Source organism: Bradyrhizobium sp. INPA03-11B (genome assembly GCF_040446015.1).
GTDB lineage: Bacteria > Pseudomonadota > Alphaproteobacteria > Rhizobiales > Xanthobacteraceae > Bradyrhizobium > Bradyrhizobium macuxiense_A.
This window is the reverse complement of sequence record NZ_JASGSR010000024.1, coordinates 1-51,574: the sequence shown is the minus strand read 5'-3', so window position 1 is coordinate 51,574 and position 51,574 is coordinate 1. Positions and strand designations below refer to the sequence as shown.

At 64.2% G+C, this 51,574-nt stretch carries 75 protein-coding genes and 1 pseudogene (1 of these 76 cut by a window edge); 65 read left to right on the top strand and 11 right to left on the bottom strand.

All coding sequences use genetic code 11. From position 1 onward, the window contains the following. The 10 genes and pseudogenes from QMZ05_RS12830 to QMZ05_RS12785 all read right to left on the bottom strand — a co-directional run. On the bottom strand, positions 1 to 62 hold the beginning of the coding sequence (locus tag QMZ05_RS12830; RefSeq protein WP_353701077.1) for a site-specific integrase. It extends 1,015 nt beyond the left edge of the window; the window shows 62 of its 1,077 coding nt (coding positions 1-62); it begins with the start codon at positions 60 to 62; its stop codon lies beyond the left edge, outside the window. 32 nt (positions 63 to 94) lie between these two features. Beyond that, positions 95 to 253: pseudogene (locus QMZ05_RS12825) on the bottom strand (helix-turn-helix domain-containing protein); the annotation flags it as partial. Continuing rightward, positions 250 to 534, bottom strand: coding sequence for a hypothetical protein (locus QMZ05_RS12820; RefSeq protein ID WP_353701076.1), 285 nt, complete (start codon positions 532 to 534; stop codon positions 250 to 252). The gene QMZ05_RS12820 and the pseudogene QMZ05_RS12825, both read right to left, overlap by 4 nt. Positions 535 to 547: 13 nt before the next feature. Beyond that, positions 548 to 793: a hypothetical protein gene (locus tag QMZ05_RS12815; protein WP_353701075.1), complete on the bottom strand. Its 246-nt coding sequence runs from the start codon at positions 791 to 793 to the stop codon at positions 548 to 550. Continuing rightward, on the bottom strand, positions 762 to 1,172 hold the full coding sequence (locus QMZ05_RS12810; protein ID WP_353701074.1) for a hypothetical protein: 411 nt from the start codon (positions 1,170 to 1,172) through the stop codon (positions 762 to 764). Before QMZ05_RS12810 ends, QMZ05_RS12815 begins: the two co-directional genes overlap by 32 nt. Before the next feature lie 62 nt (positions 1,173 to 1,234). Continuing rightward, complete coding sequence (locus tag QMZ05_RS12805; protein ID WP_353701073.1) at positions 1,235 to 1,489, bottom strand: hypothetical protein; 255 nt, start codon at positions 1,487 to 1,489, stop codon at positions 1,235 to 1,237. Between the two features lie 106 nt (positions 1,490 to 1,595). After that, positions 1,596 to 2,018: a hypothetical protein gene (locus tag QMZ05_RS12800; protein ID WP_353701072.1), complete on the bottom strand. Its 423-nt coding sequence runs from the start codon at positions 2,016 to 2,018 to the stop codon at positions 1,596 to 1,598. Between the two features lie 4 nt (positions 2,019 to 2,022). Next, positions 2,023 to 2,418, bottom strand: coding sequence for a hypothetical protein (locus tag QMZ05_RS12795; protein WP_353701071.1), 396 nt, complete (start codon positions 2,416 to 2,418; stop codon positions 2,023 to 2,025). Continuing rightward, positions 2,418 to 2,714, bottom strand: a complete 297-nt coding sequence (locus QMZ05_RS12790) for a hypothetical protein (protein WP_353701070.1) — start codon at positions 2,712 to 2,714, stop codon at positions 2,418 to 2,420. Before QMZ05_RS12790 ends, QMZ05_RS12795 begins: the two co-directional genes overlap by 1 nt. 123 nt (positions 2,715 to 2,837) lie before the next feature. After that, a complete protein-coding gene (locus QMZ05_RS12785) occupies positions 2,838 to 3,146 on the bottom strand; it encodes a helix-turn-helix transcriptional regulator (protein WP_353701069.1) in 309 nt (102 codons plus the stop codon). A 142-nt stretch (positions 3,147 to 3,288) separates the two neighbouring features. Between QMZ05_RS12785 and QMZ05_RS12780 the strand changes: the two genes are divergently transcribed. From QMZ05_RS12780 to QMZ05_RS12480, 61 genes are all read left to right on the top strand, one after another. Continuing rightward, complete coding sequence (locus QMZ05_RS12780; protein WP_353701068.1) at positions 3,289 to 3,465, top strand: hypothetical protein; 177 nt, start codon at positions 3,289 to 3,291, stop codon at positions 3,463 to 3,465. Positions 3,466 to 4,018: 553 nt separating this feature from the next. Next, the gene (locus QMZ05_RS12775) at positions 4,019 to 4,201 is read left to right on the top strand and encodes a hypothetical protein (protein ID WP_231190595.1); all 183 of its coding nucleotides are present in this window, start codon (positions 4,019 to 4,021) and stop codon (positions 4,199 to 4,201) included. A 32-nt stretch (positions 4,202 to 4,233) separates the two neighbouring features. After that, on the top strand, positions 4,234 to 4,473 hold the full coding sequence (locus QMZ05_RS12770) for a hypothetical protein (protein WP_353701067.1): 240 nt from the start codon (positions 4,234 to 4,236) through the stop codon (positions 4,471 to 4,473). 144 nt (positions 4,474 to 4,617) lie between these two features. Then, positions 4,618 to 4,893 (top strand): hypothetical protein, encoded by a 276-nt coding sequence (locus QMZ05_RS12765; protein WP_353701066.1) that lies wholly within the window; start codon positions 4,618 to 4,620, stop codon positions 4,891 to 4,893. A gap of 145 nt (positions 4,894 to 5,038) precedes the next feature. After that, positions 5,039 to 5,245, top strand: coding sequence for a hypothetical protein (locus tag QMZ05_RS12760; protein WP_353701065.1), 207 nt, complete (start codon positions 5,039 to 5,041; stop codon positions 5,243 to 5,245). A 151-nt stretch (positions 5,246 to 5,396) separates the two neighbouring features. Continuing rightward, a complete protein-coding gene (locus QMZ05_RS12755) occupies positions 5,397 to 5,639 on the top strand; it encodes a hypothetical protein (protein WP_353701064.1) in 243 nt (80 codons plus the stop codon). A gap of 152 nt (positions 5,640 to 5,791) precedes the next feature. Then, positions 5,792 to 6,187: a hypothetical protein gene (locus QMZ05_RS12750; protein ID WP_353701063.1), complete on the top strand. Its 396-nt coding sequence runs from the start codon at positions 5,792 to 5,794 to the stop codon at positions 6,185 to 6,187. Beyond that, complete coding sequence (locus QMZ05_RS12745; RefSeq protein WP_353701062.1) at positions 6,177 to 6,533, top strand: hypothetical protein; 357 nt, start codon at positions 6,177 to 6,179, stop codon at positions 6,531 to 6,533. The genes QMZ05_RS12750 and QMZ05_RS12745 overlap by 11 nt, the downstream gene beginning before the upstream one ends. After that, a complete protein-coding gene (locus QMZ05_RS12740; protein ID WP_353701061.1) occupies positions 6,530 to 6,862 on the top strand; it encodes a hypothetical protein in 333 nt (110 codons plus the stop codon). The genes QMZ05_RS12745 and QMZ05_RS12740 overlap by 4 nt, the downstream gene beginning before the upstream one ends. After that, on the top strand, positions 6,859 to 7,134 hold the full coding sequence (locus QMZ05_RS12735; protein WP_353701060.1) for a hypothetical protein: 276 nt from the start codon (positions 6,859 to 6,861) through the stop codon (positions 7,132 to 7,134). The genes QMZ05_RS12740 and QMZ05_RS12735 overlap by 4 nt, the downstream gene beginning before the upstream one ends. Positions 7,135 to 7,176: 42 nt before the next feature. Beyond that, positions 7,177 to 8,043, top strand: coding sequence for a hypothetical protein (locus QMZ05_RS12730; RefSeq protein ID WP_353701059.1), 867 nt, complete (start codon positions 7,177 to 7,179; stop codon positions 8,041 to 8,043). Between the two features lie 33 nt (positions 8,044 to 8,076). Beyond that, positions 8,077 to 8,478: a diversity-generating retroelement protein Avd gene (avd, locus tag QMZ05_RS12725; RefSeq protein ID WP_353701058.1), complete on the top strand. Its 402-nt coding sequence runs from the start codon at positions 8,077 to 8,079 to the stop codon at positions 8,476 to 8,478. Positions 8,479 to 8,831: 353 nt separating this feature from the next. Continuing rightward, on the top strand, positions 8,832 to 9,839 hold the full coding sequence (locus QMZ05_RS12720) for a reverse transcriptase domain-containing protein (RefSeq protein WP_353701057.1): 1,008 nt from the start codon (positions 8,832 to 8,834) through the stop codon (positions 9,837 to 9,839). Next, complete coding sequence (locus QMZ05_RS12715; RefSeq protein WP_353701056.1) at positions 9,839 to 10,021, top strand: hypothetical protein; 183 nt, start codon at positions 9,839 to 9,841, stop codon at positions 10,019 to 10,021. The genes QMZ05_RS12720 and QMZ05_RS12715 overlap by 1 nt, the downstream gene beginning before the upstream one ends. Continuing rightward, a complete protein-coding gene (locus QMZ05_RS12710; protein ID WP_353701055.1) occupies positions 10,014 to 11,093 on the top strand; it encodes a phage Gp37/Gp68 family protein in 1,080 nt (359 codons plus the stop codon). Before QMZ05_RS12715 ends, QMZ05_RS12710 begins: the two co-directional genes overlap by 8 nt. Then, positions 11,090 to 11,407: a hypothetical protein gene (locus QMZ05_RS12705; protein ID WP_353701054.1), complete on the top strand. Its 318-nt coding sequence runs from the start codon at positions 11,090 to 11,092 to the stop codon at positions 11,405 to 11,407. Before QMZ05_RS12710 ends, QMZ05_RS12705 begins: the two co-directional genes overlap by 4 nt. Then, the gene (locus QMZ05_RS12700; RefSeq protein WP_353701053.1) at positions 11,404 to 12,627 is read left to right on the top strand and encodes a ParB N-terminal domain-containing protein; all 1,224 of its coding nucleotides are present in this window, start codon (positions 11,404 to 11,406) and stop codon (positions 12,625 to 12,627) included. The genes QMZ05_RS12705 and QMZ05_RS12700 overlap by 4 nt, the downstream gene beginning before the upstream one ends. Then, on the top strand, positions 12,624 to 13,739 hold the full coding sequence (locus tag QMZ05_RS12695) for an MT-A70 family methyltransferase (RefSeq protein ID WP_353701052.1): 1,116 nt from the start codon (positions 12,624 to 12,626) through the stop codon (positions 13,737 to 13,739). Before QMZ05_RS12700 ends, QMZ05_RS12695 begins: the two co-directional genes overlap by 4 nt. Next, positions 13,739 to 14,074 carry an HNH endonuclease gene (locus QMZ05_RS12690; protein ID WP_353701051.1) on the top strand — a complete coding sequence of 112 codons (336 nt, stop codon included), beginning with the start codon at positions 13,739 to 13,741 and terminating at the stop codon, positions 14,072 to 14,074. The genes QMZ05_RS12695 and QMZ05_RS12690 overlap by 1 nt, the downstream gene beginning before the upstream one ends. Further along, entirely contained in the window at positions 14,071 to 14,280 is a 210-nt protein-coding gene (locus tag QMZ05_RS12685) for a hypothetical protein (RefSeq protein WP_353701050.1), read from the top strand. Before QMZ05_RS12690 ends, QMZ05_RS12685 begins: the two co-directional genes overlap by 4 nt. Further along, positions 14,277 to 14,621, top strand: a complete 345-nt coding sequence (locus QMZ05_RS12680; RefSeq protein ID WP_353701049.1) for a hypothetical protein — start codon at positions 14,277 to 14,279, stop codon at positions 14,619 to 14,621. The genes QMZ05_RS12685 and QMZ05_RS12680 overlap by 4 nt, the downstream gene beginning before the upstream one ends. Further along, positions 14,618 to 15,121 (top strand): hypothetical protein, encoded by a 504-nt coding sequence (locus QMZ05_RS12675; protein ID WP_353701048.1) that lies wholly within the window; start codon positions 14,618 to 14,620, stop codon positions 15,119 to 15,121. The genes QMZ05_RS12680 and QMZ05_RS12675 overlap by 4 nt, the downstream gene beginning before the upstream one ends. Continuing rightward, entirely contained in the window at positions 15,121 to 15,342 is a 222-nt protein-coding gene (locus tag QMZ05_RS12670; RefSeq protein ID WP_353701047.1) for a hypothetical protein, read from the top strand. The genes QMZ05_RS12675 and QMZ05_RS12670 overlap by 1 nt, the downstream gene beginning before the upstream one ends. Beyond that, the gene (locus QMZ05_RS12665) at positions 15,339 to 15,668 is read left to right on the top strand and encodes a hypothetical protein (protein WP_353701046.1); all 330 of its coding nucleotides are present in this window, start codon (positions 15,339 to 15,341) and stop codon (positions 15,666 to 15,668) included. Before QMZ05_RS12670 ends, QMZ05_RS12665 begins: the two co-directional genes overlap by 4 nt. Next, complete coding sequence (locus tag QMZ05_RS12660) at positions 15,668 to 16,267, top strand: J domain-containing protein (RefSeq protein WP_353701045.1); 600 nt, start codon at positions 15,668 to 15,670, stop codon at positions 16,265 to 16,267. The genes QMZ05_RS12665 and QMZ05_RS12660 overlap by 1 nt, the downstream gene beginning before the upstream one ends. A 2-nt stretch (positions 16,268 to 16,269) precedes the next feature. Beyond that, a complete protein-coding gene (locus tag QMZ05_RS12655) occupies positions 16,270 to 16,980 on the top strand; it encodes a hypothetical protein (protein ID WP_353701044.1) in 711 nt (236 codons plus the stop codon). Continuing rightward, positions 16,980 to 17,144 carry a hypothetical protein gene (locus tag QMZ05_RS12650; protein WP_353701043.1) on the top strand — a complete coding sequence of 55 codons (165 nt, stop codon included), beginning with the start codon at positions 16,980 to 16,982 and terminating at the stop codon, positions 17,142 to 17,144. Before QMZ05_RS12655 ends, QMZ05_RS12650 begins: the two co-directional genes overlap by 1 nt. A gap of 2 nt (positions 17,145 to 17,146) precedes the next feature. Further along, complete coding sequence (locus tag QMZ05_RS12645) at positions 17,147 to 19,000, top strand: hypothetical protein (protein WP_353701042.1); 1,854 nt, start codon at positions 17,147 to 17,149, stop codon at positions 18,998 to 19,000. 4 nt (positions 19,001 to 19,004) lie between these two features. Then, the gene (locus tag QMZ05_RS12640; protein WP_353701041.1) at positions 19,005 to 19,283 is read left to right on the top strand and encodes a hypothetical protein; all 279 of its coding nucleotides are present in this window, start codon (positions 19,005 to 19,007) and stop codon (positions 19,281 to 19,283) included. Further along, complete coding sequence (locus QMZ05_RS12635; protein ID WP_353701040.1) at positions 19,280 to 19,912, top strand: hypothetical protein; 633 nt, start codon at positions 19,280 to 19,282, stop codon at positions 19,910 to 19,912. The genes QMZ05_RS12640 and QMZ05_RS12635 overlap by 4 nt, the downstream gene beginning before the upstream one ends. Then, positions 19,909 to 20,208, top strand: a complete 300-nt coding sequence (locus tag QMZ05_RS12630) for a hypothetical protein (RefSeq protein ID WP_353701039.1) — start codon at positions 19,909 to 19,911, stop codon at positions 20,206 to 20,208. Before QMZ05_RS12635 ends, QMZ05_RS12630 begins: the two co-directional genes overlap by 4 nt. After that, positions 20,205 to 21,377, top strand: coding sequence for a CHC2 zinc finger domain-containing protein (locus tag QMZ05_RS12625; RefSeq protein WP_353701038.1), 1,173 nt, complete (start codon positions 20,205 to 20,207; stop codon positions 21,375 to 21,377). The genes QMZ05_RS12630 and QMZ05_RS12625 overlap by 4 nt, the downstream gene beginning before the upstream one ends. A gap of 391 nt (positions 21,378 to 21,768) precedes the next feature. Then, positions 21,769 to 23,946 (top strand): phage/plasmid primase, P4 family, encoded by a 2,178-nt coding sequence (locus QMZ05_RS12620; RefSeq protein WP_353701037.1) that lies wholly within the window; start codon positions 21,769 to 21,771, stop codon positions 23,944 to 23,946. A gap of 443 nt (positions 23,947 to 24,389) precedes the next feature. Further along, the gene (locus QMZ05_RS12615; RefSeq protein WP_353701036.1) at positions 24,390 to 24,905 is read left to right on the top strand and encodes a transcription termination/antitermination NusG family protein; all 516 of its coding nucleotides are present in this window, start codon (positions 24,390 to 24,392) and stop codon (positions 24,903 to 24,905) included. A 369-nt stretch (positions 24,906 to 25,274) separates the two neighbouring features. After that, complete coding sequence (locus QMZ05_RS12610; protein ID WP_353701035.1) at positions 25,275 to 25,595, top strand: HNH endonuclease; 321 nt, start codon at positions 25,275 to 25,277, stop codon at positions 25,593 to 25,595. A 69-nt stretch (positions 25,596 to 25,664) separates the two neighbouring features. After that, complete coding sequence (locus tag QMZ05_RS12605) at positions 25,665 to 26,147, top strand: hypothetical protein (protein ID WP_353701034.1); 483 nt, start codon at positions 25,665 to 25,667, stop codon at positions 26,145 to 26,147. Continuing rightward, the gene (locus tag QMZ05_RS12600) at positions 26,134 to 27,846 is read left to right on the top strand and encodes a terminase large subunit (protein ID WP_353701033.1); all 1,713 of its coding nucleotides are present in this window, start codon (positions 26,134 to 26,136) and stop codon (positions 27,844 to 27,846) included. Before QMZ05_RS12605 ends, QMZ05_RS12600 begins: the two co-directional genes overlap by 14 nt. Beyond that, positions 27,846 to 29,156 carry a phage portal protein gene (locus tag QMZ05_RS12595; protein WP_353701032.1) on the top strand — a complete coding sequence of 437 codons (1,311 nt, stop codon included), beginning with the start codon at positions 27,846 to 27,848 and terminating at the stop codon, positions 29,154 to 29,156. Before QMZ05_RS12600 ends, QMZ05_RS12595 begins: the two co-directional genes overlap by 1 nt. 8 nt (positions 29,157 to 29,164) lie before the next feature. Next, on the top strand, positions 29,165 to 30,586 hold the full coding sequence (locus QMZ05_RS12590; protein ID WP_353701031.1) for an HK97 family phage prohead protease: 1,422 nt from the start codon (positions 29,165 to 29,167) through the stop codon (positions 30,584 to 30,586). Between the two features lie 107 nt (positions 30,587 to 30,693). After that, positions 30,694 to 32,091 carry a phage major capsid protein gene (locus QMZ05_RS12585; RefSeq protein ID WP_353701030.1) on the top strand — a complete coding sequence of 466 codons (1,398 nt, stop codon included), beginning with the start codon at positions 30,694 to 30,696 and terminating at the stop codon, positions 32,089 to 32,091. A gap of 90 nt (positions 32,092 to 32,181) precedes the next feature. Continuing rightward, positions 32,182 to 32,622 carry a hypothetical protein gene (locus tag QMZ05_RS12580; protein WP_353701029.1) on the top strand — a complete coding sequence of 147 codons (441 nt, stop codon included), beginning with the start codon at positions 32,182 to 32,184 and terminating at the stop codon, positions 32,620 to 32,622. Between the two features lie 60 nt (positions 32,623 to 32,682). Beyond that, a complete protein-coding gene (locus QMZ05_RS12575; protein ID WP_353701028.1) occupies positions 32,683 to 32,946 on the top strand; it encodes a hypothetical protein in 264 nt (87 codons plus the stop codon). Next, positions 32,943 to 33,107, top strand: coding sequence for a hypothetical protein (locus QMZ05_RS12570; protein ID WP_353701027.1), 165 nt, complete (start codon positions 32,943 to 32,945; stop codon positions 33,105 to 33,107). Before QMZ05_RS12575 ends, QMZ05_RS12570 begins: the two co-directional genes overlap by 4 nt. Positions 33,108 to 33,194: 87 nt before the next feature. After that, positions 33,195 to 33,863 (top strand): hypothetical protein, encoded by a 669-nt coding sequence (locus QMZ05_RS12565; RefSeq protein ID WP_353701026.1) that lies wholly within the window; start codon positions 33,195 to 33,197, stop codon positions 33,861 to 33,863. Positions 33,864 to 33,873: 10 nt separating this feature from the next. After that, complete coding sequence (locus QMZ05_RS12560) at positions 33,874 to 34,173, top strand: hypothetical protein (protein WP_353701025.1); 300 nt, start codon at positions 33,874 to 33,876, stop codon at positions 34,171 to 34,173. Next, complete coding sequence (locus QMZ05_RS12555; RefSeq protein WP_353701024.1) at positions 34,170 to 34,868, top strand: hypothetical protein; 699 nt, start codon at positions 34,170 to 34,172, stop codon at positions 34,866 to 34,868. The genes QMZ05_RS12560 and QMZ05_RS12555 overlap by 4 nt, the downstream gene beginning before the upstream one ends. 11 nt (positions 34,869 to 34,879) lie before the next feature. Continuing rightward, the gene (locus tag QMZ05_RS12550; protein WP_353701023.1) at positions 34,880 to 35,281 is read left to right on the top strand and encodes a hypothetical protein; all 402 of its coding nucleotides are present in this window, start codon (positions 34,880 to 34,882) and stop codon (positions 35,279 to 35,281) included. A gap of 9 nt (positions 35,282 to 35,290) precedes the next feature. Then, a complete protein-coding gene (locus QMZ05_RS12545; RefSeq protein ID WP_353701022.1) occupies positions 35,291 to 35,707 on the top strand; it encodes a hypothetical protein in 417 nt (138 codons plus the stop codon). Continuing rightward, positions 35,707 to 36,084: a hypothetical protein gene (locus QMZ05_RS12540; protein ID WP_353701021.1), complete on the top strand. Its 378-nt coding sequence runs from the start codon at positions 35,707 to 35,709 to the stop codon at positions 36,082 to 36,084. The genes QMZ05_RS12545 and QMZ05_RS12540 overlap by 1 nt, the downstream gene beginning before the upstream one ends. Continuing rightward, positions 36,085 to 36,567 (top strand): hypothetical protein, encoded by a 483-nt coding sequence (locus QMZ05_RS12535; RefSeq protein ID WP_353701020.1) that lies wholly within the window; start codon positions 36,085 to 36,087, stop codon positions 36,565 to 36,567. Positions 36,568 to 36,642: 75 nt separating this feature from the next. Further along, on the top strand, positions 36,643 to 37,893 hold the full coding sequence (locus QMZ05_RS12530; protein ID WP_353701019.1) for a phage tail tube protein: 1,251 nt from the start codon (positions 36,643 to 36,645) through the stop codon (positions 37,891 to 37,893). A gap of 123 nt (positions 37,894 to 38,016) precedes the next feature. Further along, positions 38,017 to 38,463, top strand: a complete 447-nt coding sequence (locus tag QMZ05_RS12525; protein ID WP_353701018.1) for a hypothetical protein — start codon at positions 38,017 to 38,019, stop codon at positions 38,461 to 38,463. A 98-nt stretch (positions 38,464 to 38,561) separates the two neighbouring features. Then, positions 38,562 to 38,786, top strand: coding sequence for a hypothetical protein (locus QMZ05_RS12520; protein ID WP_353701017.1), 225 nt, complete (start codon positions 38,562 to 38,564; stop codon positions 38,784 to 38,786). Then, positions 38,776 to 39,399, top strand: a complete 624-nt coding sequence (locus tag QMZ05_RS12515) for a hypothetical protein (RefSeq protein ID WP_353701016.1) — start codon at positions 38,776 to 38,778, stop codon at positions 39,397 to 39,399. The genes QMZ05_RS12520 and QMZ05_RS12515 overlap by 11 nt, the downstream gene beginning before the upstream one ends. Further along, positions 39,396 to 42,743: a phage tail length tape measure family protein gene (locus QMZ05_RS12510; RefSeq protein ID WP_353701015.1), complete on the top strand. Its 3,348-nt coding sequence runs from the start codon at positions 39,396 to 39,398 to the stop codon at positions 42,741 to 42,743. The genes QMZ05_RS12515 and QMZ05_RS12510 overlap by 4 nt, the downstream gene beginning before the upstream one ends. A gap of 6 nt (positions 42,744 to 42,749) precedes the next feature. Continuing rightward, positions 42,750 to 43,403 carry a DUF2460 domain-containing protein gene (locus QMZ05_RS12505; protein ID WP_353701014.1) on the top strand — a complete coding sequence of 218 codons (654 nt, stop codon included), beginning with the start codon at positions 42,750 to 42,752 and terminating at the stop codon, positions 43,401 to 43,403. A 4-nt stretch (positions 43,404 to 43,407) separates the two neighbouring features. Continuing rightward, positions 43,408 to 44,616 (top strand): DUF2163 domain-containing protein, encoded by a 1,209-nt coding sequence (locus tag QMZ05_RS12500; RefSeq protein ID WP_353701013.1) that lies wholly within the window; start codon positions 43,408 to 43,410, stop codon positions 44,614 to 44,616. After that, entirely contained in the window at positions 44,616 to 46,196 is a 1,581-nt protein-coding gene (locus QMZ05_RS12495) for a cadherin repeat domain-containing protein (protein WP_353701012.1), read from the top strand. The genes QMZ05_RS12500 and QMZ05_RS12495 overlap by 1 nt, the downstream gene beginning before the upstream one ends. A 13-nt stretch (positions 46,197 to 46,209) precedes the next feature. Further along, positions 46,210 to 47,571, top strand: coding sequence for a hypothetical protein (locus QMZ05_RS12490; RefSeq protein WP_353701011.1), 1,362 nt, complete (start codon positions 46,210 to 46,212; stop codon positions 47,569 to 47,571). A 9-nt stretch (positions 47,572 to 47,580) separates the two neighbouring features. Continuing rightward, positions 47,581 to 48,291: a hypothetical protein gene (locus QMZ05_RS12485; RefSeq protein ID WP_353701010.1), complete on the top strand. Its 711-nt coding sequence runs from the start codon at positions 47,581 to 47,583 to the stop codon at positions 48,289 to 48,291. Continuing rightward, positions 48,291 to 49,025, top strand: a complete 735-nt coding sequence (locus QMZ05_RS12480; protein ID WP_353701009.1) for a hypothetical protein — start codon at positions 48,291 to 48,293, stop codon at positions 49,023 to 49,025. The genes QMZ05_RS12485 and QMZ05_RS12480 overlap by 1 nt, the downstream gene beginning before the upstream one ends. A gap of 12 nt (positions 49,026 to 49,037) precedes the next feature. Here QMZ05_RS12480 and QMZ05_RS12475 read toward each other — a convergent pair whose 3' ends face one another. Beyond that, complete coding sequence (locus QMZ05_RS12475; RefSeq protein WP_353701008.1) at positions 49,038 to 49,634, bottom strand: pilus assembly protein N-terminal domain-containing protein; 597 nt, start codon at positions 49,632 to 49,634, stop codon at positions 49,038 to 49,040. Positions 49,635 to 49,811: 177 nt separating this feature from the next. Between QMZ05_RS12475 and QMZ05_RS12470 the strand changes: the two genes are divergently transcribed. From QMZ05_RS12470 to QMZ05_RS12455, 4 genes are read left to right on the top strand one after another with little or no spacing between them, the layout of a single operon-like run. Then, complete coding sequence (locus tag QMZ05_RS12470) at positions 49,812 to 50,606, top strand: M15 family metallopeptidase (protein WP_353701007.1); 795 nt, start codon at positions 49,812 to 49,814, stop codon at positions 50,604 to 50,606. Next, positions 50,603 to 51,118, top strand: coding sequence for a hypothetical protein (locus tag QMZ05_RS12465; RefSeq protein WP_353701006.1), 516 nt, complete (start codon positions 50,603 to 50,605; stop codon positions 51,116 to 51,118). The genes QMZ05_RS12470 and QMZ05_RS12465 overlap by 4 nt, the downstream gene beginning before the upstream one ends. Further along, positions 51,099 to 51,266 (top strand): hypothetical protein, encoded by a 168-nt coding sequence (locus QMZ05_RS12460; RefSeq protein WP_353701005.1) that lies wholly within the window; start codon positions 51,099 to 51,101, stop codon positions 51,264 to 51,266. Before QMZ05_RS12465 ends, QMZ05_RS12460 begins: the two co-directional genes overlap by 20 nt. 27 nt (positions 51,267 to 51,293) lie before the next feature. Beyond that, a complete protein-coding gene (locus QMZ05_RS12455; protein WP_353701004.1) occupies positions 51,294 to 51,545 on the top strand; it encodes a hypothetical protein in 252 nt (83 codons plus the stop codon). Positions 51,546 to 51,574 lie beyond the last annotated feature (29 nt).

The following is a 51,574-nucleotide window of genomic DNA, read 5'->3' as shown; positions in this document are numbered from 1 at the left end:
CTTCCGCGGATCGTCCAGTTCGGCGTTTTACCGGGGCGGGGCGGGAAGAGCTTGAGCGGCATGGTACTCTACTCACTGTCGCGTCCAGGATGCGATCGATGTCGCTCTCCCGGAAGAGCCTAGACCGCCCCAACTGGCTGTAAAATGCCCGGCCCTCGGCGTCCACGGGATTTTCCGCGAGCCAATCCTGCAGCCAGCGCTTGCTTTTGCGCAGGCGGGCGGCGGCCTCGGCCAGGGTGAGGGGCTCGGTCATGACGCCGGCTTCGCCATCCCGGGCGGCCGGTCGAGCATCTCCCGGACGGCGTCGGCCACAAAGACGATCCGCTGAACCCGGTCGGCTTTCGACAGTAGCGGGTCGAGGTATTCCCGGCAGCCGGCGGCGAGCAGCAGCAGCTCGTCCCCGTAGCGGAATGGCGGGCAGGCGTAGTGCGCGACTTCGACCAGGAGGCTCGCGACGGCCTTCTGGCGGCCGCCGTCGCTGTCGGCCCCTCGCATCTCGGCCACGAAGTCGGAACATGCGTCGCTGAGGGCCATCGCGCTTCTCCGCTCAGACAGCTTCCGCTGTCGCGGCCTGCCTCACCTCGATCGACAATAGCGTGTAGCCCTCGAGCCGGCCGCCAGCCCTGTAGCTGGCCTCCCAGATCTCGACGGCGCCGGCGCAGGTGCCGCGCACCCGGACGCCCTGGCGGTTCAGCCGGTCGACATCCAGGCCGAACCGCGCGGCCAGGGCCTTCTTCGTCAGCACCGCGCCGACGTTGATCTCAGAGCGATGCAGCTGATGCAGTGTCCCCATTCCCGATTCCCCGTTCTGCGATGGTGGTGATGATGACGGCGCGCATCGCGACCAGGTCGCCGCGCTGCGCGTGGAGTTTCTGGCAACAGATCAGCGGGTTGATGCCGAGCTCGTGCCAGAAGGCAAGCTCGCCGCGGTTGTGCTGCGCATCGCGCGCGAGGCGGCGGTCATCGGCGCATAGCGGCAACGCCCAACGGTCCTCGGGCTTCTTGCCGAGCCCGGAGGCCTTCCCGAAGGCGGCCGATGCCATCCGGACGTGTGCCGCTTCGCTGGGCTCCATCCCGCAGGAAAGGCAGGGCAGTGTCCGAATGGCAGCCAGATAACCGGGCTCGCGCCCTTCGCCCTGCTCAAAGCGGCGCGGCCGGGGCTGGCAGGCCATTGCGCGCTTGAGCAGGGCTCCGGGGGGCGACACGGGAAGGATGCGTTGCGGGCGAGGGAGCTTCACAACGGCCTCGACATTTCCACGGCCACAACGTGCTGCGCGGCGACCTGGCGGGCGTCGTCGACGAGCATCACGACCTCGCCGAAGCGGAAGCCGTTGCCGACGAGAGAGCGGATCGCGTCGCGCTCGTCGTTGAAGGTGCCGGCGGCGAGCAGATGCTTTGCCATGCGCGCGACCTTTTCGGTGCGCTCTTCAACTTCCGGTATGACGACCGGACCGTCGACCAGGCGAATGCGGGGATGCGAGGTTGTCATCAAAACATCCTGTTGGCGTTTGATGCAGGCGGCGACCCTTGCTATCGGGACGCCGCCTGCGGGGTTATCGGGACGGTGCCGCGTCGCCCGTCCCGATCTCAGAAACTCACGCGAACGCATTCCGCCCCGGGAATGGCAGCGGCTGATGGAATCCCCGATACTGCAGGCGCTTGGTCGCGGCGATCCGCTCGACGCAGGCGAGCGCCGCGATTTTCTCCGCGCTCCAGCCGGTGCGATCGACGAAGCGCGGCCCCAGGCCTTTCTGCTGCGCGAACGCCGACGACATCGTCGCCACGATGAAATCGAACGGCATTTCGCCGGGCTCGATCTGGAACATCACCTTCGGGCACCACACGGCGCGGGTGGCATCGCCATTGTCAGAGACGAGCAGCGCCTTGTCGGTCGCGTTGTGTTTCGTCAGCGCCAAGCAGGTGAGGCCGGCATTGATCGAGCGCGGCCGGCGCCGATCGAAGGTGTGAAGGCGCGGGCGAAGTTCGATGATGTTGCCGGATGGGTAGAGGTTATGCATGACGCTACTTTCTTTGCACTGGTTGAGACGAAGCGAGACACGCGGCCTCTGCCGGCAGAGCGTCGAGCGCGGTCCCGCAAAGCGACCGTACGAATGCGATTGCCGCGGTCTGTGCCTCGGCCTCACTGTTGAAGCCGCCGCGGCTAGCAAGTTCGCCGCCGTCGTATGAGCACTCAACGGAGACATGCCAGACCCATCCGCAATGGCGTTCGCGTTGATCGCTGGTCGAAATGCGGAATTCGCCAGCAAAAAGCTCGTGGCCGCTATAGGGGCGTGGCGTCCAGGCCCGGCGCGGGCAGCAGTGCCAGACATCATGCTGCCGGCTGCGCCAATATGCGGGCTCGTCGAGGAATAGCTCGCCCCAACGCGTGGTCCCGGTCGCTTCGCGCTGGATATTCATCACGCGCGCTCCCGTGCGGCCTTGCGTCGCAGGGCGCGTTGACGGCGCTGCACGGCCTGGTGCTCGCGTTCGATGATCAGATCGCGCGTCTGCTGCGCGACGCCGCGGAACCGCCATAGCGCATCGGCGCGCTCGCGTAGATCAGCATGACGCTCATAGGCATAATGCCAGTCGTGTGCGCTGAAGATCCGGAGACCGCCGCCGATCCGTCGGCGCAGTTCCATCCGGATGCCATCAATCTTTCGGTCGATGATCCGGATCGCTTCGATCTGGGCCGCGAGGAGTGCGGATGGCATGGGAGAGACTCCGTTGAGGCAACGGAGTGAATTTCCCACAGAAATATAGATCGGTCAAGAAAATCATTTCTGTGGGAAATATGAGTTCGCGACGGTTCATATTCGGCGCAAAATGGCGTCGGATTAGCGGGCGATCTTACGCTTCGATTTGAGTAGGCTTTCCCGGGCCTGCGGAGAGAATTCGGAGAGCGCGGCGATCTGTGCTTCCGAGGGCGGTTTACGGAATAGGTCGTTGACCGTGATGCCCATATGATCCGAAAGCTTTAGTAAGTACAGTGCGTTAACGTTGTTCTTTACCCCGCCAGAGATGTTGCTGATGTAGCTCTGGGTGCAGCCGGCGATACGCGCCGCCTCGGTCGCACCGATGCCTTTCAGCTTCAGCCAAGCGCCGAGGAAGATCTCCTGAGGCTCTACATGGTTCCGTTTTCCCATGTTGCATTGTAGGAACCCGCTCGCGGACCCGATCATTTCCGAGGGAAATATTTTCCGTTGACGTGAATCATTTCTGGTGGAAATACTTCCGGTCATGTCAGATGATTCGCATCCAATGCTTCGCTGGGCCGAAGGAAAAGGAATGACGGTCGAGCAGCTCGCCGAGAGCGCCGACTGTTCGCCCGCGCATCTGCGCAACATTTTCGCCGGACGAAAGGAAGCATCCTTGCGATTGGCGCACCGCTTGAGCGAGCTGTCCGGCGGCGTCGTCGCGATGGATGCTTTTTTGAAGCCGGACAGCGAAGAGGCCCGAGCATGACGAACGCCCGGGTACGCAATTACATTCCCCATAATTCTGGTCCCACAGATGTGCCTGCACAATTGCACATCCATGGAAACACAACTTGCGCCGATCTCACAGCACGACTTTACGGCGACGTCGCGAAATCGATGCGGCGGCGCAAGGACTCGCTCAGCGAGTCCAATGTCTTAGCGTCAACTCCGCGTTGTCGCTGTGAAGCAGTTTCCATCATCGCCAGCTCAGCCAGTACCACCAGCGCCGTTTTTGTAGTCGGCGCGCGTCTTCCTGCGCCGCGAAGATTGCGCGCCAAGCTATGTCGCTTTCGTTCGCTTCGTACAAAGGAGGCTGCGTCATGTTGTCGCTCGTCGAGGTTGCGTTGCTTTGTCCGGTCATTGTCGCTGCGTACCTCGTTGTGCTCGAGCTGGCCGATCCGCTCTGAGCTGACTGCGTTTCGTCGCGTTGTGTCGGGGGTTGTTGCGTCATGTCCATTGCCGAATCGTGCACATTGCCGCCGTCACGGCCTAGGAGAACACTTCGAACAACTGTTCGAAGAGACCCGCAGGCTGAACGATTGTCGAAATTCGGGCGCGTCTGCCTCACGCTCTGGCCTGACCAGAAGCCGGACGTCGTCCTGGCGCAGCGCGTCGGCTGCTCGGAGCGGGCAGCACAGTTCTACATCACCGGCGATCGCGAGCCGTCCTACGAGGCCCTCATGGCCGTGCTCGACGAGCTGCGCCCGCGCAAGCGGGCCTGAACTCACCTTCACCAACCACCGAGAGGACGACCATGCAGCTTGGATCGACGCAGCGGGACACCATCACCGGCTTTCAGGGAGTGGTCGTGGGCTTCTGCCAGTACATCTCCGGATGCAACCAGGCGCTGCTGGTGCCGAAAGTCGCGGAGAACGGCGAGTTCAAGGAAGGCCATTGGTTCGATGTGCAACGTCTGAAGCAGATCGGGACCAAGGTGATCAAGCTCGACAACGGCGCGACGCCGGGCTTCGACAAGGCGGCACCCAAGCGCTGATCCTGATTTCACGGACATCGCCGCACGAAAAGCGGAGGCCAGACGCGAGCGGCGTGTTTACTGGCACGGATCCGGAAACGTCAACTTCGCCGGGCCGTAAAATGGGCGGCGTATACCGCAATCGCGGCGTGACGGGCGGAGAGAGTGCCGCGCATTCATCAGCAGAAGGAGAAGTCGATGCTAACCGTTCTATGGAAGATGCCCAATGGGGGCGAGGAGATTTATGTAGCGCCGAGCGTATCCAGGGTTCCGGCGTTGGTGGCCGAAGCGGCCGAGCTGGAAGCTGCCGATTGTCACGGGGCCGCGCATATCGCGATGCAGGTCGCGACCGGCAAGGGCACCGAGCGCACGGTGATCAGTATCGGCGAGGTGTTTGTGATGAACGCCGAGGGCAGGACGGTCGCGACCTACCGGTTCTAGTTTACAGTTCGGGCGGCGGCCTTGGCATCCATGAGCCCGGGTCAATTATGTCGGGCGCCAGCATGCCTGGTGCGGCTCGACCGGGAAGGGCGCGCGACCGCGCTATGTGCCCCGCCGCCGCCCGGAGTTCTTCGCGGAGGGTGGCATGAAGGACGACCTCACCTTCGATATCTCTTCGAGGCCAATGTCCCAGAGCGAGGCCTTGGCCCGACACCGGATTGAACGCATTGCGCGCGCGATACGTGGGCATGCACTTCGCAGCGATGATCCCGCTGCTTATGGCGATCTTGAAGAGCGTTGGGTGAACGCTGCGCGAGCCGCGGTCATGATCATGGATCGGCATGCAGCATGAGCATCCTCTCTCACAGTTCGGGCGGCGGCCTTGGCATCCAACAGCCCGGGTCAATGACACGGGGTACCAGAGCAAAGGTTCAAACTCCGTCGGGAAGGGCGCGTGAGCGCGCTATGTGCTCCGCCGTCGCCCGATCCGTTCGGAGGGCCGCATGATCCCGCTGCTTCTCGAGCTCAAGGATCGCCTGGATAAGGAAACCCTCGTCCGGCGCCTCCTCGAAGGGCAAATGCAAGAGGCCGTGCGGAGCGGCTGCAATGGCGACTTTCAGCGCGGATACGTTTGCGCGCTCTACCACACCTGGCAGTCGGCCGGCTATCCCGCGACAGCGGCGTCGATTGCTGCGGAGGCTCTCGTGAAAGGCGGCATTCTCGCCAGTGACGGAGTGCCCGACTGATCGGACTTTTGCCCAATAAACAATAAGAGCGGCACCAACCGCACGCCTGTTTTTGTAGCGTTACTGCGTAACCCCGACATCAGATCAACCGCGCGCGTTCGGTCATTTCCGGACGTGAGCCTTTGCGACCCGAATTTTGAGGAGCTTCGCCGATGATCGTTCTCGCGAAAATCCTGACTGCCATTGCCCTGGTCTTCATCGCGCTCGGTCTCGTGTCCGCGGTGATGGTGTCGCGTCCGCGCGAGCCACGGGCCGGCCGGCGCCTGCGAGGGCCGGCCGGCTACCCGGGCCCCTATGACATGGGCGGCTTCACTCCCGGGCAGTGTGAGGCGATCGCCCGCCGCCCGGTCGAGCTTCATCACCGAACCGAGGGAGTTGCCCTCCACTCGGCCGCGGGCAGCGGTGCGGTGTCCTCTCGGCCGCTGCCGCTGCCCGCGAACGACTTCAAGCGCACCGAGCGACAGATTGCGCCGGGACTCAGCAGGCAGCTGCTGTTCGGCGCGCCGTCGCCCAAGAAGCCGTTCGGGAGGGCCCGTCGTGCATTCTAGCTTCTCAGAGGAGGAACGCAGGTTCACGGCCACCGAGCACGCCAATTTCATCGCGGGCAAGGTGGTGGCCTACGCCACCGCCTATCTCGATGGCCGACATGATCTTGCTGATCTCGCCCGCAACGCCGCCTCGGTGATGATCGACCTGCTGCTGTGCAGCACCGACGACCGGGAGGCGAAGGCGATCCTTGATCCCGCGCGGCTACTCGCCAGCGCCATGATCGGCACCGCCTGCGCGGCTTCGCCGGCGCGGCTTGAACGGTGGCAGAAGGCGATGGGCGCCATGGTCGAGCTGGTCAAGCACGTCAGCACCGAGCTCCGCGAATCCGGAGTGCAACGCTCATGATCAGGCCGCTGTCCCAAACCCTGAATGATCTGATCGGAATAGCCGAGAGCGTCGTGACCCGGGCCCGCTACGCGACGCCAATGCCGCGCGCGACCTTTGCCGCGCTTGCCGCCGAAGTGCGTGAGGCGGAGAGCCTCCCAGCCGATGGCCAGCGCGCTACCTATGGCGCCATCGTCGTCGTTAACGCGATCGAGGCGTTCCACGCGACCGGCAGCGAGTCTGGTTCGCCCTGGCAGATGATCGTCGGCACCGCGCTTCCGCTGCTGCGGACCGATGCGTGGATTGCGCTGAACCAGGAGAAGGCGGCACAGCAGGAGACGCGGCGATGAGCGGCAAGCGTTTCGAGATTGCATCGTCGCTGAAGCTATCCATGACCGGCAGCGACGCCCCGCAGCGGATCGATGGCGATGCCTCGCGTAGGTTCATGCCAGTCGAACAGTTCGACGAACCTGCGCCGATGGCACTCGCCGAGGCCGCCGAATGTTGCGGCGAGTTTCTCTGCCGCTCCGCCGACGATGCGAATGAAGGCTGCTGCGCCAACTGTCCGATGCTCGTCGAGCGCAAGCGGGAAGAGTTTCTGCGGAAGGCGAGGGCGCACTGATCCCTGCCGGCGGGAAGCCGGCGAATCTGGAGAGCGTGAGACATGAACGAGTTGACAAAGACCGATCCGAATTCACCGGCGCTGAAGGTCGAAGGCCTCGGCTCGGTGCTGATCAAGGCCGGCACGGCGTTCGCCGGTGTGCAATTCGATGCTGATACGGCGGTGCGCATCGACGGCCTCGAGCCGGGCACCGACTATCTGGTGCTGGTCGCGGACGGCGCGCCCATCGCCGTGAAATACGCCGGCGATGACGGCGATGCCTACCTGGGCGGCTTCCATTTCGCGCCAGGCGGCAATGCCGAGGCGCGCACCGGCGGCGACAGCGTGCCGGCCATCAATCCGTTCTCGGTGTGGGACCGCAACTTCCGCCCCACATGCCCGGATCCGCGTGGCATGGCACTGATCACGATGCCCGGTCGCAAGTTCTGGTGCGATATTTATCTCACCGGCGCCGATTGTGATCGCAATGGCACCAGCGCGTTCGGCGTCACCATCGCCGACGGCGATGATTGCCCGCGTGATCCAGATGGCGAGCGCTATCGCAGGTTCGACTACGCGACGGCGGCCGCGGTGATGGCCGTGCATGGCAAGGGTCTCCTCAGCGTCGAGGAATTCTTCGCTGCCGCCATTGGTGTCACCGAGAAGACGGCTCTTGATCGTAATCCGAAGAAGACCGGCCTCGATGCACCGCGCACCTCGCGCTTCGGCATCATGCAGGCGACCGGCAACATGTGGATCTGGGGTCACGATGGCGACCCAGACACGCCGCGCGCTTCGCTGTTCGGCGGGTCCTGGCTCAGCGACGGCAGCGCGGGCTCGCGCTACGCGGGCGTCGCCTGCGACTGGCCGGGGGACTCGGACGACGATATCGGCGCCCGCGGCCGCAGTGACCACCTGCAACCTGGTTAGCCGGCGCGACAGCGCCGGCCTGTGACCGCACGCATGATCGTCAAGGATGACAACGCAGCAACCGACGCCCTGGCGATCGTCGAGAAATACGAGGCTTTCGTGAACTATCTCTACCCGATCCTGCAGAACGCACCCCGCAAGCATGGCGTCATCCGCGACGTCGTGCTTGCGGCGTTGTTCGCGCCGATCGGCGGCCTCTATCACGCGGCAAAGTCGCGGCAGGTCTCACGGCTTCACGCCGTCGACGCCGAGTTCGCGACCTTGCGCTCGCATCTGCGCTTCCTCAGCCAGGGCCATATCAAGATCCTGACCCCGAAACAGCATGTCGTCGCACTGGCCATGCTGGCGGAGCCCGGGAAAATGCTCGGCGCCTGGCTGCGGAAGCTCAAGGAATCGGACGTGCGTGCACGTCCGGTGGGGCAGGCGGGGAAATGATGCAGCCGCGCGCTTCGATGTTCGGCGGGTCCTGGCTCAACGACGGCAACGCGGGCTCGCGCTACGCGAACGTCGCCTACAACTGGCCGGAGAACTCGAACGACAATATCGGCGCCCGCGGCCGCAGTGACGATAGGTTCGATGCTCGGGAGCGGTTACGGCCGTCCCGGCAGGCCTGGCGCTTCGATCTTCGATCGAAGTCGCCGTCGGCATTTTGGCCTCCGGCCAAAAGCCTGTGGTCAGCCCGCGTGTCCCGCTTCGGCGAATACACTTCGCGGTCCGGCAGAACGGGGCGTAGCGGCAACATGCCGTCGAGACCCGCGGCCGGTTCTTCCCTTTGGAATAGGTCGCAAATGACCATGCGTTACCGCAATCTGATCGGCTCGATCACCTCGATCCGCAACATGGAGCAGGCCATTCGCCTCACCGCCAGAGGCAAGCGGCTGACCGGCGGCTATCTCGAGTTCAAGGAATTCTCCGCGCTCAACCTTGCCGACCTGGCGCGCGAGATGGCCGACGGTTCCTATGTCGCCGGCGCTCCGCATGAATTCCACATCTTCGATCCGAAGAAGCGGCTGATCTCGGCGCTGCCGTTCCGCGATCGCATCGCGCAGCAGGCGCTTTGCCTGGCGATAGGCCCGATCTTCGATCGCGCGCTGCTGCCGCGCGCCTACGCTTGCAGAGTCGGCAAGGGCACCCACGCCGGCGTGATGCAGCTGCAGGCTGACCTGCGGCGTGAACAGCGCGACGGTACAAGGCTATATTTCCTGAAGACGGATTTCTCGGCCTACTTCGCCTCGATCGAGCGGCCGGTACTGTGGCGGTTGATCGAGGCCAAGATCTCCTGCCGCGCGACCCTGCGCCTGATCGAGGCCATGGTGCCGCGGTATGGCATTGGCCTTCCGATCGGCAGCCTGACCTCGCAGATCTTCGCCAACCTCTACACCGGCGCAACGCTGGATCGGCACCTGCAGCAGACGTTGGGTGAGCGGCTCTGGTATCGCTACATGGACGATCTCGTCGTGCTCGGCACGAGCTCTGAGCATCTGCGTGCGGTCAAGGGCTCGATCGAGGCGTTCTCGCGCGATGAGCTCGGCCTGCGCTTCTCGAAATGGCAGGTCGCGCCGGTCTCCCGCGGCGTCAACTTCCTCGGCTACCGGATCTGGGCCAGCCACAAGCTCTTGCGCCGCGACAGCGTCGTTCGCGCCCGTCGCAAGATCGCGGCCTATCGCGCCGCCGGCGATCATGAGCGCCTGCACAGGTTCCTTGCTGCGTGGCTCGGCCATGCCCGATGGGCTGATAGCGCAGACCTGATCCGCAGCCTTGGCATTCAGTTTGACCGCATGGGGAGGCCGCACTGATGTCCCTGATCGATCATCTCCAGAAACAGCAGCAGGAGGTCGATCGACGCCTGCATAAGGCGCTCGACGACGCCGGCCGCAGCGCGCTCGGCATGCCGACCTCGGTCGAGACGTTCAAGGCCTGGCTGACGCAGGCGGGACTGTGCCTAGTGCCGAAGTCGCGGGGAGAGGCCAATGGTTAGCCGCTCCCCGATCGAATGGACCGAGCAGACTTGGAATCCGATCGTCGGCTGCTCGATCGTCTCGCCTGGCTGCACCAACTGTTACGCCATGACGATGGCGGCTCGCATCGACAAGATGACGTTGCAATCGCACTACGCTGGGCTCACCAAGAAGGTGAACGGCAAGCAGGCCTGGACTGGCAAGCTCGCCTTGGCAGGCGACTACGCCTTCCATGCGCCACTGCGCCGAAGGAAGCCGACGACCTATTTCGTCAACTCGATGGGCGATCTGTTCCATGAGGATTGTCCCGACGAATGGATCGACAAGGTGTTCGCCGTCATGGCGTTGACACCGCACCACACCTACCAGGTCCTGACGAAACGCGCGAAGCGGATGCGGGACTACTTCACCGCGCGGTCTGAGGCGAAACGCAACAGCTTGATCGCTGAGGCAGCGGCAGCGATCGCCAATCACGACAAGCGTGCATCCGAGCTCCATTATCTGGCCGGTCACAATTGGTCACTTGCCGAGTGGCCCATTCCCAACGTCTGGCTCGGCGTCTCGACCGAACGCCAGAAGGAAGCCGATGATCGGATTCCGGAGCTGCTCGCCACGCCTGCTGCGGTCCGCTTCGTTTCGGCCGAGCCGCTGCTCGGTCCGGTTGATCTTAGCATTCTACACGGGCCGGATTCGGCGCCTGTCGGTCATCCCTTGGTCGACATCGGGGCCCTCAGGCTGATCGAGGGCCTCGACTGGGTCATTGTCGGAGGCGAGAGCGGTCGCGGCGCGCGGCCTATGAGCATCCAATGGGCGCGAGAATTGCGCGACCAATGTGCTCGCGCCGGCGTGTCCTTCTTCTTCAAGCAGTGGGGTGAATGGCGCCCGGCGGGGTCACATCGTGCCGGCGACCCGGGACGGTTTGCGTTCGGGGACTATGAATACGATCGCACCGCGATGGTGCAGGTGGATGGTTATCCGAGGCAGTTCACCATGTTCGGCGCCAGGTCGACCATGCAGCGCGTCGGCAAGAAAGCCGCCGGCAGGCTGCTCGATGGCGTCGAGCACAATGGATTCCCAAAGGTGCCGGCATGAAGCACCTGCGCTGCATCGGCGGCCCTCGGCACGGGTCGGTGATCGAACTGGCCGAGCACACCAATGAGGTCGACCTCGTCAATCCGCGGTCGAAAGGCCTGTCGCGTACCCGCTACACGGCCAGGTCCGTCTATGTGACCGGCGAAAGCGTGCACTTTCTCGCGCCGATCGACATGAGCTACGGCGACGCGTTGCGCATCGCGCTCGGGCCGATCGAGCATTTCAAGCGGTCGTGGATTTCGATCGAGGAAGAGAAGGAGCTGCGCGACCGGATTGCGGCGCTCGAAGCTGAACTTCTGCAGGTGTCGGCATGACGCTCCGCGCGATCGACCCGGCACCCTTCCGCGCCCGCTATACCGGTCCAGCTTCCGACGCCGGCGAGCGGCCCGAGCTGCAGTGGGTGAAGATCTCCCGCATGCGGATCGACCCGCGCTACCAGCGCGAGATCGGCCGCCGCGGTGCCGATAACATCGTGGCGATCGCGCCTGCGTTCCAATGGGCCAAGTTTGCGCCCGTCGTCGCGCCGATCGAGGGCGGCCTATTTGCGATCATCGACGGCCAGCACCGCGCGACCGCGGCAGCGCTTCGCGGCTTCGATTCCGTGCCCTGCGTCATCATCGCCGTCGACCAGGCGGCGCAAGCCGACGCTTTCGTCGCGATCAATGCCAACGTCACCGCCATGTCGCCGCTGCAGCTGCACGCCGCGCGCCTCGCCGCCGGTGACCAAGCCGCGGCCGCGCTCACCGCGGTGTGCGCGGAGGCCGGCGTCACGGTCTGCCGCTATCCGGTGCCGGCGAACAAGATGCAGCCAGGCGAAACGCTAGCGGTCGCCATGCTGCAGAGCGCGCTCGACAAGTACGGCCGTGAGATCCTGATCGCGGCGCTCAGCTGCATCACCAAGACCCGCCGCGGCAATCCCGGCATGATCCGCAAGCAGATCGTCGAAGCGCTCTGCGCGGTGCTCGAGGCCGAACCCGACCTCACCGTCGATCGTAAGGCGCTGATCTTCCGGATGCAGACCTTCGACTTCGCTGCGGCGTTCAACGCGGCGCGCGCCAAGTCGATCGACAGCGGCGATACGGTCGTCGCGGTGCTGGTCGAGGCGATCGGCGCGCACCTCGAGTCCAAGGCAGGACAGGAGCCGCCGCGTGGCAAAGAAGATCAAAAAGCCCAAGCCCGGACCGTACAAGCCAAGGAACCGGTGAAACCGCCGCAGCCGGCGAAGCCAGGAGCAGCGGCGCCGGCGCGCGTCAACACCGGCGCCGGCCTCTCGATCGGCAGCCAGGAGATCTCATTCAACGGTCGCAAGGTCCGCGTGGTGCCGCGCGCCGCGGCGCTGGTCGGCGTTCTCGCCAAGGCGATGCCGAGCTTTGTCGGCGACAATTTCATCATTGGACGGATCTGGAGTGTCCGTCCGGCCAATGCCGGCGAGATCCTGGACTCGCTGGTCAGCGACCTGAAGATACTCAAGCAGATCGGCCTCGAAGTCCGGACACAGCGCGGCGTCGGGCGGCAGCTGGTGGAGACATCATGACGCTGCTCGCCGCCTACGATCGCGCCCGCACAGCGCTCGCCGAGGCCACCAAGATCGACCAGGTGCTCGCGATCCGCGACGAGCTCGAGCACGTCAAGCTCTATGCCCGGCAGATCCAGGACCGGGCGCTGTTGGCGGACGCGACCGTGATCCAGATGCGCTCGGAGCGGCGGCTCGGCTTCCTGCTCGAGGAAGGCCGCAAGGCCGGATTGATCGCGAGCCATGGGCAGCGACGCAAGGCGAAGCCGAGCCCGGAGGACACAACGCCGGCGCTGGTGACACTGCCTGAGATCGGTATCAACCGGCGGCTGTCGCAGAAGGCCGGACGGGCGGCGGCAATGGCTGATGAGGACTTCGAGCAGCTCGCGGAAGCCGCACGCGAGAAGATCCGGAGCGCCGGCGCCATCTTGGTCGACCCGATCAACGCGGCGGCCAAGGACGCCGAGCTCGCCGGCCGACGCCAGGCGCACGCCGAGCGTACCAAGGACGGCGGCTCGATCGCGGATCTCGGCAAGATGGTCGCCGAGGGCCGCACCTTCGGCTCGATTGGCTCCGACCCGCAGTGGAAATTCCTGACCCGCTCGGCTGCCGGCGAGGGCCGCAGCGCCAACATCCATTACAAGACCGAAGAGGTCGACAAGATCAAGGACCTCCCGGTCGGCCAGCTGCTTGCCGATGACGGCGCCTTCTACATGTGGATGGTCGACTGGTGCCCGCAGGATGCGCTCGACCTGCTCGCGCATTGGGGCCTGAAGCATATCACCACGGCGTTTACCTGGGTGAAGACGAACTCGGCCGCTTCTATCGACGTGTTCGACACGTTTGCAGATTCCACCTGGCATATGGGCCAAGGCTATTGGACCCGAGCCAACCCCGAACAGTGCTGGTTCGCTACCAAGGCCGATTCAAAACAGAAGCCGAAACGTCTGCACGCCGACGTGCGACAGCTCATCGTGGCGCCGGTGATGGAGCATTCCCGAAAACCCGATGAATGGCTCGACCGGATCGAGCGGCTTACGGGCGGCGATTACCTCGAGTTGCAGGCAAGGCGCATACGGCCCGGATGGGTTTCGTGGGGGGACGAGCTCGAATTCACGGGAGTGGCGGCCTGATGCATGTCGTAAAGTCATTGAAGCTCGAAGCACTCGCTCGACAAAGCGGTCGATGCATCTACTGCAAAATGCCGATCACGCAGGATCAGGCGACTGCTGATCATCTGCATCCGAGGTCACGAGGCGGCCGCCATACCCGCAGCAATATCGTTGCCGCGTGCTGGCCGTGCAATTGCGCAAAGGCGGATCTCCACGAAGGCACGTTCTTCAAGTGGATCACCGCCAAAAGGCCGCCGGTGGACCAGGCGATTGAGATCATCCTGATCTGGTCCGCGCGACGCATCTGGAACCGAACCCATCGCGCGTGTGCGCGCATCATGAGGGCAGCAGCGTGAGCAGCAGCGATCTGATCGAGCGGCTTTGCCGCAGCCTAGCGTTTCACATCGTCGAGTCCGAATTGACGCTCAGTCACGCAGAGGGCGACATCGAAGATTGGCGTGAGGAATGCACCGCCGCAAGGGCACTGATCGCCGAGGCAGGCTTCGATATCGACGTTCTTTATCCGGTGCTGGACCGGCCGACCACGGGAGAACCGCAATGAAGGGTGTGACCGGCAGGCCATGGACCGACGACGAGCACCGGCGCATGCTCAAGATGAAGGCCGACGGGCACAAATGGCCCGCGATCGGTGCAGCTCTCCACCGTACCGCATACGCCGTCGCTGCTCGGTACCGCGAGCATACCGGCGATATCGGGATCTCGCGCAACGTCCGCAAGGCGCAAAGCGAGGCATTCCAGGCACGCCAGGCGATCTACGATCTGCCGCCGCGTTCGCTGACCGCTGAATTCTTCGGCGACCCGCTGCCCGGTCGGAGTGCGCTCGATCGGCGCCAGCAGCAGTCGGAAACGCGCGCGATCTCATTGGCGGGGATATCGCAATGATCGACGCCACGTTGCCAACCGTCGCGCTCTCGGTCCGCCAGCCCTGGGCCTGGGCCATCATTCACGGCGGCAAGAACATCGAGAACCGCGGCCACGTCGCGATCACCAAGGGCGGCATGTCGCGCCGGCGCATCGCAATCCACGCCTCGAAGGGCATGACCCGCGAGGAATACGTTCACGCCTATGACTTCATGCATTCGATCAACGTCCTCTGCCCACCGGCTGGCGCACTGATCCGCGGCGCCATCATCGGCAGCATCGACGTGGTCGATATCGTCACCCGATCGAGCTCGCCCTGGTTCTTCGGGCCGCGCGGCTTGGTGCTGAAAGATCCGGCCTCGTGCGTTCCAGTGCCGGCATCCGGCGCGCTCGGTTACTTCGCGTGGAAGGAAGGTGGCGCGATCGAACCGACGCTGAAGTGGATGCAGCCCAAGTCGGACGTGCCCGATCCGGTTGCTGAGAATGCAACGTCCGATCTGTTTCAGCCAGAGGATCGGTAATGGGCACTGATCCAGATGGCTTCTTCAATGCCGATTCGATCGAGATCGGTCTTTGCCCCGATCCGAAGTGCACAGCGATCCACGTTCACCTGCTCAATGAGCATGGCGAGCCGCGGGCACAGATGGCGCTCGCCTGCGAAAACATAGAGCCGATCGTCGCCGATCTCCGCCAGCTGCGCGACGAGATCATCGCCGGTGCAAAGGCTGTGAGGAAGCAATGATCCGTCATCGCCCCACCAACCGCCGTGCGCACGAGACGATCGCGATCGAGCACGAAGATCAGCGCTACAAGGTCGGTCTCGGCCGGGAGGTTGTTTATGGCCAGCGCGAGCAGCTCGGCCCGATCGTCGAAGTGTTCCTTAACGCCCAGAAGGTCAACTCGCCGATCGACGTGCTCGTTTCCGACGGCGCCATCCTGATGTCGATGCTGATCCAGTACGGCTGTCCGCCTGCGGACATCTTCCACGCCATGAAGCGCAACCCGGATGGCTCAGCGGCATCGCCGCTCGGTCGGGCTGCGGCGTATCTCGTCGAGGAGCAGTCGTGATGCAGGATGTCACCGCGTTCCCGCTATGCTGGCCGCAGGGCTTTCCGCGCTGGAGGTCCGGCCGATCGAGCGGCGCGTTCAAAACGAATTTCGACACTGCGTTGCGCAACGTGCGCAAGAGCCTCGAACTGTTCGCCAAGGACAGCAACCGGAAGATCGAGCGGCCGGTGCTGTCCAGCAACATCGATTTCAATCCGCTGACCGTCAATAGCGGCAATCGCCCCGCCGATCCCGGCGTCGCGGTCTGGTTCTCATGGGACGGCTTGCAGGTCTGCATCCCGGTCGACCGCTACGACACGCCGGCGGCGAACCTGCAGGCGATTCATCACATCATCGAGGCGCGCCGGGTCGAGCTGCGCCATGGCACGCTGGCGCTGGTGCGGGCGACCTTCACCGGCTTCCAGGCGCTGCCGGCGCCGAAGGGCAAGCACTGGCGGGATGTGCTCGAGCTGACCGACGTGGCCGTGGTCTCGCGATCGCATATCGAGACCGCGCATAGGGCGCTGTCGATCCAGCACCATCCGGACAAGGGCGGCAGCACCGAGGCGATGGCCGAGCTGAACAATGCGCGTGACACCGCGCTACGCGAGGTCGGCTGATCATGACCACGAACCGCTCCGACGAAGAATTGGCGATGCGTGGTTTGATCGTGCCGGAATTGCGCAAGCGCTATCCGGGTGCCCGGATCATCCACGAATTGCCGCTGCGGTATTCGAGCAACCGAATCGACCTCGCAGCGGTGACGGAGAGCGAGATCGTCTCGGTCGAGATCAAGTCGAGCCGGGATGTCATGGACCGGCTCGAAGCGCAGCTGCGGGCCTTCATTCCGATCAGTTCGCGTATCATCGCCGCGCTTGCGCCTCGGTGGAACGAAAAGCTGCCCACGATCAGGACGGAGCACCCGTCCGGGGGCGTCGGCTTCCGCCAGCAATACACTCCAACGCAGGAAATCATCCGACGCGTCGGCGGAGTTGAGATTTGGACGGTCGACGCGGCCGCTGGCGCGATCACGGAGATGGATGGCGGCTACTACCGAGCGCGTAAGCCCTGGCTGGCGGAGATGCTCGACATGTTGCACGTGGCCGAGCTGGTCGCCGTCGCAGAGCGTCATTGCATAGCGGTCGGTAAGCGACCGGCGCATCTTACGCTCGTATCAGCTCTGGTCGACCTGTTGCAGGGCCGCGAGGTCGTGGCTGCAGTTTGCCGCGCGCTCCGGGCCCGTGCCGCATTCTGTGAGGGCACGGATGCGCCGATCGTAGACACCGAAGCGTCGCCTGTTGAGGACCGCACGCGGAATAGGATGCTGCTCTGATGAACGACGTCAGCCGCCAGATCCTGCTCAACCAGCTCGTCATCATCGAGGCGCTGATCCCGCTCTCCAAGCCGGGCGCCGATTCCACCCGCGAGCTGCTTCGGCAGCGCTACCGCGAGACAGCGCAGCTTGTCCGCGACCAAACTCCACAACAGCGAGGCTGACCATGCAATCGAACCACATTCAGGTGCCGCTGAAGAACCTGCGCCCTGGACATGAGGCCCCGAACCATCCCGGCAATGCGCGCGTGACGGGTCGGGAGGATGGCATCGCCGAGCTCGCCGCACACATCCACGTCCGCGGCAAGATCGACGATTTGCTGGTCTATGACGACGGCGTCCCCGATGTCTACTTCGTCGCCAATGGCAATCGCTCGCTCCTCGCGCTGCGCATGATCCTCGGCGACAGTTCCGAGCAGCTGATCGACTGTAAGCTGACGACGGCGGAGCGGGCCTTCGAGGATTCGCTCGCGGTCGCTGTGACTCCGAACAAGTTCCACCCGGTCGACGAATTCGAGGCCTTCGCCAAGCTCCGCGACCAGCACGGCAAGACCGAGGAGGAGATCGGCCGGCAGTACAGCATGACGGCGCGCGAGGTGCAGCAGGCGCTCGCGCTCGGCGGCAGCTTATCACCGCTGGTCCGTGACCTCTGGCGAAACGGCCGGATCAAGACCGATGTGGTGCACGCGCTGCCGCTGGCCGGCGACCACGCAGACCAGGACCGGCTGCTGAAGAAGCTCAATCCCGACGGCGATTACGAGCAGCTCAAGGCATGGCACATCAAGCGCGAGCTGAAGATCGACCAGGCCGGTCGGCTGGTCGAGTTCGTTGGCGTCGAGGCTTACACCAAGGCTGGCGGCAAGGTGACGCTCGACCTGTTCGGCGCCGACCACAAGGTGTCAAACGCGAAACTGGCGAAGCGCCTGGCTGACGAGAAGCTCGAGCGCGAATGTATCGTTCTGGTCGAGGCTGGCTGGAGCTTCGCGCTGCCGAGGGACGTGATCTCCAGCGCGCGCGGCTATTCGACGATCAATGGTGTCGCGACCGCTCAGCCGAGCCCGCAGGAGCGGCTCGAGCTGACGCAGATCGAGGCGATGATCCCCGAAGACGACTTCGGCGAGCAGGTCCCGTTCGGTGCCATGACCGGCAAGCAACGCGCGGCGTATCTCCGCAAGCGGCAGATCCTGCAGGACCTCGAGCAGCGGCCGTTCACATCAGAGATGAAGGCCAAGTGTGGCTGCTCGGTCGCGATCGACGAGGACGGCCTGCTTGAAATCTCTTTTGGTTGGGTGAAGCAGGAGGAAAAAGCCGCCGTGTCGCGGGCCACCAGGGCGGCTGCTGCAGCAGCGGCACCATCCGATGACAACGAGGACGACGCACCGTCCAGCCCGGCCAAACCGAAGGACGAGTCGAAGGACATCTCGAACGCGCTGCGAGAGCGACTCGAGGTTTCGCTGATCAGCGCGACCAAGGACGCGGTGCTGGCGGCGATCGACACCGATCTCCTCAAATCGCCGCTGGCGCAGGTGCTGGCCCGCCTGGTCTGCAGCCAGATCAACGTCAACGGCACATCGGTCCACATCTATAGCCACGGCGTGAAGGACAAGCTGCCGGCGATGCGCGACGCGCTGCCGGCGGAGCTGTTCAACAAGGCTATCGCCAAACACTTCGACGCCACGGATTATTTCAGCAACGCGCCGAAGCCGCTTGTCGTGAAGGCGATCTCCGAGACCATCAACCCGGACGAGGCCCGCAAGGCCGCGGCCGGCAGCAAGGCGGATCTGGCGAAGTTCGCGATCGCCAATGTCGGCAAGAGCGGCTGGCTGCCGAAGGAGCTGCGCACACCGCACTATGTTGGGCCCGCGGCGAAGGCCAAGGCCGCGGCAGCTGCGCAGGCGAAGCCGAAGACGACCGCCGAGGCTGTGCGCAAGGCGAAGGCCGAGCGGGAGACCAAGCGCGCGGCCAACGCACAGAAGCGCGTCGTGAAGGCCGCCAAGAAAACCGCCAAGAGGAAGCGCTGAACCGATGGCGGGGGCGGGGACAGACCTGCATGACGGCGTGGTGGCCTTCGAGCCGCTCACCCTCGGCCGCGAGGCCGTCATGCTCGGCCGCGTCCAAGTCGGCGAGATCATGCCGACCGACGGCGGCCGCTATCAGGCTTGCTTCCGCCTTAGCCTGCCCGACGCCAGCGCGACCGCCTGGCGCCCGGCCATCGACGTCACCGAGGCGCGGCGGCTCGCCGCGATTAAGATCAACGACTGGATGAATGCGGCCGGCGTGGTGCCGGCGGGAGGCGCGACGTGACATCACCGGAGCATGGTTGCGATTGTACCGCCGATTGTGAAGGGCGCCCGGACTGTCCGTCGGGTCATCGTGCTGCGCCGGGCTGCGCCTGCTATCAGTGGCGCTGCTTCTTCTGCAACGAGGTGTTCAAGGACGAGGCCGAAGCCCGAATTCATTTCGGCCTGGATGAGGAGTGGACAGCTGGCTGTATCGATCCGCTGACGAAAGACGAGAAAGAGCGGCGCGCCGACCAGGTTCAGTTTTACATCGAGCTTGATGGTGAGCGCGAGCGGAGCGCGGCGCTGCAGGACAAGGCCTATCTGCTCGGTCATTGGGAAGATGATCTCAAGCGCCACTTCAACGGCGCCAAGTCCGTCAATCAAGCCATGCTGATGTTCGACGCGATGGAGGGCCGCGCGTTGGCGGCCGAGGAAAAACTTGCGCAGCAGGATGCATTGTCGCGCGCGATCGCGTCGGTCCCGTCTAACCTCTATTGGATGATGGGCAAGGGTCGCATCCGCCCGAAAGAACCGCTCTATGCCGTCCAGCTGATCGATCCGGAGAGTGGTATCGCGATCGCCGAGGCCGAGGCTGAGCAACTCGCCGATGCGATCGACTCCGCGGTCAAGCTATTGGGCGCGCGCCAGTGAATCCCCCCGGCAAAACCACGCTCGCCCGCATGCAGCACACCGCCGAGCTCGAGGTCTCCCGGATCGAGATCGTCCAGGACTACTGGGTCAGGGAAGGTCGCATTGCCGAGGCAATGCCCGAGCAGGTCGCCCGCCGCGACGACTTCGCCGGCATCGTCCGCCTGATCGACCTGATCCAGAGCGACCAGGTGATCCTCGATCGGCTGGAGAAGCGCAAGCAGGACATGGCGGCCGCGAAAGCCGCGGCGCCGGCGCCGCAGGATGCGCCCGACATGGAAATCGAGGCCGACGAATGAGCCGCCTGACCACCGACGAGCTCGAGGACATCAAGCAGCGCAACCCGATCGCGGATGTTGCGGCCGGCTACACCAAGCTGCGCCGCGCTGCCGGCAAGCTGCTCGGCGCATGCCCGATCTGCGGCGGCCGCGTCAATTCCAGTCGGTTCGAGGTGATCGAGAAGGACCAGAGCTGGGTCTGCGCCGTGTGCCCGGATGGCGGGGACGTGATCCGCCTGGTCGAAAAGGTCGAGAACATCGACTTCCGCGCCGCGATCGAGCGGCTCGGCGGCCGAATGGAGATCGACGCCGCGCGTCAGCGCGAGATCTTCGAGGAGCGCGAGCGCAAGCGCCTGGCGCGGGAGAAAGAGTCCGCGAACTGGCGCGAGGCCGAACGCAAGCGACTGTACCGGACGTGGAAGGGCGCGGCGCCGATCCACGGCACCGTTGCTGCATCCTATCTCGAGGGCCGAGGCCTGGCGATGCCCGAGCATTGCCCGGGCCTGAAATTTTTGCCATCGGCGCCGTATTTCCATGGCGAGGAGCTCGACGAGCACGGCCGAAAGGCCGGGCCGCGCAAGATCCATACCGGCCCCGCGATGGTCGGCGCCTTCATCAGGCCGGACGGCAAGTTCGGCGGGCTGCACATGACCTGGCTTACGTCATCAGGTGACGTAGTGGCCAAGGCCGAGATATCAGATCCCGACACCGGCGAGGTCCTTAACGCCAAGAAAATGCGCGGCTCGAAGGCCGGCGCCTATATCGCGATCGTGCTGCTCGAGCAGCCGCGGCGCCTGGTGATCGGCGAGGGGATTGAGACGGTGCTGTCGGTCTGGACCGCGATGCACCAGGCCGGCCGCGAGATCTCCGACATGGCCTTCTGGGCCGCCGGCGACCTCGGCAACCTCGCCGGCCGCGCCAACAAGACGATCGCACACCCGAGCTTGAAGCGGCCGAACGGCCAGTCGGTTCGCGTGCCGGACAGATTCCCGGATCCCGATGATCCCGGGCTCAAGATCCCTGACAGCGTCGAGGAGCTGATCCTGCTCGGCGACGGCGACAGCGAAGGATTCCTGACCGAATGCGCCATGGAGCGCGCCGCGCGGCGATATAGCCGGGAAGGGCGATCGATCCGGATCGCGTTCGCGCCGTCCGGGCTGGATTTCAATGATTTGCTGAGGGCCGCGTGACGTCGCCAAGGATTCTCCGAGACAGTGGTTCGCGCCGGCGCGCTCGATGGATCCGTGATCGTCAGTGGCGCTTCATGGAGCGCTGCGCCGAGCACAATCCATTGTGGTTCTGCGTTTGGAATAAAGGCGGCCGACCTGAAGCTCCCGACGAGTGGCGCGACGGTCTCATAACCGGAATGGAACTGCAGGACTGGATGACGCGGCACCGCAGCTGGTTCATTGTCGGCCGTTGGAGCGAAAAGCGGTATGCGCGCCCGATCAGACTAACTGATGCTGGCTGTGCCGCCATCGCGAACCGCGACGACTTTGACATGGAGCCCGTGTTTGGCGGTCTGGTTGAGCCCGGCTGGCAATGCGTTCCAGCGCGCAAGCGCGCACCGGGGACAGCTGCATGACCGGCACCGCCATCCTCGAGCTCGTCGACTTCGCTCCAGTCTTCGCCGCGCCGAAACCTCTGACGCTGGAAGAGCGCCGCCAGATCGGCTCGGCCGAGCTCGGCCGGCTGCTCGGTGATCTGATCGGCGCCGCGGCCGAGACGCGCATGGACTCGCTCCGCGTGATCGCCGAGCAGCTCGGCCAGCTGGTCGCGGCCGACGCAATCGTCGAGACGTTTGCAAAGGCCTCGCTCGAGCAGGCGGCCGCCGGCGCCGGCATGATCGGCGAGCATGGCATAAAGTCGGTCAAGGCGGCGATCGCTGCCGGCCTGAAGGCTGGCAAGAGACGGCCGCGGGATCTCGGCGCCGCACGGGCAGTCGCACCGATCGAGGTGCGACGCGCCGCTTCAGCGGCGCTTGGAGCACCTCATGATGACGGGCGCGCTCCTGTGGCGCGCGACGATGTGACGTCTCCGCCCGGGACGGCGCCTTCCTCGGCCGCTTCGCCGCCGTCCGTCGCCCCCGCGCCCCCCGATGAGGGCAACGAAGACGCAACCTCCCAAATGGGAGATTGGTCGGAAGCCGATGCGTCGCAGGGGAGCGGGGGAGGCGACGGCGAGCCACCCGAGGACGCCGATGCACTCCACATGCGGCTGGCGTTCTTTCCCCTGACGGATCTCGGCAACGCCGAGCGGTTTCGGGAGCGCCAGCGCGGCCGGCTGCTGTTCAACACGGCGCTCGCCACGACGTCGCCCGGCCGCCAGCGCGGCTGGCTCGCCTGGGATAAGAGACGCTGGTCTAGCGAGAGCGGTGCCGAGCGGGTGATGATCGCCGAGCATGACACGGTGCGCGCCATCCAGGAAGAAGCCGACTGTGTCGCCGATAGCGGCGATCGCGACGCCAGGGACGCAGAGCGTGGCGCGCGTGACTTCGTGGTCGAGACCAAAAACGACGTTCCGATCTATTATTCCGACAAGATCGCCCGGTGGGGTCGAACGTCAGAGTCGGCGCAAAAACTCGGCGCATTGTCGAAGCGCGGAGCACCATATCTCTCGGTCGGGATCGGCCGGCTCGACGCCGACAAGATGAAGATCAATGTCAACAACGGCACCTTGACGGTCCGCAAGCGTGACGAAGGCGACTACGTGCAGTTCGGGCCGCATGATCCGGATGACATGATCACCAAGCTGGCGCCGGTCGACTACGACCCGAGCGCGACAGCGCCCGAATTCGAGAAATTCCTGCTGCGCGTGCAGCCCAGCGCTGAAATGCGGTTGTTCCTACAGCAATGGTTCGGGCTGTCGCTCACCGGCGACACCTCGGCACACAAGCTTGCCTTTCTGTATGGCAAGGGTCGCAACGGCAAATCCGTGCTTGTCAATGCCGTCTCGCACGTCGCTGGCGACTACGCGCAAAGCGTTCCGATCGAAACGTTCCTCGATGCCGGCAAGACGCGTAACGGCGGCCAGGCAACGCCTGACCTCGCGAAATTGCCCGGCGTGCGATTGCTGAGGACGTCGGAACCTGAGAAGAACGCCAGGCTTGCGGAGGCTTTGATCAAGCTGGTCACCGGCGGCGAGCCAATGGATGCCCGGCATCTGCAGGGCGACATGTTCACCTTCGTGCCCGAATTCAAGCTGACGATCCAGGGCAACTACAAGCCTGTGCTATCGGGCACTGACGAGGGCATCAAGAGCCGACTGCTGCTCGTTCCGTTCAATGTCACCATCCCCAAGGAAGAGCGCGACACCAAGCTGGTCGACAAGCTCAAGGCCGAGGCCAGCGGCATTCTCAACTGGATGCTCGATGGCCTGCGGGACTGGCTCGATAACGGCCTGACCGAGCCGCAAGAGGTCACCGACGCCACGGCGAAGTACTTCGCTTCCGCCGATGCGCTCGGTCGCTTCCTCGAGACCTGCACTGTCAAGGAGCCTGGTCATCGCGTGCAATCGTCGGTGCTGCATCAGGTCTACGAGGCGTGGTGCAAATCGTCGGGTGAGACGCCGTGGAAGAACAAGGGCTTCTCGATGGCGATGGATGAGCGCGGCTACGAGCGCAAGCAAAGCGACGTCGTGTGGTGGCTCGACATCAAGCTGATCAAGTCGGTGAACGACTTCGTCGATGCAAACGGCAACCCAATTCGGGTGTCGAACAGCGACGAGGACGACAGAAATGCGGGCGATGTGGAGATCTGATCCTCCCATCCTCCCGAAACGGGAAGATTCGATTCGGCTTTAACATGTTGGATTTATTGACGATGGGAGGTTGCGGGTAAATCGGGAGCTTCTTCCACGCATACACATGCGCGGGCGTGCGCGCGCGACACGGACAAGGGACACGATTGAAAGGCTTTATGTATGCGCAGCAAAGCTCCCAATCCTCCCATCCTCCCAAAGTGAATAGAGAAGCCATTGACCATCAATGGCTTGATCAATCCGGGAAGATGAAAAGAGCAGTTTGAAAAGCTCCCATTCATCCTCCCGGTCAAAAATAGGACCGGAATGAGAAGATGTACCGACTTGTTACAGCTTTTTAGAAATGTTCGATCGGAGCGGCATCGCTAACCGCTCTTCGGCCTCGGCCTCGCAATCCGGGGAAGTCCAGCAAATCGAGAGGATGATTATGTTGGAGCGAATGAATGAAACCGCTGCAGGATGCGTTCTCGCCGGAAGTGATGGCGGAACTGGCAACGCCTGTGCATCCGCACTCGTTGGAAGTGACTGATTGCGGAGCGAAATGGTACGTGATCGCGGTCTCGACGCGCAAAGCCGAGCGAGAGTTATCCAGGCGCCGGTTCGGCATCTATGTCCCGGTGGTGATCGAAACCGTCATCAGTCGTGGTCGTAAGCGCGAGCGACCGGTGCCGATCGTCGCTGGCTATGCGTTCGTGTTCTTCTGGGAGACAGATGCGAACCTGCAGCGCCTGGTGTCGACCAGCGGTGTGACTTCCGTGCTGGGCTGGATCGACGACGTCGAGATCGACAAGCTGCGATATAAGGAAAGTTGCCAACAGCTTGATGCCAACGCGCGCTTGGTGGTGAAACAGGACATCCTGCGGAAGGTGCATCGCAAGCGTGTCGGTGCGTCGCGTCGCAAGAAGCATAGTCGCGCCGCCGCTGCGAAGCGCCGTGGGAAAGCGGAAGCTGTGGCTTGACGTTTGCGGATGGAATCGGCGATGAGCATTTCCTACCTACAGCCTCGTTCTCGTCTGAGCTCTCCGCAAGGGCATGGTGCTCCGAGACGGTGGTGGACCGAAGCAAAAACCGCGCTTCAGCAATCCAGCAATGTGTCCAAAGCAGCCCGGCGCCTGCCGGCGCTCGCCTCGTCCAGCCAGCGCGCCGATCGCAGCAATGCGGTCGGCGTTTTCGTTTGCATAGGTTAGGCGAGCGCACTTTGCGGAAGTCGACCGGTGCGATCGTCGCCGCCTTCGACAGGCGTTTCCTCCCTTGACTTGGGCCGCTTGTGGTCCTCCAGGCGCAAGCGGCCCGATCTTTGGAGTAAACCGATGGCAGGGATCAGGCTCATGGCACCGCTGGTGCCGAAGGCCGATGGCCGGACGGTTCAGGTCCAGCCGAAGCAAGTTGATCCGCATTACTCGACGGCACGGCACGCTGCCTGGGCCGAACAAGTCAAGGCGAACGCCGGCTATCGCTGCGAGTGGATCAAGGATGACGGCCAGCGTTGTGGACGATCGGCACCGCACCACCGGATGTTTGCCGACCACATCAAGGAACTGAAGGACGGCGGTGCGCCGTTCGATCCCGCCAACGGTCGATGCCTGTGCGGATCGCATCACACGCGGAAGACGGCGGCCGCCCGGGCGGCCCGGTTCGCCAAGGGGTAGGGGGTTTGGCCGCCCTGCCGGGCAGGGGGGCGCCAACCGCGCCAGCAGCCATTCGCAGGTTTTTTTTCGATGGATCAAATTTTTGACCTGTTCGGCGACCCGGTGCCCGCCAATTGGGGGCAGCGTGGCCGGCCGGAACACATCCCGACGCAGCAAAATCGGAATCGCGTCAGCATGTTAGTTGCGCTCGGCTGGGGTAATGGCCGGATCGCGGCGGCGATGTTCGTGACCGTGCCGACTTTGCGGAAGCATTATTTTTCCGAGCTCGCCCATCGCCGCGTCGCGCGCGATCGGCTCGAAGCCAACATCGCCATGAAGCTCTGGGACGGGGTCATGGCCGGTAACGTCACCGCCATCCGCGAGTTCCAGGCGTTCAAGGATCGCAACGACCGCATGGAGATCGAGCGCACCATGGGCTCGGCGCAGGGTGGCGAGTCCAGGTCCGAGCGCGTCGGCAAGAAGCAGCTTGACGCGCGGCGCGCGGCCGACGCTGACGCCGACCTGATGGCCGAGCTCGAGCAGGAAGCGACGACGCAGAATGCTGTCCACTAGTCAGCCGCTGCCGCGCTTCGCCTGCCCGGATTGGTGGGAGAAGATTCAAGCGGGACAGACGCCGATGCCCGCGGTGCCGCTGAACGAGGCGCGGGCGACGAAGGCGCTGGCGTTCTTCAACCGCCTCCGGCTACCGGACATCGCCGGCAACCCGACCTTGGCGGACGCATGCGGCGACTGGTTCCGCGATCTGCTCGCCGCGTTCCTGGCGAGCGAAGATCCGCAGACCAAGCGGCGGCTCGTCTGGGAGCTGCTCTGCATGGTCCCGAAGAAGAACTCGAAGACCACCTATGTGGCAGCGCTCGGCCTGACCGCGCTGTTCATGGAAGAGGCACCGAACCGGCAGATGCTGATCGTGGCGCCGAGCCAGAACATCTCCGAGCGATGCTTCGCCCAGGCGCAGGGCATGATCCGTCTCGACAGCCGGCTGGATGCGATCTTCCAGGTGCAGGATCACCTGAAGTGCATCACGCGCCGCAAGACCGGTACTTCCCTCGACGTCATGAGCTTCGACACCACGATCGTGACCGGCGAAATTCCCGTGCTGACCATCATCGACGAGCTGCACGAGCTCGGCAAGCGATCGAAGGCGCAGGCCGTCATGCAGCAGATCCGCGGCGGCAGCATCACGACGCAGGGCGGCCAGGTGCTGATGATCACGACGCAGTCGGACGAGGAGCCGGCCGGCATCTGGAAGACTGAGCTGAAGAAGGCGCGCGCCATCCGTGACGGCAAGGGCGGCTCGAACCCGATCCTGCTTCCGGTGCTCTACGAGTTCCCGGAAGCGCTGCAGCGTGATCCGACCTACTGGCGCGATCCCGACCACTGGGCGGCGATCCTGCCGAACATCGGCCGCTCGATCGACCAGGCGCGGTTGCTCGAGGACTACGAAAACAACGGCAGCGTCAACCCGGAGGCCGAGCGCATCTGGGTTTCGCAGCATCTCAACATCGAGATCGGCGTCGGGCAGAAGAACGACGCATGGGCCGGCGCCGAGTTCTGGGCCGCCGGGGAAGACGAGACGATTACGCTCGAGGCGCTTCTCGAGATCTGCGACGTCATCGTGGTCGGGCTCGACGGCGGCGGCCTGGATGATCTCTACGGTGCCAGCGTGCTCGGACGCCATCGCGTCACGCGTACCTGGCTGTCATGGTCGCATGCGTGGTGCCATCGCGGCGTGCTCGATCGGCGCCAGTCGATCGCCTCGCGGCTGCTCGACTTCGAACAGGCCAAGGAGCTGACGATCAACGAGCACGCCGGCGAGGATATCGTCGCCATCGTCGAGCTGATCGGAATGATCCACGATCTCGGCTTGCTCGGCTGCGTCTCCGTCGACCCCGCCGGCCTCGGCGAGCTGGTCGAAGCGCTGGCCGCGATCGGCGTCACCGTCGAGAACGGTCTGCTCGTCGGCGCGCCGCAAGGCTTCGGCATGATGAACGCGATCAAGACGAGCGAGCGCAAGCTCGAGAACGGATCGCTCAAGCATGCGAAGTCCTCGCTGATGGACTGGTGCGTCGGCAACGTGAAGATCGAGCCGACCGCGACAGCGATCCGCGCCACCAAGCAGAACGCCGGCGACGCCAAGATCGACCCGTGGGCGGCGCTGATGAACTCGGTCGCGGCAATGGTGCGCAACCCGGAGCCCGCCAACAAGCGTTCAGTCTATGAAGAACGCGACCTGATGGTGCTGAGGGTCTGATGGGTCTGTTCGACGCCATGCTTCGTGCCTTCTCGGCGCCATCAGCGAAGGCAGCGACGGGCGTGCCCGCGGCGAGCTTGCTGCCGGCGCTACTTGGGTCCACACCGTCGGCCGCCGGCGTTCTGATCAGCCAGGCGACGGCGATGCAGGTCTCGGTCTTGCACGCCTGCGTCACCATCCGTTCCGAGGATACGGCCCGGTGCACGCCGTCGCTATGGCGGATCCTCGACGACAAGGGCAATCGCGAGCGCGTAAGGCCGAAGGATCATCCGGTCGCACGCCTGCTGCGGCGCCCGAACCGGCAGCAGACCTGGTTCGAGTTCGGCGAGATGATGGAGGCTGCACTGCTGCTGCGCGGCAACGCGTATGCCGCGATCTTGCGCGATAGCCGCGGACGCCCGACCGAGCTGATTCCGATCAACCCCGATGCCGCGATGGTGCTCGAGGCGGTTGACGGGCAGATCTTCTATAACGTGAACCGGCTCGGCTTGTGGCAGCTCGCGATGCTGCGGGGATTTCCGACCGCCATCCCGCAGGAGGATATTTTTCATCTTCGCGGCATGTCGTTCAATACCCTTGTCGGTGCATCGCGTATTGGGCTAGCGCGGGATGCAATCGGCGTCGCGATGGGCCTGGAGCAGCAGGCGGCGCGCTGGATGCAGAATGGGGCGCGTCCGGCCGGCGTGCTGCAGACTGACAAGAGCCTGACCGACGCCGCGGCGAACCGGCTCAAGACGTCCTGGAATTCGTTGTTCGGCGGCATCCAGAATGTCGGTGCGACCGCCGTCCTGGAAGAGGGGTTGAAATGGGCTCCGCTATCGCTGACGTCTGTTGACCTGGAATTCCTGCAGCAGCGCCAGTTTCAGGTCGAGGAGATCGCGCGCTTCTACCGCGTGCCGCCGCACAAGCTCGCCAAGACCGACGGCCTTCGCGGTCTCAATCTGCCGCAGGCTGACCAGGAGTACGTCAACGACGCCATCATGCCGGCGCTCGAGCGCTGGGAGCAGAAGTTCGAGCAGGTCTTCGATCTCGACGGCGAGGGCCTCGAGGTCGAGTTCGACGAGAGCAACCTGCTGCGGGCCGACATCACGACCCGTTACAACGCCTACCGCATCGGCGTGCTGTCGGGCATCGCCGCGCCCAACGAGGTGCGTGCCGCCGAAGGCCTTCCGCCGGTTCAGGGCGGTGACGAGCTCCGGTCGCCCGTCAATCTTGCGGCGATCGGTAGCGACGCGACCGGCACTGCGCCGGACGGAGCAGGGCGCCCGGCTGACGGCGAGCTGCCCGCGGATTCGGTCCCGACCAGCTGAGGATTGAGATGAAGCACAAATTCTTTGCCGGCGCGGTCGTCAAGGACGACGCGCTGACTGACCGCCAGATCCGCGTCATCGTCTCGACGCCGACGCCCGATCGTGTGAAGGACGTGATGGAGCCGCAGGGCTGTGACGTCGCGAACTATCTCCTGAATCCGGTCGTTCTCGCCGACCACAATCCGAAGACGCCGATCGGCAAGTCGCTCTCGATCGACGTGAAGCCGGACCGCGTCGAAGCGCTGATCGAGTTCGCTCCGCAAGGCATCTCGGCCAAGGCCGACGAATATTGCGGCCTCGCCAAGGCCGGCATCCTCAACACGGTGAGCCCTGGCTTTTCCGAACTGGACACGGCCCCGCTCAAGGGCGGCGGCATGCACATCAAGGCCTGGGAGCTGCTCGAGCTGTCGCTCGTGGCAGTCCCGGCCCAACCGGAGGCGCTTGTGACCGCACGATCTCTCGGGAAGGCGGAAGCAACCTGGAAGGTCGGCGCGTCGCGCAACCTGCCGATCGGCGAGGGCGACGACTGGGACGGCGCAGCGGCCGAGGCGAGCATCTTCGACAAGGCCGGCTTCGATGGCGATGATGCCGATACGACGTTCGCGCGGAAGGGATTCCTCGCCTACGATTCCGGCAATCCCGACCTCAAGGGCTCCTACAAGCTGCCGTTCGCGAAGGTGATCGACGGCCGCTTGACGGCGATGCCGGGCGGCATTCGCGCCGCGGCCTCGCGACTGCCCGACACCGACATCCCCGATGACGTCAAGGAAAAAGCACGCGCCGTGCTTGACCACTATGAGGCAGAGATGAAGAAAAACGAGGAGAAGGCCGCGAAGATCGTCAAGATCAAGTCGTTCAAGCGCAAGGATATGTATGGCGTTGCCCAGCTCGCTTATCTCTTGAGCGAACTCGGCTGGATCGAGGATTGCTCCACGTGGGAGGCCGAGCTCGAGGGCGACGGCAGCAAGGTGCCGGCCATGCTCGGCGCCGCGATGAGTCAGCTCGGCGCCGTCCTGGTCGCGATGACGCAGGAAGAGGTCTCCGAGCTCATTGGCGGTGATGTGGGTGACGTTGTTGTTGTCGTCGACGACGATGATGACGATCTGACCAAGAGCCTGCCGGCATCGCTCCGCACCAGGATCAAGGCGATGAAGTCGCCGCTCGCCAAGGCGTTTGCCATTGCCGGCGCCAAGGCCGGCCGCACCTTCTCCGCCGGCAACGAGAAGACCATGCGCGATGCCTGCAAGAGCATCATCGCCGGGCACGATGCCATCAAGGCCATGCTCGATGAATCGACCGATGGCACGGACGAATCCAGCGCCGGCGACGGCAAGGACGAGACCGACAAGAATCCCGACACGGGCAAGGCGCTGCCGCTGTCAGAGCGCGATCGCGAAATCGAGGTGCTGCGGCTGAAAGGTCAAGGCTAACCGATAAGGCTGAACCAACCCGCGCGACAGGCGCGCTGCTCATCTTTCAAGGCCTTGAGCAAGCTATCGCACAGTCGCGACGTGAGCGTCGCGCATCGGAGACCATCATGAAGAAAGTGCATGAACTGCAGGCCGAGCGTGGCAAGGCATTCGACGCCTTCCAGGCCCACGCCTCGAAGAAGGACTTTGTCGACGCCGACAAGCCCGAATACGATCGCCTCCGGGCGGAAGTCGTCCGTATCGACGGCGAGATCGTCCGCGCCAAGGACGCACAGGAGCTCGCCGCGAAGTCGGCGCAGCCCGTCGCCGGCCAGGAGACCGTGCCTGCGACCGTCGAGACCGACCGCTATGCCAAGGAAAAGTCGCTGCAGCTGGGCGGCATCGCCAAGATGCTCGGCGTTGGCGGTGGCAACATCTACAATGCGCGTATCGCGGCGAAGGACGTGTACGGCGAGAACCATCCGGTCACCAAGGCGCTGGTCACGAACGTCGGCACCGCCGGCGGCCTCATCGTGCCGCCGGACGTGATGAACGAGGTCGTCCCGCTGCTGCGCGCCCAAGCGGTCGTCCGTGGCGCCGGACCGCGCGTGCTGCCGATGCCGCGCGGCACCATGACCATTCCCGGCCAGGCGTCCGCCGCGACGGCGAGCTATGGCAAGGAAGGCAAGGCGACCGGTGCGTCGCAGCAGACGCTGCGCGACATCGTGGCGAGCTTCAAGAAGCTCACCGCGCTGGTGCCGGTCTCCAACGACATGATGCGCTACGCCGATCCGGCCGTCGACGCGTTCGTCCGCGACGACCTGGTGAAGGTGATGGCGTTGACCGAGGATCTGAACTTCATCCTCAGCGACGGCACGCAGGATACCCCGCGTGGCTTCCTGTCGTTCGCCAACGGTCACGTGCAGGCGAATGGCGGTACGGTCGGCAACTGGCTGACCTTCGGCAACTCGACCTTCGCGGTGAACGGTGCCGATCCGGCGAATTCCACCGGCGGCAACTTCATCACCTCGAACGGGACCTACACCCTGGCCACCGTCGCGGCCGAGCTCGGTGGCGCGGTCAACCGCCTCGACACCGCCAACGTGCCGGACATCAAGCGCGTCTGGTTCATGAACCCGCGCTCCTTCAACTACCTGTTCAACGTGCAGAACTCGCTCGGCGTGTACGTCTACCGCGACGAGCTGGTGAAGGGCACGCTGCTCGGGTATCCCTTCAAGAAGACCACCCAGATCGGCGCGAACTACTACAACACCGACGGGTCGCATCAGGACTGCTCGTTCGTCTTCCTGGTGGAGATGACCGAAGACATGATCCTCGACTCGATGCAGCTCGAACTCGCCGTGTTCCGCGAGGGCAGCTACGTCGACGCCAACAGCAACGTGATCTCCGCGATGCAGTCCGATCAGACCGTCATCCGCGCCATCGCGGAGCACGATCATCAGGTCCGCCACCAGGCGGCGATCGCCGTGATCCAGGGCGTTCGCTGGGCGCCGGCGATCAGCTAAGGGCCGCTGAACGTTGACCGGCTCGGCTAACGCCCGGGCCGGTTGGCTCTTTCTTCCCCCATCACCTCCCAATCTCGGAGCAAGCAACCCATGAATATCGTTGAAACCCACAACATCGCGGCGGTTGCGGTCGTCGCGACCAGCGTGGAGCCGCAGAGCTCGACCGGTGGCACCATCAATGGCACCGGCATCGACCGCGTGGTCCACAACCTCGCGCAGAGCGCGATCCTGCACCAGGCCGTCGGCGCGGTGTCGGGCGGTCCGTCCGCCGTCAGCGTCGTGACCAAGATCCAGGACTCGGCCGACAACTCGACGTTCGCCGACTATGCGCCGGCGCCGACCAACTCGGTGATCGCCGCGGCAGCTTTGACCGCGCAGAACACCGAGAATGCGGCGGCGGTCGATCTCAGTTCGGCGCGACGCTACATCCGCCTGGTGACGACGGTCACCCTGACCGGTGGCACGTCGCCGGCGGCCCTCGTGGTCGGCGACCTCGTGCTCGCCGGCGAGAGCCAGCTGCCCGCGGCTTAGTCCGCGCTCCGCGCGGGCGTCCAGCGATGGGCGCCCGCCCGCTTTTTGCGAGGGATGAACATGATCGGCGTTCGTTTCAAGACAGCCGTCGCGCCCTACGGCGCCGGCGACACGGCACTGCTGCCGGATTCGGCAGCACAGGCAGTTCTCCGTTCCGGCGAGGCCGAGCGCTACGCCTTTCCAGGCGCGCCGCACGCGACTGAGGCGAGGGTGCCGCGAGCCAAGCCGATGCAGCCCCGTCGGGCGCAGAACCTCGCGCAGTCGATATCGCCGGAAGCCTCGCCGTCCGATGGCCTGTATTCCACCAAGGGGACGCACTCATGACCGATCGCTATCTCGGCCAGTCGCCTACGCTCGGCGATTGCTATATCAGCGCGGCTGCTGTCGCGCTCTCCGACAGCGCAATGATCGAAACGACCCGCGCGCTCTGGGTTGGAAGCGCCGGCAACGTCAATGGTCGACGGCTCGGTTGTGACCTTCAATAGCGTACCAGCCGGAACGCGGCTTCCGATCCGCGCGACGCAGGTCTTCGCGACCGGCACCACCGCGGTCAACATCGTGGCGCTGTACTGATGCTTTCTCCCGGCGGCTCGAGTCCCAGGCTTGCGCAGATCTCGACGGTCATCACGCCGGCGAAGTCCTATGACCTCGTCGACCTCGACACGGTCAAGGGTGCGCTCGACCTGAAGGACAACAAGGCCGACGCCTTCCTGAAGAAGGCGATCGGCTTCGTCTCCGCCGAGATCGCGCAGTTCTGCAACCGGGTGTTTCCGGTTGAGACCGTGGAGGATGATTTCTGGCCGGCGCGTGATCCCTATCCGTACCAGGTGCCTGGCGGGATCTCGCCGCTGCAGCTGTCGCGCTGGCCGTTGGTCTCAGTCGCCTCGGTCGTCGAGAACGGCGACACGCAACTCGTCCAGGACACGGATTTCCGAATTGATGCGACGCGCGGCCAGCTGATCCGCCTCGATGGCAATCTCTATCCATGCCTGTGGGCGCCGTGGTCGATCGCGGTGGTCTTCGACGCCGGCTTTGCCACCATCCCGCCCGATGTCGAGGATGCCGCGGTGCGGATGGTAACCGGCCGCTACGCCGCCCGCGGCCGCGATCCCTACAAGCGGCAGGAATCGATCCCGGGCGTACGCGAGGTGCAGTGGTGGATTCCAAACACACCGACCGGAAACATGCCGCCGGATGTCCAGGACATCCTCGATAACTACCGCGTTCCGGTCGTGGCGTGAGGATGGGCTGATGTCGGTGATGACTGATCCGCTCGGGGCGGTGCTCAGTGACCTCGAGGCGCGGGCATCGTTCTCTCCATCTGGACCGCGGATGGTCGATCCGATCGGGCAACACATGGATGGACTGCTAGCGAAATACTCGCTTGCGCATGTCGGCGGCCAGGCGACGATCGCTGGCCAGACCGATCCGGACATTGCCGAGATCGATGCTGCGATCGGTAACGGCGTGCGCGTCTCGCTGCAATATGTGAATGCAGATGGCGTGACGTCCTGGGTCACCGCCAATGGAACGAATTGGGTGACGGCATGACGGACCAGCTGGTTGCACTTCCATTTTTGGGACTCAATCCGCTGCCTTGGCAACGCCCCTCGCTGGGTACGTTCTCGACGTGGATCAATCGAACGCCTACTGCGCTTTCGACAGCGACCGCGACGGACAATCCGAACGGCTTGCCGCTGGTCATTCAGGCGAAAGAGGATGCCCAGAGTAGTTATGCGCTGACCGCGCTATTGAAGCCGGCGCCGGCGTCGACACCATGGACAATTACCGTAGCCGTTGCTGGCGTCTCGAATTGTGCCAAGGGCGGCGTTTGGTTCTATCCGATCGTTCTCAGGAATAGCGGTACAGACAAGGCAGTTGCGTTCACATGGGGATCACAGCCCGCGAACTTGAACCAGGTTGCCATCGCTCAAGTGTCGCATTTTACCAACGTATCGACCGGCCAGTCGGCGACGCAGGAGCTGCTGACGGCAACTGCCGATATGGGTTTCCCGTTCTCCGACTACTTCGCCTGGTTCAGAATCCGCAACGACGGCACGAATCTCGTGTTTTCGGTGAGCCAGGAAGGCGTCTTGTTTCTCGACCTTCCGTACTCGGAGACGCTGGCAAGCTTCATCGGAGCAGTCGATCAGGTCGGGTTTGGAGTCGAGCGGCTGAACAACCCCGCAGCGTCATTCACTCCGGATGTTGCAATCCCACTGTGGTCGTGGGTCGAAGGCCCGTAAAGGAGACCGCCATGGACAACGCCGGCACCTTCAATCTTGGCGCTCTGCAGATCACCGCGGCGAAACCGCTTTCGATCCTTACGCCGATCCTCAGCCTCGATGGCATGAGCGCTGTGTCGCTGGAGGCGAACTTCCAGTACGGCACCGCCGGCGCGACATGCTCCGCGATAGTCGCGACCAGCTTCGACGAGGGCGTGACCTGGCGGCATATCGCCCGGTTCGACTTCACGACCGCGAGCGCGGTCAAGACCGCCAACATCCAGGCGCTCGCCGCCAAGGGTGTAGCCGCCTATGCCGATCTGTCCGCCGAGGGCGTCAATGATGGCCTCCTCGGCGATCAGCTCGCGCTCTTGATCGTCTCGACCGGCACGTATCAGAACACCACGCTGTCGGTGCGCGCCGCGGTACGCTGACGTGGTGCGATGGATCGGCTGGATGTTCTGGTCGCGAACGCACACCGGCGGCTGCGGCTGCGACGTCTGCTCGTAGCCATCGAACGCAATCCGTCAATTCTTGAGGAGATTTCCATGACCCCGAACGTCAAGGGCCTTGGCTCAGCGCTCGCCAAGCTGAAGCATGATCTCGATCTGCAGGCAGGCTCCGCGCTCACCGAACTCTCGCAGCTCGGCGAGCGTGCCAACGCGGCGATGACCAGGGCCAAGCAGAAGATCGCCGAGACTCGCGCCTCGGTCGAGGAGATTGAGGCATTCGTCGCGGAGCAGGAGGGCTCCAATGGTGGCCCTTCTTTGGAAACTTCCTCGAGCTCGTCCGCCGCACCGGGCGCGCAGCCGGCGGCGGCGCCTGAGCATCTCTCCGTCAACGGCGTCTCGCAGGGCTGATGTCCGACCTGATCCAGGCCCTCGACGAGGCGCTGGCCGAGGCCGGCGAGCCAATCCGCCTGCGGCGCACGGTCGGCACGCAGAACCGGGCGAGCTCGATCGTCGACATCCAGGCCCGGGTTAATTCACCGACGGCGCGGCAGATGGTTGGCACGGTGACGCAGGATGACCTGTTCTGCATCTTCTCGCCGACCGAGATCAACAATGCGCAGTGGCCCGGGGGGCATGATCCGTCGAGTGCGCAGGACGTGCGGATACCGAGCAAGACGCTGGGTGACTCGGTCTTCGTTCGTGGCCGCTGGCGCGATGTGGAATGGGCGCAGGGTTTCTATCCCGGCGGCGAGCTGTGCCGGATAGAAGTGCGAGTGAGCGGGTAAATGGGCGTCACGGCTAGCCAGGCGCGGCAGGCGGTGCGATCTCGGATCGCGAATGCCAGCATCCTCGATAGCAAGTCGAATGCTGTCCCGGTTCGCTGGCCGAACGAGGCGGCGGATTCGCTCGGCAATGCAGCTCTCCCGGACACGCCGGCGCCGTTCGTCTATTGCGAGTTTCTGGTGCAGAACGGGCCGATCGCGGCGTTTGGCGGCGGGGCTGGCAACAACCTTTATCGCAATCACGCTCGCCTGGTCGCTTATGCGCTGGTGCCGAAGAACACGGGCCTGGACGAAGCGGAGATGATCGCCGAGCAGATTGCGGCGCTGTTTCGCTCATATCGCGACGACACGATCACCTGCTTCGAGGCGGTGGTCTATCCGGGTGGTGATGGTGCTGCGCTGCATCCTGCAGGCCTGAGTTCGCCGGTCGGCAGCTACTTCTACGCGTCGACGGAATCCTCGCTGGTCTTCGACCAGATCGGTTGATCCCGAAAATCGGCTTTTGCCGTAAACCCGCAAGCGTCGCGATGGCGCTGCATTCCCTTGAATGGAGAGACCAGCATGCCGCTTTCAGAGGGCGTACAAGTCCGCGTGGCCTACAAGGCCTATGCCACCGGCGCCATCACCGCGAACACCGAGGCAACCTCGTCTGTCGATCCAGGCGCCTCCGGCGGCCAGATCCTGCGCCGTGTTTCCTCGACGCTGAAGCTGGCGAAGAAGACCTACCAGTCAAACGAAATTCTCGCGAGCCGGCAGATTGCCGACTACCGCCATGGCGCGCGCAGCGTCACCGGCGGCCTCAACTGCGAATGGTCGCCCGGCACCTATTTCGATTTCATCGAAGCGGTTTGCCGGGGCACACGGGCGGCCGGCGCCAGCAAGTCGCACACGGACCTCACCAGCATGACGGCGAGCAAGTCCGCCTCGACCATCACCTACGGCGGCGGCGATCCGGTCGCGTTGGGTTATTCCGTCGGCGACGTCATTCGCCACACCGGTATCACGACGACACCGGCCAACAATAACGTCAACTTCGTGATCCTCGGCTTCGGTGGCACCACGAACGAGACGCTCACCGTGTTCCCGCCGCCCGCCGACCAGGCGAGCGACACCGCGTTCAGCGTCGCCGCGCCGGGGCATAACGTGCTGATCCCGAGCACCGGCCATGTCTCCCGCAAGTTCGCCTTCGAGCACTTCTTCCAGAACCTGGCATCGCCCTACTACAATCTGTTCACCGAGTGCCGGATCGGCGGCGTGAAGTGGTCGCTGCCTGCGTCCGGCATGTCGACCTTCGACCTCACCGTGATGGGTCGCGACATGGAGACGGGTTCTGGCGCGGCGTTCTTCACCAGCCCGGCCGCGTCGAACACCAACGGCATCTTCGCGGCAGTCAACGGCTTGCTGCGCGTCGGCGGCTCGACCGTCGGCGTTGTCACGGGCCTCACGATCGACATGAACCTGAACCCGACCGTTGACGATGTGGTGGGCCAGAACTTCGCCCCGGAAGTCTTCCTCGGCAAGGCCAACGTGACCGGGCAGATGACCGCGCTGCTGCAGGATGGCACGCTGATCGACGACTTCAAGAACGAGAGCGAGATCGACATCCTGACCTATGTGACAGCGTCGAATGCTGCCAACGCGCCGGCAAACACGATCTACATCCCGCGCGTGAAGTTCGGCGACGCGCCGGTCGGCGTCACGGGTGAGGGCGGCCAGATCATCACCCTCCCGTACCAGGCGCTGCTCTACAACGGATCGACGCCAGGCGTGCCGGTGACGACTATCCGGGTCTGCGACACCGAGGTCGCGTAAGACACGAGATCCCCGCTGCCAGGGGGAAACGGGCCGTGGTCGGACATCACTCCGATCGGGCTATGCGCATAGGCGGGCCGCGATGGCAGTCGTGGCCCGTCACCCTTCTGCCAGAGGTGATCAATGGGAATGTTTGAAGGCTTTGAGAGCAGCGGAGCTGCGCTGCGGGTCGAGCTTGTAGACCCGATTGTCGGGCCGATCAAGGACAAGGCCGGCAACGCGTCCTACATCGAGCTTCACGCGCTCGACAGCAAGCTGGGGCGCGACTACGACCAGGCCGAGCGATCGAATGTCGATCCTGCCCATGCCGCGCTAACGCCGTTCTTCAAGAACTGCAAGAAGCTCGCGGCGGTGACGACCGGCTGGTATCTCGTCAACCCGAACACCGGCGAGGCGCTCGACATCCCCTGTACGCGGGAGAACGCGTTCAAATTCTACACCCTCGATGCGACCGACTGGTGGGCGCAGGCCTGGGCCAAGGCGGCCAACAATGTAAATTTTTTGACGCGGCCGAAGCCGCCTCTCTCTTCGGATACGCCGAATGGTCGTTCCGCAACCGAAGGAAGCTAGGCGACGGGGCGACACAGGAAGAGCACCTCGCGTCGGCAAAACGGCAGTTCGAGGCGCTCGGCCTCAACGTCCGTGAAGAGATCGAGAACCGTCCCCCGGTGATCTTCGATCATCTGAGATATCTGATCGACTGGTTCTGGGAAGTCATGGGCGGCGTCCCGGGCAATGGCTACTCCTACCCCGTCATTCCCTGGACCGAGCTCGAATCCTGGTCGCGGCAAACAAGGCGCGATCTTCTGCCGAAAGAGGCCCGGGCTCTGAGCAAGCTCGGCGTCATCTACTCCAACATCATGTCGGAAAAGCCGAAGACAGATGGCGGTTAGAACCAGGATCACGTCCTACGAGCGGAATTTCCAGCTCATCCTGGACCGCAATTTGTCCGCGGCCGTGCGCAGCAAGCGCGTCGCCGATTTCGCGCAGGCGCAGATCGACGACGCGGACGCCATCAATGCAGCTGCGCTTGGCGGCTCGGCACCGCCGAAGACAGTCACTGTCGATGGCAAGCAGGGCGCTCCGCTCGACAGCGTCAATCCGGACCGCGGCATCATCATCGCCGAATGGCGCCTGGTCGGCGAGGTGCTGCTGTGGATCTACTCGACGCTGGTGGCGCGATCGCCGGTCGTCAGCGGCGAGTATCAGCGGGGCCACACGCTCTATGCCGACGGCACCAAGAGCAACCCGGCCCGGCCTCCGCTGGCCGGCGAGTACATCTTTATCAACGTCGTGCCCTACGCCCGCAAGATCGAGATCGGCAAGACGGAGTCGGGGCGCGACTTCGTCATCCAGGTTCAGAACCGGATCTATGAGCGCACGGCCGAGGATGCCGTCAGGCAGTTCGGCAACATCGCCAAGATCCGCTTCACCTATAAATCCGCTTCCGGCGCCGCGCGGCGCCAGGATGATCGCGTTCCGGCTATCGTGGTGACCCTCAAGTGACCGACACCATCGACAAAATCGTCATCCAGTCGGAGACGCAGGGCGTCGAGCAGTCGACCAGCGAGATCCAGGGCCTGTCCAAGGCCATGGATGGTGTCACGGTCGCGTCGGCGAATGTGGAGCGGTCGACCGGGTCTATCGACAGCAAGTTCTCCTCGCTCGAGCGCCGCTTCAGCACCACGGCCGGGCAGCTCTCTCAATTCCAGAAGGTCCAGCAGCAGGTTAACACGGCGGTTGCACAGAATCCGCAGCTGCAGGACCGCGCCAATGCCGTGCTGGCTGCAGCGGAGATCCGTTACGGCGCTGTCAGCCAGTCGCTGCAGAAGCAGCGTACGGCGATGGAGCAGGTCGCTGCCGTCCAGAAGACCGTCAATGCTAATACGGGCATTCTGGGCGACGTCAATAGCGCGGCGCGGGCTGCCGACGTCACCGCCTATGGCAAGGCGCTGGACGACCTCCGGGCGAAGTACAATCCGCTGTTCGCCGCGGGCCAGCAGTACAAGGCGACGCTGACGGAGATCAACCAGGCGGTCAAGGTCGGCGCGCTGACCGAGGCCGAGGGCGCCATAGCGCGTGCTGCGACAAAATCCTCGTTCGTCGACGAGGTGGCCGCGCTCAAGAATGCCAAGACGGCGGTCGACGATGTCGCGCATTCGCATGCCGGGCTGTCGACGCAAGGGATGGCGGCGATGCACGCCGTCCGGTCGACGGTCGAGCAGCTGGCGCTCGGCATTCCGCCGACGCAGGCCCTGGCCGGCCAGATGAACCACCTGACCTATGCCGCGACGGGCGAGGGCGGCCTCACCGGCGCGTTCAAGGAGGCCGCCGGCGTGTTTGCCGGGCTGATTTCGCCGACCGCGCTTCTCGTCGGTGGTATTGCGGCATTGGGTGCCGGCGCGCTGTATCTCGGGAATAGCTGGTCGGAAGCCAACGGGCAGGTGACGCGGGCGCTCACCGGAATCGGTGCAGCGACAGGAACGACCGCGGCCGACATCAACAATTTTGCCAAGACCAATTCGTCCGCGACCGGTCTGTCGATCAGCGACGCGCGGAATGCCGCGATCGAGTTCACCAAGACCGGCAACATCGCGGTCCAGAGTCTGCATGGAGTTGGAGAAGCCATCCACGGCTACGCGGTGCTGACCGGCACCGATGCCGCGACTGCGACCAAGACACTCGCTGGCGCGTTGAGCGGCGACCTGGTCAAGGGTGCCGAAGAAATCAACAAGACCTACATGTCGCTGAGCGCGAGCACGCTCGACTATATCGGCGTGTTGCAGAACCAGGGCGAGCGCACCAAGGCTACCCAGATCATTATCGACTCGATGAAGCCGGCCAACGAGCGGGCAGCGGAGAGCGTCGGCGTCTTGACCAAGGCCTGGCAGGCGCTGTCCGGTGCCATGGCGTACATCAAGACAGGGCCAGCTCCGGCGACGCCGCAGGACCAGCTGGCTGCGCTGCAGGCCCAGCGTGCCGCCATCGCATCGTCGCCCAGCCTGGTAGGGGCCAACACGGGCGGCTTCGGCCTGCTGAATACAAATGCCCTTGCCGGCGGCAAGTCGCAGCAGCTCGCCGAGCTCGACAAGCAGATCGCCGATCTGCAGAAGAAAATCGACCAGTTCAACGCCACGCACGCCACGACGGAACTGAACAAGCTGTCGACCGAGGCGCGAACTGTCGTCCAGGCGATTGTCCCGCAGGATGAGCAGATCCGCATCCTGAATGATGATCTGCAGAAGCTTCAGGCGGCCAAGGACAAGGGCATCGACGTCGCCGGATCGGATGCAGCCTCGGTCGCGATCAAGAACCAGATCGCATCTCTTCAGGACGCCAAGGACCAGGCGGTCAACTACAACCAGCGTGTCGCCGATATCAGCGCAAAATGGGGCGACGTCGGTCAGTCGGCCGCGCTCTCGCTGGAAAAGGCGCAGAATCAGCTCCCCGTGCTGCAGGCGGTCGGCGGCGCGGCGAAGATGGCTGCGCAATATACCGCCGATTACAAGAACTATCTCGACCAGGGATACGACAAGACCGAGGCGACCGCGCTTGCGGCCAGCCATCTGGCGGCGTCGCAGGCGCAGGCGACGTCGGGCGCACAGGAACAGCTCGCATCGCTTCGCGACGCCTACGCGGTTGCAACGGCGCGCACCGTGCAGGAGCAGATTGCGGCGCAGTCGCGTGCGACCTACAACCAGCTGCTGCGAGATGGCGTCGATGCGGAGACCGCCGAAGCCGTCGCCACCCAGCAGGCGGCCGACGCCCGGGCCCGCATCTATGAGCAGATGCAGAAGACCGTGCAGGCCTCGCGCGATCAGGTCGCGCTCCTGCAGGCACAGGGGACCTCGGACGAGGCGACGCTCCGGTCGCAGATCGCCTATCGCAACGCGATCGACGCGGGCGCCGATTCGACGCAGGCTGCCATCATCGCGCAAAATACACTGACGGCATCGGCGCTACAGTCGGCGAAGGCGGCGCAGCAATATGCTGAGCAGATGGAAAACGCGCAACGCGCAGCGCATGACGCGCAATATGCCGACATCACGCCCGGCGGCGACAATTCGTTCGGCTTCTTCCAGACCAAGGAAGGGATCACCGGCGCGAGCGTCGAAACCATCCCGTATCAGTTGAAGAAACAGCTGCAGGATGCGTCGGTGGCGCCGCCCGGCGTGGCGGATCGGGCGAACACCGCTCTCGCCAACGGCCTCGGGGTCAATTCGACGCTTGCCGCGATCCAGAAGCTCACGGCCGGAACCGTCACCAACAACCCGGCGGGCCAGCTCGAAGCCATCTATCAGATGCAGCCGGGCCAGCTGGGCTTGTCCAAGTCGACCACGATCAATGACTCCGACATCATCAGCCAGGTCCAGCAGCTCTATGACATCAAGAACGCGCAGACCACCGACACCGCGGTCAAGAACGCGAACCTGCAGGAAGAATTGGCTTGGCTGAATAGTCGACCCGAATCGATCGCACGCGACCAGGCGATAGCTCAACTGACGCAGGCGATCCAGCAGAACAGTTCCGCGACCAGCGCCAACACTGCTTCGCTCAATCCGCTCTACAATGGTCGTGGCGCGCTGCAGATCGGCTATTACAAGGCGGCATCCGGCCTCGACGTCGTCGCGCAGGGGCCGACATCGGGTGATCAGATTCCATTCCATGCCATGGTGAATGGCGGCGAGCGCATCACGGTCACGCCGGCCGGCCAGTCGGCGTCTTCCACCGATAACCGCCGCACGATCGTCCAGAACATCACACTGCCGCCGGCGCCGACGAGCTCGGCGCGGCGTGTCCAGCGGCAATGGGCGCAGGGCTTCGGCCAGGCTGCGGCAGCGCTGGGGTAGGGGCAAATGGTCTATTCACCGATCACCATCCTGCCGATCTATCTCGACGGCAGGCAGCAGAACGTGCTGTCGGGCGGCGTCGTGACGCTCGAGGATGACACCTCGGTGCTCAAGTCGGACAGCCGGACCGTCAATGCGACGGAACGTTCGGACCGGGTGCAGCGCAGCTGGCAGCTGAGCTGGAGCGTCTCGTCTGACGTGATCATGAACCTGTTCGAGATCGTCCGGACCTCGCGCGGCTTCCTGTTCATTTCGCCGCTGCCCGTGGAGCGCACGTCCACCGGACAGGCGCTGCGCAACACCGTGACCGGGCTTGCCTTCGGCGATGGCGCGACGACGACCTTCCAGCTGCAGCGCGCGGTCTCGATGCCCTATAGCGTCGGCCCGAGCGGCACGGCCTCGTCCGACACCTATGACGTCAATTATCCGCTTCTGGGCACGGTCGTCGGTTATGTCGGGGGCGTTTCGGCGTCGCTCGCCAATGTCGACCCGCTAACCGGCATTGTCACGTTTGCCTCGGCGCCGGCGAACGGCGCGGTGATGACGGCCGACTATCAGCGTGCCATTCCGGCGATGTTCACCTCGAAGAGCATCGGCCGCACCATGCTCGAGATCGACCACACCGAGGTCCGCTCGGCGCAGATCGAAGAGATCATCTGAGCGCATGCAGACCTATTCGTTCAGCTTTCCGAACGCGCGGCCGGTCTTCCTGCTGACGATCGTGCAGACATCGGGGGCGGTCATCCGCGTCACCGACTATGGGCGGCCGATCACGATCGGCGGGATCACCTGGCAGCCACAGGCCGGCCTCGAGGTCGGCGACAGCACCTCGACCAACAAGGGCGACTTCCCGACCGGATCGTTCAAGGTCGCGACCAGGACAGGGAGCCCCTTCAACCGGCGCGACATCGAGAACCGGCTGTTCGAGCGCGCCGACGTGTTGATCGAGGCCACCAACGCCAAGGCGCCGACCACCAAGGATTACGAATTTTCAGGGATCTTGAAAGGTGCTGTGACGTTCGATCTCGGCGGCAACGCGCAGTTCGAGATCCTGAACAAGTTCGCCCTGCGGCGCGACGTCTTCGTTCGCCAGTACACTGTCGAGGACAACGTCGATTTCGGCGATCCGCGACGGAACAAGATCCCGACCTTTTCGACGGTCGATGCGACCAGCCTGGATCTGTCCGACGTCGCGCGGTCCGCCGCGCTCGAGGTCGGCGACCGGCGGCGCTTCCGCTACAGCTCAGCCGGCAATCCGAGCGATTATCGGAATGTCTACTGGGAGGCGACCGCCGTCACGACGGGGGTCACCGGCGCCGCCGCGCCTTCCTCGCCGAGTGTCACGCCTGGCGCCACGTTCACCGACGGCGGCGTGACGTTCACGGTGCGCAACGCCTATGCGCGGGCGTTCCAGGTCGCCTCGATCATCGACTCCAGGCACATCACCATCAGCGTGACCGAGCCGCGCGCAAGCGGCGTGACGACGTGGTTTGCCCCCGGCCTGCTGGTGATGCGATCGGGCTATTGCGCCAACAGGGCGTCGGACATCGATGCGTGGGACGGCGTCAGCCAAGTCGAAATGGTGGTTCCGTTCGGCGGCCTGCTGTCAGTCGGGGATTGGGGCGAGATCGCGCCCGACTATGACCAGACGCTGGACATGGCGGTCGCCAAATACGGTGCGGCGATCGGCATGGTCGCCGACGGCGGCGCCAACAACTATCGCGGCTTTCCGCACATCACCGGCGCGCGGACGGCGACATCCACCTACGTTCCGGGCACCACGATCGATACGCCGATCGGCGGTGGCGGTGGTGGCGGAGGCGGCGGCAGCTATGTCGCTTATGCGGTCGAGATCGCGGGAGGGGCGGGCTGATGTCAGACCTCTCCGCCGCCATGGGGGCAGAGTACCTGTATCTGCCGGCAGCTAGCGCGCCGGCGACGACGACGTTGACGGATTCCGCGAAAACGGTCGCAACCGGCACCCAGACGGACACCCAGTTCGCCGCCCAGCTGATCGGCAAGGACATCCCGATCTTTGTCGGCGGCCAGGCGCTGATGGGCTGCCGGATCATCGAAGGGCCGTTCCTCTACACGGTCAGTGGCGCAGGCTATTGCGACATGGTGGTCGCCTGCGCAGTCGCGGCGACGCCGACGGCAACGCGCTCGATTCCGTACCTCAACCTGAACGGTACCAAGTCGTGGACACTAGCAGGTGGCTTCATCGGGACGGCGTTCGCTTCGATGGAGATCAATTTTCTCTACGGGACCGAGACGCAAACGCCGCTCGCCAGCAGCATCGCGAAGTTCGGCGATCACGCCGTCCCGTATCGCTCTCACATTGGCGTAGAACTGAAAAAGATTCCGCTCAGCGTCTTCGCCAACACGATTCCGTTCGTCTCGATCTATGTTTATGAGTCGGACTATCTGACCCGTAACGACGGCCTGGCGAAGCTCGCGCAGTATTCCAGGTTCGCTCCCAGCGAGTACGAATTCGCGGTCTCAGGCCACGACCCGTTCTGGATCGTCGCGCAGCAGACCACCTTCATCCGGTACGTGCAGGACATCCAGAAGACCATCGGGCGCAACTGGAACGTGGTTCCGAGCGACAAGCTGCGCATTTTTGAGACTGCCGCAACCACGACGCCGATCCATTTAACGCGGGCCGATATTGTCGAGGACACGATCCAGTTCTCGCAGGTCAGTCCGCTGATGCTGCCGGCGGTGCGCACGCTGGGGTTCATCGGAACTGACGTCGACAACGACTTTGCGACGGTCAGCGCGTCGAGGGACCGCTTTCCGATCGCGCTGACCACGTCGGAGACCACGGAGAATTTTGATCTGTCGATCGGCATGGCGACCGTCGATGCCAGGGCGGCCATCTCGAAGTCGCTGTTGATCGACGATATCGGCCGCGACCGGTTCGCCTGCAAGGTGATGCCGTGGATGAGGGGGCTGCAGCTGGGCGATATCATCTTCCCGGATGTCGATCCGACGGTCTCTTTCCCGTCGGCGCGGATTCTGACCGTCGCGCGCAATGCGGCCGACTGGACCTCGGACATCACCGCCGAGCGAATCGAATTGTCGATGCTCGCGATCGGGCCCGACATCACGTCGGACGGCGGTGGCGTGACGGCCACGATCTCCATCGTCGAAGGCACGACGGCGGTGACGACAGTGACCGCAACCGGCGCCGACGCGACCGGGGCGTTCTCGATCGTCGGCGGCGCTGACGCCAGCAAGTTCACGATCAACGCGACGACCGGCGTTCTGGCATTCATCTCGGCGCCGTCCTTCAGCACCCCGACCGATGCGGACGGCGACAACGGCTATGTGGTCATCGTCAAGGTGACCGGCAGCGGGCTGTTCGACACGCAGGTCATCACCGTCAACGTCACCAGCGCGTCGGCCGGGTCGAGCATCGACGATGACACCTTCCTGCTGCTGATTGCATAGGGATTACTGGCAAATGGGTTATCAGGAGCGGTCCGAGGGCATTGCGGCGTTTTCGCAAGGAGTCATCTCGGTCTTTTTCCGTGTGCCGGCGGCGTCGATATCAGCTGCGAAGGCCTTCTTTGACGCCGATGATGTCGGTGTTCCCATGAGCGGAATCATTCCGCTGATCGTGTTCGGCAAGCGCGGGGAATATCAGAACGTCAACCCCGGTCGCCCTGCAACGATCGGTGATCCCGGCGCCAGTATCGTCGGCTCATATCAAGATCATCACATGGTTCCGGATACCTCGAGCAATCCGGTCACTGGCTACACCGAGGCGTCCGGCTCCCCGGTTACGATCAATCAGGTGCAAACCAGAACTGTCACGAACGGTAGCCCTGGCAATTCGGATCCTTCGTACATCGGTCTCGACTGCAGGAGTGGTACTCCGCGGCTTCGCGTGCACCTGGAGACAGACGAAAAGCCGACGATCGCGTGGTTCGCCTACGACATGACGGGCTACACGTCGACGGACACATATAATTACAACCCGACCACGGTAACGGATGTGAGCGGGTTTCACTTCGTCCCGCACGCCGCCATTCCCAACGTCACCCGCACGCAGACCATGACGGATGCGTCGATGGTGGGATACGTCACGGCCGCTTATGACGCGTTGACCACGCCGACGATCACAGGTGACGTCTGGCACCACGCTTTGGTCTCGTTTGATCTTTCGATTGCATGTAAAACCAATGGAACGAGATCCACCACTAACGAGAGCGGCGCGCCGACCGATCCGCCGCAGAACATCAATGCCGGCACCGTCAGCGCGCCCAGGATATGGGTCGCCCTCGACGATGGGAATTTGACCGGGAGCGACCTTTCCCAATACTGGCCCGCTGGCGCCAGTGATCGGAATATCGTTCTTACGTCTGAAGCGACCAGTGTAGCGGTCAAGCAGAACCTTACCGGCGGCACGGCGCACCTGGAAAACTTCCCCGGCGCCTCGGACCCTCAACCGTACACCATCACGAATACCATCAGCGTCGGTGAGCCGTCGTACTCGGTCGGGCCTTCAGTAATTCCCGCAGGAACCGCGTCGATCGGAATCCCGGCGCCGGGCGCATACGAGAACATCATCCAGGACATCATCCTGGTCGATGTGCAGGTCTACACCGGCAAGACGATCGACACGGGCATCGAGAGCAAGCGCCGCTCATTCATCAGCGCGACCGGCAAGCCCGTCGACCCTTCGCTCGCGATCGCGGCGATGGGCAAGCGGCCAGAAGTCTTTTTTCAGACTGCCGGAGATTGGTCGAGCGGCGTCAACCGAGGCACCGCCGGCAATTTCGTCAAGACCGGCACTTTCACCGCATTCACACCAGTCCCGTAGGGGAGCATCATGGTCGATAACGTAACCACGCCGATTCCGTCGGGCGCGACGTTCAAGGCAAAGGACTACGGCGCCAATGGCAAGGCGCCTGCGCATATCCTGTTCGATAGCACCGAGCATGAAATCCTCGGCACCACGGCAGACATCGCGGCGACGCAAACCGACGCGACGCCCGTCTCAGCGATATCGATTTGGAAGCAGATCAGCAAATCGATCCAGGCGGTCGCTGCCGCGCTCGCGAGCGCGCTCGCAGTCACGCAGTCAGGAACGTGGACGGTCGCCACGAATGCTGACGGTACAACGGGCTCTGCAGTTCCAGCAAAAGGTCTCGTGGTTCAAGGCTCGGATGGCACCAATGCGCATAACCTGGCCGTCACGACCGGCGGCGCGCTGAAGGTCGATAATTCGGCTCTGACGTCTTTCGGTGCCGGCAACTACAAGACGGTGGCGGCATCGGCGACCGATACGGTTCTCGGCACAACCGGCGCGGCCGGCGACTATCTGCAGGGCCTCCTGATCGTGCCGGCGACCACGTCGCCAGGTGCGGTCAGCATCAAGGACGGCAGCGGATCGTCGATCACGGTGTTCACCGGCGGATCCTCCAGCGTTTCCAACCTTGTCTCGTTCTTCATTCCGCTCGGTCTGATCTCCGGTAGTGGCGCTTGGAAGGTCACGACCGGAGCGAACGTGTCGGTCATCGGCTGCGGGAAATTCACCTGATGCTTTCGCAGGCTCGAAACGGCCTGATTGCCCCGCAAGTTGCGGCGTTATCGCCCGCGGCCGGCGGTGGCGGCATGACGTCGATCGTCGTCACCGTCACCACGACGGGAGCGGGAAACTATACCGTTCCAGCGGGCTACACGAGCATGGTGCCCGAGTCGTGGGGATCGGGCGCCAGCGGCGGCGGCGGTGGCAGCTCGACGGCGCCAGGCGGCGGCGGCGGCGGCTATGATACGCCACCAGCACCGATCGCCGTCTCTGCCGGCGGCATCATCTATTACAACGTCGCCCCCGGTGTGACCGGCAACAGTGGCAACGGCGCCAACGGCGGAACGAGCTGGGTCAACTATGGCACCAATGCGCAGCCGACATCATCTTCGACCGGCTGTGCGGCGAGTGGCGGTCATGGCGGCGGCACGGGCACGCAAGCGGGAGGCGTGGGCTTGCTCGGCACCAGCCATTCCGGTGGCACCAGCGGTGATGGCGCGAACAGCAAGGGCGGCGGTGGCGGCGGCGGTGCTGGCTCCGGTGGCAATGGCGGAAACGGAGTCAATGGTGGCACCAGTTCCGGCGCGGGTGGCTCAGCCGGCTCGCCGGATGGCGGCGCCGGCGGTGATGGCTCCGCCTCTCCCAATGGCGTAGCCGGGACGGCGCCGGGCGGCGGTGGCGGCGGCTCTTGGGCTGCGAATGGCGGCAGCAGTGCTCGCGGTCAGGTCAGGTTCACGTTGACATGAACCCGGCCTGGCTCACCGTTCCTTTATCGGATTTGCCGCATCCAGTCCGGCGCCCTGAGTGCCACGGCTCAGCGGCAGGCTGCATCCCGAGGCGCTGCAGTAGCGCTCGACAAAATCCGGAGCGTCGTTGTTGTTGCCGCCGCCCTTCGCGTCACCGTTGACAATGTTGACGAGGGAGTTGCCGCCGTTCTTCTTGTCGGTAGGCGTCCAACCATAGGTTCGTACGATGTGCGGCGGATCGTCGTCGGACTGGAGGCCGCCCGACACGTTCACCCGCGCAATGTAGATGACCTCGCTGTACTGGTTCACGATCACGACGTCTGTTGCGCCGGGGGACACTCCGGTCACGGAAACCATATACTTGTCGCCCATGACCGACGTCCTGACGACGTTATTCACGCTGGTCTGAACGTCGCCGATCAAGCGATTGAGCCTGATCAGCTTGGCCTGACCGATGCCGACTTCGATCGTCTGGACCGGTGAGAACTCCTCCGCCTTGACCGGACCCTGGTCGGGCGTGCGGGCCGGCGTCTGGGATTGAGACTGTGGCTGGGCGAGAGCGGTGCTGGACAGCAAGACAGCGGCAACGAAGCAAGCAAAGCGTTTCATAAAATTGCTCCCCTGAAATATCGCCCAGCCTATCCCGGCACAACCCGGCCGTGCAAGCCCGACCCGTAGTCTGCCGGGACATGTAGTTAACCCGTTCAGCAACCTTAAGGATTTCGCAACTTCCCCGCGCGGCCGGCATTCGGCTCGCCGCGCAATTTTCCATTGGAGCATCACAATATGTCTCGCTGGCCTCACGACGATCCCGCTTCACTTGCTGCGTTCTATGGCGACCCGGCCAAGGGCGAACCCGGCCGCCAGCTCGTCAAGGTCGTGCCGCCGTTCCGGATGACCTATGAGGGCAAGCCGATCCCCTACATCATGTTTCACCGCAAGGCGGCGGATGCGCTCAAGGCCGCGCTGGATGCGGTCTGGGAGCACTATGGCCGCAACCAGGCGGCGGTCGATCGCGCCGGCATCTCGAAATTCTCCGGTGCGTACAATCATCGCCTGATCCGCGGCTCGGCGACCCGCTGGTCGAACCACGCCTACGGCGCGGCGATCGATCTCAACGCCGAGGCCAATGGCTTCAATACCGGCCACGGCACCATGCCGCAGGCGGTGGTCGACTGCTTCAAGGCGCAGGGCGCGCTGTGGGGTGGCGACTACAAGGGGCGTACCGACCCCATGCATTTCGAGTTCTGCTCGCGCGAGGCTGTGGCGCGGCCGGCAACGTTGATGGATAGCCCGCAGGCCGACGCCGACAGCGACGCCGGCGCGGACGACGATCAGCAGCAGGGCGGCGACGCGCCGGCGCCGTCCTCGCGTCGGGGCTTTTTCGGCCGGCTGCGCAACTGGGTGGTCGCCGGCGCGTCGACCTTTGGCTTCACCGGGATCGGCGCGCTGACCGACTGGCAGATCGCAGTGGCGCTGTTCGTCTTCATCTTCGTCAGCGTGGTCTGCACGGTCGGCTTCATCATCTGGTTCTTCGGCGCCGACCCGGTCCGCGCCTGGGTGCGGAAGCACGTCGCATGATCACCGACCTGTTCTGGGACATGGCGACGTCGACTATCTCGCTCGGCGTTCTCGCCGCCATCGCCGCCCTGGCGTTCCTGATCGCGCATGTGCCGGCGATCGTCGAGCGGCTGTTTCCCTCGCTCGAGCCATTCACGCGTGCGGCCGCGTTGATCCACGTCGCGGCCGCGGCGGCCCTGATGCTGTTCATCGGCTACCGGATCGCCGACGAGCGCGCCGAGACACGACGATTGAAGAATGATCTCGCCTGGCACGAGCAGCAGCTCGAGCAGCAGACGGCGACCGCCGAGGATGCCGAGCGGTTGAAGCAAGAGGCAGATGAAAAGGCCGCGCAGGCCAAGGGAGAGCTCGATGATTTCCGCAAGAAGTATGGCGACGATCCGGCGAAGGCTTGCGCCTTTACTCCTGACGATCTTGAGCGGCTGCGGAAGCTTGCCCCGCGACGCTCCGAGCCCGTCCGCAACCGTTCAGCTCTCGCGCGAATGCGAGCATTTGGCGGCGAACGTCGCTGATCCGCTCGACGACGGCCGTATCACTGAGCGGACCGATCCCAAGCTTGCCGTCGGCGAATACCGCGTCGCTCTCGGCGAGGCCAACGACAACATCGATGCCACGCGGACGTGCCAGGCGCATCAGCGCGAGCGGCTGGCGAAACCCTGAAATCTGCACTGAAAAGGAAAAGTGGAAATGGCGGCTGGTTCGGAAGACCTCGTTGAGATCATCAAATTGGCAGGCGGTCCGTCCGCCGTCGTCGCGCTCGGTTGGTGGCTGCGCGGCAAGTTCACGGAGATCGCGCAGAACAGCCGCGAGCAGCTCGATTCGCATGAGAAGCAGGACGAGCGTAGGCATCGGCAAAATCTGGTGCGGTTCGCCAAGATCAACATGAAGCTCGGCGTCAAGGATGCCGACGAAACGAACGGCAATCACGACGACGAATAGCCCACGCCGTCCCGGCATTTATCCCAGAG

Coding starts and splice junctions, on each gene's coding strand:
- QMZ05_RS12580 (WP_353701029.1), top strand. CDS start 32,182: ATGAATATCGTTGAAACCCACAACATCGCGGCGGTTGCGGTCGTCGCG.
- QMZ05_RS12475 (WP_353701008.1), bottom strand. CDS start 49,634: ATGAAACGCTTTGCTTGCTTCGTTGCCGCTGTCTTGCTGTCCAGCACC.
- QMZ05_RS12760 (WP_353701065.1), top strand. CDS start 5,039: ATGAAGGACGACCTCACCTTCGATATCTCTTCGAGGCCAATGTCCCAG.
- QMZ05_RS12700 (WP_353701053.1), top strand. CDS start 11,404: ATGACGCTCCGCGCGATCGACCCGGCACCCTTCCGCGCCCGCTATACC.
- QMZ05_RS12645 (WP_353701042.1), top strand. CDS start 17,147: ATGCAATCGAACCACATTCAGGTGCCGCTGAAGAACCTGCGCCCTGGA.
- QMZ05_RS12540 (WP_353701021.1), top strand. CDS start 35,707: ATGTCCGACCTGATCCAGGCCCTCGACGAGGCGCTGGCCGAGGCCGGC.
- QMZ05_RS12505 (WP_353701014.1), top strand. CDS start 42,750: ATGGTCTATTCACCGATCACCATCCTGCCGATCTATCTCGACGGCAGG.
- QMZ05_RS12690 (WP_353701051.1), top strand. CDS start 13,739: ATGCATGTCGTAAAGTCATTGAAGCTCGAAGCACTCGCTCGACAAAGC.
- QMZ05_RS12790 (WP_353701070.1), bottom strand. CDS start 2,714: ATGCCATCCGCACTCCTCGCGGCCCAGATCGAAGCGATCCGGATCATC.
- QMZ05_RS12585 (WP_353701030.1), top strand. CDS start 30,694: ATGAAGAAAGTGCATGAACTGCAGGCCGAGCGTGGCAAGGCATTCGAC.
- QMZ05_RS12695 (WP_353701052.1), top strand. CDS start 12,624: ATGACGCTGCTCGCCGCCTACGATCGCGCCCGCACAGCGCTCGCCGAG.
- QMZ05_RS12570 (WP_353701027.1), top strand. CDS start 32,943: ATGACCGATCGCTATCTCGGCCAGTCGCCTACGCTCGGCGATTGCTAT.
- QMZ05_RS12455 (WP_353701004.1), top strand. CDS start 51,294: ATGGCGGCTGGTTCGGAAGACCTCGTTGAGATCATCAAATTGGCAGGC.
- QMZ05_RS12575 (WP_353701028.1), top strand. CDS start 32,683: ATGATCGGCGTTCGTTTCAAGACAGCCGTCGCGCCCTACGGCGCCGGC.
- QMZ05_RS12535 (WP_353701020.1), top strand. CDS start 36,085: ATGGGCGTCACGGCTAGCCAGGCGCGGCAGGCGGTGCGATCTCGGATC.
- QMZ05_RS12705 (WP_353701054.1), top strand. CDS start 11,090: ATGAAGCACCTGCGCTGCATCGGCGGCCCTCGGCACGGGTCGGTGATC.
- QMZ05_RS12665 (WP_353701046.1), top strand. CDS start 15,339: ATGATCCGTCATCGCCCCACCAACCGCCGTGCGCACGAGACGATCGCG.
- QMZ05_RS12500 (WP_353701013.1), top strand. CDS start 43,408: ATGCAGACCTATTCGTTCAGCTTTCCGAACGCGCGGCCGGTCTTCCTG.
- QMZ05_RS12785 (WP_353701069.1), bottom strand. CDS start 3,146: ATGGGAAAACGGAACCATGTAGAGCCTCAGGAGATCTTCCTCGGCGCT.
- QMZ05_RS12485 (WP_353701010.1), top strand. CDS start 47,581: ATGGTCGATAACGTAACCACGCCGATTCCGTCGGGCGCGACGTTCAAG.
- QMZ05_RS12560 (WP_353701025.1), top strand. CDS start 33,874: ATGTCGGTGATGACTGATCCGCTCGGGGCGGTGCTCAGTGACCTCGAG.
- avd (WP_353701058.1), top strand. CDS start 8,077: ATGATCGTCAAGGATGACAACGCAGCAACCGACGCCCTGGCGATCGTC.
- QMZ05_RS12820 (WP_353701076.1), bottom strand. CDS start 534: ATGGCCCTCAGCGACGCATGTTCCGACTTCGTGGCCGAGATGCGAGGG.
- QMZ05_RS12805 (WP_353701073.1), bottom strand. CDS start 1,489: ATGACAACCTCGCATCCCCGCATTCGCCTGGTCGACGGTCCGGTCGTC.
- QMZ05_RS12610 (WP_353701035.1), top strand. CDS start 25,275: ATGGCACCGCTGGTGCCGAAGGCCGATGGCCGGACGGTTCAGGTCCAG.
- QMZ05_RS12670 (WP_353701047.1), top strand. CDS start 15,121: ATGGGCACTGATCCAGATGGCTTCTTCAATGCCGATTCGATCGAGATC.
- QMZ05_RS12620 (WP_353701037.1), top strand. CDS start 21,769: ATGACCGGCACCGCCATCCTCGAGCTCGTCGACTTCGCTCCAGTCTTC.
- QMZ05_RS12550 (WP_353701023.1), top strand. CDS start 34,880: ATGGACAACGCCGGCACCTTCAATCTTGGCGCTCTGCAGATCACCGCG.
- QMZ05_RS12815 (WP_353701075.1), bottom strand. CDS start 793: ATGGGGACACTGCATCAGCTGCATCGCTCTGAGATCAACGTCGGCGCG.
- QMZ05_RS12735 (WP_353701060.1), top strand. CDS start 6,859: ATGAGCGGCAAGCGTTTCGAGATTGCATCGTCGCTGAAGCTATCCATG.
- QMZ05_RS12495 (WP_353701012.1), top strand. CDS start 44,616: ATGTCAGACCTCTCCGCCGCCATGGGGGCAGAGTACCTGTATCTGCCG.
- QMZ05_RS12625 (WP_353701038.1), top strand. CDS start 20,205: ATGAGCCGCCTGACCACCGACGAGCTCGAGGACATCAAGCAGCGCAAC.
- QMZ05_RS12810 (WP_353701074.1), bottom strand. CDS start 1,172: ATGGCCTGCCAGCCCCGGCCGCGCCGCTTTGAGCAGGGCGAAGGGCGC.
- QMZ05_RS12650 (WP_353701043.1), top strand. CDS start 16,980: ATGAACGACGTCAGCCGCCAGATCCTGCTCAACCAGCTCGTCATCATC.
- QMZ05_RS12640 (WP_353701041.1), top strand. CDS start 19,005: ATGGCGGGGGCGGGGACAGACCTGCATGACGGCGTGGTGGCCTTCGAG.
- QMZ05_RS12595 (WP_353701032.1), top strand. CDS start 27,846: ATGGGTCTGTTCGACGCCATGCTTCGTGCCTTCTCGGCGCCATCAGCG.
- QMZ05_RS12680 (WP_353701049.1), top strand. CDS start 14,277: ATGAAGGGTGTGACCGGCAGGCCATGGACCGACGACGAGCACCGGCGC.
- QMZ05_RS12715 (WP_353701056.1), top strand. CDS start 9,839: ATGTCCCTGATCGATCATCTCCAGAAACAGCAGCAGGAGGTCGATCGA.
- QMZ05_RS12465 (WP_353701006.1), top strand. CDS start 50,603: ATGATCACCGACCTGTTCTGGGACATGGCGACGTCGACTATCTCGCTC.
- QMZ05_RS12780 (WP_353701068.1), top strand. CDS start 3,289: ATGACGGTCGAGCAGCTCGCCGAGAGCGCCGACTGTTCGCCCGCGCAT.
- QMZ05_RS12720 (WP_353701057.1), top strand. CDS start 8,832: ATGACCATGCGTTACCGCAATCTGATCGGCTCGATCACCTCGATCCGC.
- QMZ05_RS12660 (WP_353701045.1), top strand. CDS start 15,668: ATGCAGGATGTCACCGCGTTCCCGCTATGCTGGCCGCAGGGCTTTCCG.
- QMZ05_RS12480 (WP_353701009.1), top strand. CDS start 48,291: ATGCTTTCGCAGGCTCGAAACGGCCTGATTGCCCCGCAAGTTGCGGCG.
- QMZ05_RS12795 (WP_353701071.1), bottom strand. CDS start 2,418: ATGAATATCCAGCGCGAAGCGACCGGGACCACGCGTTGGGGCGAGCTA.
- QMZ05_RS12515 (WP_353701016.1), top strand. CDS start 38,776: ATGGCGGTTAGAACCAGGATCACGTCCTACGAGCGGAATTTCCAGCTC.
- QMZ05_RS12770 (WP_353701067.1), top strand. CDS start 4,234: ATGCAGCTTGGATCGACGCAGCGGGACACCATCACCGGCTTTCAGGGA.
- QMZ05_RS12490 (WP_353701011.1), top strand. CDS start 46,210: ATGGGTTATCAGGAGCGGTCCGAGGGCATTGCGGCGTTTTCGCAAGGA.
- QMZ05_RS12590 (WP_353701031.1), top strand. CDS start 29,165: ATGAAGCACAAATTCTTTGCCGGCGCGGTCGTCAAGGACGACGCGCTG.
- QMZ05_RS12675 (WP_353701048.1), top strand. CDS start 14,618: ATGATCGACGCCACGTTGCCAACCGTCGCGCTCTCGGTCCGCCAGCCC.
- QMZ05_RS12730 (WP_353701059.1), top strand. CDS start 7,177: ATGAACGAGTTGACAAAGACCGATCCGAATTCACCGGCGCTGAAGGTC.
- QMZ05_RS12565 (WP_353701026.1), top strand. CDS start 33,195: ATGCTTTCTCCCGGCGGCTCGAGTCCCAGGCTTGCGCAGATCTCGACG.
- QMZ05_RS12555 (WP_353701024.1), top strand. CDS start 34,170: ATGACGGACCAGCTGGTTGCACTTCCATTTTTGGGACTCAATCCGCTG.
- QMZ05_RS12530 (WP_353701019.1), top strand. CDS start 36,643: ATGCCGCTTTCAGAGGGCGTACAAGTCCGCGTGGCCTACAAGGCCTAT.
- QMZ05_RS12750 (WP_353701063.1), top strand. CDS start 5,792: ATGATCGTTCTCGCGAAAATCCTGACTGCCATTGCCCTGGTCTTCATC.
- QMZ05_RS12545 (WP_353701022.1), top strand. CDS start 35,291: ATGGATCGGCTGGATGTTCTGGTCGCGAACGCACACCGGCGGCTGCGG.
- QMZ05_RS12615 (WP_353701036.1), top strand. CDS start 24,390: ATGAAACCGCTGCAGGATGCGTTCTCGCCGGAAGTGATGGCGGAACTG.
- QMZ05_RS12710 (WP_353701055.1), top strand. CDS start 10,014: ATGGTTAGCCGCTCCCCGATCGAATGGACCGAGCAGACTTGGAATCCG.
- QMZ05_RS12600 (WP_353701033.1), top strand. CDS start 26,134: ATGCTGTCCACTAGTCAGCCGCTGCCGCGCTTCGCCTGCCCGGATTGG.
- QMZ05_RS12755 (WP_353701064.1), top strand. CDS start 5,397: ATGATCCCGCTGCTTCTCGAGCTCAAGGATCGCCTGGATAAGGAAACC.
- QMZ05_RS12740 (WP_353701061.1), top strand. CDS start 6,530: ATGATCAGGCCGCTGTCCCAAACCCTGAATGATCTGATCGGAATAGCC.
- QMZ05_RS12525 (WP_353701018.1), top strand. CDS start 38,017: ATGGGAATGTTTGAAGGCTTTGAGAGCAGCGGAGCTGCGCTGCGGGTC.
- QMZ05_RS12605 (WP_353701034.1), top strand. CDS start 25,665: ATGGATCAAATTTTTGACCTGTTCGGCGACCCGGTGCCCGCCAATTGG.
- QMZ05_RS12655 (WP_353701044.1), top strand. CDS start 16,270: ATGACCACGAACCGCTCCGACGAAGAATTGGCGATGCGTGGTTTGATC.
- QMZ05_RS12800 (WP_353701072.1), bottom strand. CDS start 2,018: ATGCATAACCTCTACCCATCCGGCAACATCATCGAACTTCGCCCGCGC.
- QMZ05_RS12470 (WP_353701007.1), top strand. CDS start 49,812: ATGTCTCGCTGGCCTCACGACGATCCCGCTTCACTTGCTGCGTTCTAT.